We start from the raw sequence: 57,671 nt of genomic DNA on the forward strand, positions 1-57,671 counted from the left end.
AAGCTATAAGCGGTAGTGGGCTTGCTGGTGTCCACTGTCAAGCTGGGAGCGGTTATAGAGCCTGTTAATATCGCACTTTCTTGGGTGTCGGTCACGCCAACAGTTTTCAACAGGTCAGCTAGAGATACGTCCCCTGTATAAGTGACTTTTAAAGCTTGACCCTTTTGATAATCAAATGTTACGGTTTTGCCGCTGATTGCTCCAGAGAAGCTATAAGCGGTAGTGGGCTTGCTGGTGTCCACTGTCAAGCTGGGAGCGGTTATAGAGCCTGTTAATATCGCACTCCCTTGGGTGTCGGTCACTCCAACAGTTTTCAGCAGGTCAGCTAAAGAAATATCACCCGTATATTTAGCTGTTACCTTGTCTTTAGTTACGCCAAATTCTACTTGTTTTTCACTGACGGTTCCAGTAAATTTATAAGTTGGCTGGTCGGTGTTTAAAGCGCCTATGATTAAGCTGGGATTGTTGATTGACCCGGTTAATATCGGACTTGCTGTAGTGGTAGGAACTCCCACAGATTTCAATATATCTGCTAGAGAGCCAGCACCGTTATAAGTGGCTGTAATTGAATCCGCTCGAATCTCAAAAGTTAATGGCTTTAAAGTAGCGAGGATATCTTGTAAGGCTTTTTTGGCAACTTCAGATATGCTGATGTTTTGTGCTTTTAGGGCGGTGTCTAGTTCGTCCCAAGTCGCATAGGTTAATAATACAGCCGGATATGCTGCCATTATTTCTGAATTAAACGCAGAGGCAAACTTACCTTCTCCTAGAGCTACTTCTAACTCCCAGTTTCCTCCCAATGCAGCATTACCCGTTAAGTTAGCTGAGGCCGCAATATTTGCGCCAATCAAAGTCCGTAATTTGGCTAGAAATTCTGTACCAGCATCTCCTGCGGCGACTTGACAGCCATAAAGAAACAAGCTCGATGGTGCACTTTCACGGGCTACAAACCACTGTTTCAGTTGTTGGGCATACTTGCTCAGAGTATCTAGGCTGAGTTGGGCATTTCCCAAATACACGCAACCGGGCGCACCGTGGGAAACAATATGCACTCCCGTAATATCGCGACGATTAGCAAGTTCTTCAGTAATGTGGCTAATGCCATCTTTTGTAGCGTCAAGAATAATTACTTCTGTTCCTGCTTCTACTCCTGCTGCCAATGTTTGATAATCGGCAATTTTAGCATCGATGAAAAGAATCGCCTTTTGGATGTTGGAATTAATCATGTTAATTAGGAACCCGTGTTTTTTCGGGTGATTTGTAAATTGAGAAAAATCAAACTTGCACTCTGTTCTAATTTTTTTTATTAGAAATAATTAAGTTGTTCCGTCACAACTAACCTGAACCGTTCCAACAACTTCTGCCCCAAATCTCCTAACTGCTGGGTCTACGGCTCGATTTTCAGCATCGCCCGCGAGGAAGGCGTGGCCAGTCCGTTCTCCCAATTGTTCAGGTTAGAGAACACCACACCGAGACGTGCGGGAAACTGCTATTGAGTCAGTCCTGTTTGTTGTCTCACGTCGCGCATAAAATCTGCCGATAGAAAGTTGCTTTTTTAGGAAAAATCGTGTATTAACGACACAAAATCTACTCTATCATAGTTAAGACCGTAGTAGTAGGGTGATCGTAATCACTCTGATCTGTGATAGCGATCGCCCGCGTCGCATTTCCCCCCGATCGCCCCTCACCCCGCCCGGAATTGCCTTTAATCAGTTAAAGTAAGAAAAATAAGCGCAAGTACCGTCACTTTTGAGCGACAATGGCATCCTCTTCCTCTGTAGCAGTTCGCGAACTCCCCTTATTTCCGTTGCCGGAAGTGGTTCTATTTCCAGGTAGACCACTCCCACTGCAAATCTTCGAGTTTCGCTATCGAATCATGATGAATACGATTCTGGAAGGCGATCGGCGTTTCGGTGTACTAATGTGGGATCCCAACCAAAACAAAGTCTCTGCCGTTGGCTGTTGCGCCGAAGTGATTCACTGCCAACGCCTGCCGGACGATCGCATGAAAATTATGACTCTCGGCCAGCAGCGGTTCCGAGTGCTCGACGCCGTTCGCGAAAAACCCTATTTAGTCGGTCTAGTAGAATGGATCGAAGACGCACCGCCGCAACAAGACCTCAGACCTTTGGGAAAAGATGTCGAACAACTGCTGAGAGATGTAGTTCGCCTCTCCAGTAAATTGATGGATCAGCCGATCGACCTGCCGGAAGACATTCCCAGTTTGCCCACAGAATTGTCCTATTGGGTAGCCAGCTACCTTTACGGCGCAGCGACAGAACAGCAAACTCTTTTAGAATTGCAAGATACTGCTGCGAGATTGGAACGCGAAACCGAAATTTTGACTTCTACTCGCAATCACTTGGCAGCGAGGACTGTACTTAAAGATACCCTCAAGTAGCCAATTTGCATAGGAAAAAGCACGATCGGTTTGACCTGCATTGAAGAAAGAATTACACACAAATCATTCGATTTTCGATTTTTTATTTTTGATTTTCGATTGGGAATGAGTTATTGAACTAAGGGTTTGGAGATGGCCTACAGTTCCATTCTTTTTTGGAACAGGTATCTGTTTAATTCTTAACTTCAAACAGGTTCGGATAGGTTCCTTATAGCAGTAAATGCTTGTGTTAGACAATCACGACCAACCGAAACCATACGATGCAGTTAGAGGCGGTCAACTGCCACCTCCTGTGGGCGGTGTAGTGCTCGGCGGACTAGCAGGAGTTAAACATCGGCTGTCTAGTTCTGTCAATGAACATCGAATCGCCGCCCTGAGAGAGACCTTGAATTACGGCGATGCTGGCTTAAAAATAGTCATCAAGATTTGTCAAAGCGAAACAGGGACTGTGCAGCGGGCGGCCTGCGATTTGCTTCGACAAAGGCTGAATTCGATCGCCCGCGAAAAATTACAGGCCTTTGTAGCTTCAAGTTCAGATGCAGAAGCTGAGTTAGACAGCACTGAAAAAATATTAAAGCACTCATCCGGTGCAGTCTCCGAAAAAAATTACGATCGGCAAATGTCCGAAGCACAGTTAATATTTGAGACAATTACGCAGCAAATGCAACCAAATTTGTTGTTATTAGAAGCACTGGTAGCCTCTGTAGAACGCGAAGAATTTACCAGCGAACTGATGAATCTTTGGGAACTATTAATCTTAGAAATTCAGGAACCTCTCAAAGAACTGCGTCAGGCTGTGGGCATTGCGATTTCCGCCCAACTGCGGATTCAGTGGCTGTACAATCAAGCTGAATCTCAAGCCAACCAGTGGCAGCAGCGAGCTTTGCTAGCTCTTCAGACACAGGATGAAAATTCCGCCCGCCTCGCCGTGGTTCGCCAGCAGGTTCAATTCGATCAGGCTGCAGAACTAAAAATTGACTTAGACTACCAAACTGTGCGAGTAGAAAATCTCAACCGCAACTTGCTGGCTTTGGAAAGTAAGATTGCTCAAGCTAATTCCAAGAAAGAGATCCTCAAGATGCAGCTTCATTTTGCTAAGGTACAGCAGCAAATAGACTTCACTTTCAGCCAAGTCAATAGTATATTTTTTAGTCCTTAGTTGTCGGGTTCTCCGGTTATATATTGCGTGAGTTCAAACTTGTCTGACGCAAAAATGTATAGCCCCACTTAAAATTGCCTCATCTAGCTTAGCTCCCTCCAGATTAGCACCGCACAAAAATGCCCCGCTCAAATTAGCACCCCTCAAATCAGCTTCTCTCAAATCGGCGCCCTCAAGGTTACTTTCACACAAAAAAGCGTTTCTCAAGTTGGCTTTTATCAGACTCGAACCCCGCAGTTTAGCCTCGCTTAGATTGGCTTCTTCGAGGTTTGTATTGTCCAAGCAAGCATCTAGGAGGTTCGCTTCCATCAAGTTGGCGTTTTGCAAGTTTGCTCCGCTCAAATTAACACCTATCATTTTGGTGTCGCTCAAGTTGGCGTTTTCCAAGTTTGCTTCAATCAGGTCAGCTCCTGTTAATCTTGCGAAAGTTAGATCGACTCCGCTCAGGTTAGCTCCATTTAGGTTGGTCATCACCAGACAGGCATTCTTGAGCTTGGCACCTATTAAGTTTGCCCCCCTTAAGTTGGCCAGGGCAAAATTTATTTCCTTGAGATTCGCACAGGCTAGATTAATATGAATTAGGAAAGCTTCTCGCAAAGAAGCCTCTTTCAAGTTTGTTTCATGAAAATTTCTTTCTCCGGCTGCGTATCGCTTGAGAAGTTCATCAGCATTCATCTCACCCGCCTCCTAAGCTTGACTGAAAAAGTATACTACATAAAAGAAAATTATACTACTGACAGTACATTGTAGCAACCAAAGATTTTTAAAGTTTCTGTGTGATTTTTTAATTCTTCGAGTGCCGATAGAACAAATGCTTGGCAGGCGTTAGCTTCAACGTCCATAAAGAAAATATATTCTCCAAGCGATCTTTTAGTCGGTCTAGATTCAATCCGACTTAAATTAATACCGCGACTGGCAAATACTTGCAAAGGTTTTACCAGTGCTCCCGGCATATTGGCAGGTACGCTAAAAGCTAGTGAGGTATGGGTGCAATTAGACGGTGAAGCATCGAGGATCAACTCAGGAGCAGATTGTGTAATGGATTTAATGGATGAGCGAGCCCCTGATTCAACGTTTCCGATTTCTCCGCCACTCCTGCTGAGTACCCAAAAGCGAGTGTAATTATCGGGATAATCATTAATGGGGTGAGCTAACACTGGCAAATTGTAAAGTTCAGCCGCTCTTGGCGAAGATATCGCTGCTACATTTGTATCTTCCAGATATTGCAATGCTTCCGTGGTTGAGTTGGCGGGAATTAATTGAGCTGAGGGAATAAACTGCCCCAACCATACCTGACACTGAGCTAGCGCTTGCGGATGAGAGTAAACTTTTTGAATCTCGTTAAAATTTTTGGCATTAGACACTAGGGCGTGGGAAATTGGCAAAACTAAGGCGTGTTGAATGCGGAGTTGATCGAGTCGCCACAGTGTATCTAAGGTGACAGTCACGCTGCCTTCGATCGAATTTTCGACGGGCACCACTGAATAGTCAACCTGCCCTACGGCAGATGCCTCTAGCGCTTGAGAAATGGTGGAATAAGGACACAGGGTGCATTCCAAGTTAGTATTCAGGCTCAACCAATTGACATAAGCTAGAGCCGCTGTTTCTGCATTTGTACCCACAGGGCCGAGATGTGCGATCCTCTTCGAGGGCTTCGCTAACGAAATTTTCATTTAGAGGCAATTTTAGGTTACAAATGTTTGCTTGACTCTCATCAGCTAGGAAGTATGATGAAAAATTAGCGATGTCCCGAAAGCTTTTATCAGTGATTTCTCGGATGACATTGCTGGGTACACGACTTAGGGGGCAACTTATGTCACCTTAAAAAAGGTGATAGTTTATTAAGATATGCTTAGGAATCCTATATTTTGATATTTTCTCATGTATACCCGCTTTAATTCTTCCCAATCCGTTGAGATCGCCGTACCAGAGGAACGGGTTCCCATTCAACATTATCTGCGCCAGCCGAGGCGACTGGTGAACGCCCTTGTCGATCAAAGTCGCACAGAACAGCTAAGCGATGACTGTTTCCGCCTAAAAATGCGACCGTTACAATTTATGATGCTGAGCATTCAACCCACAGTAGACATGAGGGTGTGGGCGCAGTCGGACGGCACAATCAATTTGGAGTCCGTAGCCTGCGAGATTCGGGGCGTGGGTTATATAAACGATCGCTTTGCTCTCAATCTCAAAGGAAAGCTTTGTGTACACCAAAGCAGCGGGGTAGCATACTTGAAGGGAAAAGCGGATTTGGAAGTGCAAGTAGAATTACCGCCGCCGTTTTGGCTGACGCCCAAACCCATTTTAGAAGCAACGGGGAATGCTTTGCTCAAGAGCGTACTGCTGAGCGTCAAACAGCGGTTAATGCACCAGTTGCTCTCGGATTACCGTCGATGGGCAAGCAGCGAACCTGAGATAATATCGAGCGATATCCCCCAAATCTTATCTCTAGAAGGGTAATCTCGTAGTCTAAGAAGCTGTTAATTAATTTATAGGCATATTTGGGCAAAAATCAGCGGAATTGTCGAGATATGAGTTAGCTACTCAAATGGCGCACCCTGAGCTTTGTGTGAGTTCGCTTGCAGGCATAGACAGCGGCAGGTTAGTCAAGATCGATTTGAGTGATCCCTCCAAGTTCATCGTCTTCGATTATTCCCACGCCCCCAGGCCAAGCTGTTGACTTGTCTTTTGAAACTTCGTCCTTTTGGCGGAGTTCGCGCTGCGGTGGCTTGATTATTTTGCCCGGTTGATTCGTTGCGCCCACCCGAATCCTGATTTTTGGCCCGGAATTGCCCAAGCGAATTGTCATCCCGTCCACAACTGACACCTGAGCGATCGGTCTATCATCTACATAAGTGCCGTTAGCACCAAAATTAATAATTTCCCAGCCATTAGCGTGATTCCACAGCTCTACGTGGTGGCGCGAAACTACAGCGCTGTAAATAATTACATCATTGTCGTTCGATCGACCGATCCGAACCACGGGTTCTGATTCAAAACACCAACTTTGAACTGGGACAGACTGGATAGGATGTAACAGAGTTAAGGTAATCACTGATGTTTTGACACTCCACCGCCAGACAGAAACGGGGATACTTCTAGAGAGATTTTTTGGGAGAAAACTGCAAAAAATTTGATTTTTAAAGCCGTCATCAGTGGGCCACTATTCCCTCTATCTGCCCTAAAAGTCGAACTTTTGGCTGCTTGAGGTATTTGAAGCAACTTTTGAGGGTTAGCTTTTGGCGCAGGGGCAAATTTTTGCGGTACTCGGTAACAACCAAACACGATGTGATAAATCGGGTGAACTTCCCAGTGATGGACGGCGGTTAAAACCGCTTGATTAATTTGGTCTGTGAGGGAGCGATTCTGCCGATGGGTGAGTCGCTCCATTCGATCGGCTAAATAATCCTTTTCCCGCTGATGAACCAGAGAATTTAACTCATACCCGCGATGGTTGCACCGCTGATTCGAGTTCTCGGTCGGGCCACAGTCACTGCTCAACGGCTTGCTGTTTATAAAGAAAGAAGTTAACCAATTATTAATCCTGGGGTCTCTAGATAAAATACTTGTTGATTGTATCTGAGATGTTGCACCATTCTCAATTACTTGTTTAGGAACAGGCAAGATGCCTGTTCTACAAGAAAATTCACTCTTTGTGGAACAGGCATCTTGCCTGTTCTGGAGAATGGTGCAAGATGTGAGTTGTATCAAACAGCATAGGTCATTTTGAGTTGCTAACATTTTCCTTATTGATGCGATACCTTTAAAATACAATGCTTTGAGCAGCACTGGAATTTTGAGCGACAACACATCAATCTCTGATAGCGAAAATACCGATCGACCTTCCTCGCGCGCGCCGCCCGAAAATGCGATCGGCAATTAGTCCCCCGGCGAGCGGGAAGGCCAAACTTCAGCTCAAATCTGACTCAGGCGGCTCCGGCTTCGGCTCTGGCGGGACAGATTCTTGCCTTTGCCGCTTCAACTCTGCAACTTTTTCTTGAGCTACATCCCTGACTTCTAGAGCTTTATCTTGGAATTTTTCCGCCAGACTTTGAGCGCCCCGCTTCACGCCGGCCACATTTTTGAGAGTTCTGTCGAAATCTTCATGTAAAAACTCTGCTACCAGACCGACTTTTTTGTGCAGTCCCTCCGCGTACTGCACTGGCTCCGATACAGCCGCTTCAGAGACGATCGCCCGCTTGCTACCGATGGTCGAAATAGCTGCCACAGGTAACAAGTAAATGTCGTCTAAAACACCGCGCCAGCCGCTCGATTTAAATAGGTAGTGGGTGACTGAACCAGTGCGGACATCAAATAGGTAGTCAACCACTGCACCTGCCTTATTCCCAGCGTCCGTGAGTACCTCAAGCCCGATCGGACAAACAGCTTGTTCCGGCTGATGAAGTTCCGGCAGTTCCGGGTTAATAGTGACAAAAACATTTTCCCCCACCGTATCTACTTGCGCCCAAGCGAACCAAGTTTTTTTGCTGCCCAAAAGTCCCGACTTGCAAGTAAAGCCGATCGCCCGTTGGGAGTGAGCATCGAGCCAAACCCGATCTACCCTGCCGACCTCTTCCGCCGTTCTGCGGTCGATGGTGCGGCGGCCCTGCAGTTCACTGCGCCTAACAATCTGTGGTGATGTACTCATAAATAAACTCCTGAGTGCCGCCTTTGAAAAATGTCGATCGTCCAAAGAAGCCGATTTAATATTCTTCTTCCGAATAATGGCGATTATTATCTGCCTGGGTTAACTCGTCCTCTTCCCTGGAAGTGCCAACTTCTTTGTGGTCGGGAACAGGAATCGTGCTCATGTGCACGCCGGCCGAGGGAGCGTGAATTTCCTTAGCCTCCCTGGGCTTGACGCTAAGAAGTCCTAACTGGACGGAGGACTGATTCGGGCCTACATTGATTTGAATTTTCGGCCCAGAGCGAGCCAAGTGAACGATCAGACCGTCCACAATGGGAACCTTAGCGATCGGCTTACCATCGAGGTAAGTCCCGTTGGTACCTAAATTGATCAGTTCCCAAGTTATGCCGCTGCGCCGCAATTCGATGTGGCGACGAGAAACCACAGCGCTAAAAAGAACGACGTGGTTTTCGGTCGAGCGCCCGATCCGGACGACCTGCTCGTCTTCAAAGATCCAACTGCGGACGGGTATAGACTGGAGTGGATGTAGCAAGGTCAGCTTAATCACATTGGCAGCATTGAGTTTTGGTAGAGCGCCTCAAGATGCGATTTTAGATTTTAGACTTTCGATCGCCCAATCCAAACTCGCTCTAAGAGATTTGAAATAAAAACGTAACCAGGTCTCCTTTGCCCAGAGAGATGCGGTCTCCCGGTCGCAACCGGTGGCGGTTTCCCTTGGGTAGCGGAGTATTGTTGACGTAAGTGCCGTTGGAACTGCCTACATCTTCTAGGTAGCAAGCATCTCCCTCCACCCGGAGATTTGCGTGTACCCGAGAAACTATCTCAGAATTAGCAAATCCCGAAACATCAATATCCGGCGGCACTAAGTCATTTGGCTTGCCTATGTGAACCACAGCCAGACTGTGAGGCAATTCCATCGGCGTATTTGTCTGAACGTGTAGCAGGCGCGCCGACTGCTGTTGCAGTTGAGTTTTAGCTACACCTGCGGGCTGTGGGCCCGGAACCGGAGGAGAGATATTTACTGGTATTGCCACCGATTCAGTTGTAACAGGAACCGAGGGCGAAGGGGGGGGATCGGGAATCGCTGGAATGCTGGCGGGAGTTTTTTCCAAGTTGAGCCCCTTATTCAGGGTAACTAGAGGTTCCATGACCATCAGGGGTTCGGGTGGCACTAAATCCGGCGCCGGTGACGATACCACTGTGGGGCCTACAGGCGAGGGGGACGGTACTGTCACCTCAACTTCTGGAACTATGGAACCCGGACGCAAGTTAAAGCCACACTGACCGCAAAATGCTGCATCTGTCTGAACTGCTGCACCGCAGTTCGAGCAACTTGCGGTAACAGGTAAAGGCGTGTAGCAAGCCTCACACTGGCTGGCCCCGTCGGGGTTCTGGTGATTGCAATTGGGACAGACAATCATCGATTTCTCCTTGCTATCGGCCAGATTTTTAAATCAGCCTCATCAAAAGTCGTTGGGTCTGAAACCCCGTCCTTACAGGACGGCTTGACATTGAATTGAATCCCCTTGCGGGGTAGGGGGGTATGGTTGCCCCCCCGTGAGGATATGGTTGTCCTCAATCTCCCATTTCTGGGGTAAAGTTAGCTTCGCCAATGTTTAAGGAGCTTGTTAGGCTAGCAGCACTGTTCCAGTGACCTTAGAACTGTTTAACCACTAGCGACAGAGCAAGGGACTAGCTTCGTATCCCAGGGTGTCGTGACTCACAAAACGTAGTCAGTTAAGACGCTTGGCCCGTCAGAATGGCTTGTTAGATTTCTCTTTCAAGCCTCATGCCTTTAGGCTGAGGTTCCTGACAAAAATACTCGTGTATATGGTCAAATTTTAACTTTAACCGCCACAATTCTTATATTGCTTCTAATACTAGCAACTGAGCTGACGCCGTGACGTTAGCTGTGATGGGCAAGATTGAGTTAGTGATAATGCTGACTGTGTTGGGACGCTTGCGGCTCTGTCGGCTATTTTACGGAGGAGCCAGCAGCCGCATCGAGGAGCCACCAAAGCTCGCCTTCTGGTTGAACGAGTCTGGCTGGATAGGTCATTTCGTCGGCTGCGGGGGCAAAAATTTGAGCTAGGGCGGGTTGTTTGCTGGCTCCTGCGACCATGAAGATGACGCACCGGGCCCGGTTGATTAAGGGGACTGTAAAGGTAATGCGGGGTTGACCGTCTTTGTTGCCGACAGTTACTAGGGCGTCGCGGACTTGCAAGGCTGCTGTGCCGGGAAATAGAGAGGCTGTGTGGGCGTCGTCTCCTATGCCCAATAAAATGATGTCGAAGGCAGGAAACTCGCCGTCGGATACTTTGAAGAACTGCTGTAATTCGGTTTGGTGCGCCTCCGCGTCGGCTGCGGGGTCGCCGGCGGCTGTGGGCATGGGGTGGATGTTGCTGGCGGGGATATTCACTCGATCGAGCCACGCGAGGCGCGCCATTTTTTGATTGCTGTCTGGGTGTTCTGGGGGAACGTAGCGTTCGTCGCCCCAGAACACGTGAATTTTGTCCCAAGGCAGGTCTTGGCCCGAGAGCGCTCTGTAGAGCGGTTCTGGTGTGCTTCCGCCCGCTGCGGCGATCGTACAAAGTCCGCGTTCTGCTATGGCTGCTGAGATTTTCGACAGCACAATCACCAGCGATCGATCTATTAATTGTTCCCGATTTGCTAATACTTCAACTACTTTTTTCATTAATTTCCTCTCAACTTTCCTATTCGTGTTGTTCTCAGCAATTGCCAATTTTACCTTGACATTTTGGTTTGAGGTCGATCTGCTGACAGACCCCGCAGGCTGGGCACGGCATCCCATAATATTTTATCATCTTATGCCCCTTGATTTGAGGAAAGCCAGACATATTTTTACCAATGCTTTATCGATTTTTACCTGTGACATTGCTCTTTGGCAACTTTGAATCAGAAGTCTGATCGCACATTCACAGTAAAAGCAAAATAGACAGGCTCCCGATCGCACTTACCCCGGGATAGCAAAAATAATCAAGATCGATGTGGTAGACTAGGAAAAATAGTTTTAAATCCGCACGCTCGGATGGAAGCAAAACTATGTCAATTTTCAAGCGATTTCCTACATCTGTCCGCTATCTGATAGCGCGGTTGCGCCACTGGACCCAACCGGCGGTTTGGGCTCCCCTAGCCGTGCTCTGTGCAGGGGGGTTATTTATCTGGGAGGTCTCTGTCAACCCAGAAAGGTTGAGCATAGATGGCGAAGAAGAAGTAGCCACAAACAATCCAGCTTCGCTATCGGGGCTATCTGCTGAAGATACCGCCATTGCGGCTGAAATAGACAGCTTACCAGTGCTAGTCAATCAGTTTAATGGCTCTACTGCTTCTGAACTGAACTTGTTAAATTCATCAGTAGTAAAAAGCAAAGGTTTATTCGAAGAACTTCGAGATCGGGACTTAGAAACTCCTCAGCAATCTTCAGCCCCCAAGCGGGTAGGAAGCAGCGGATTTTTGCCCTTGCCAAATTTAGCAAATCCTGCCGCCCTGGCCGGAAACAATAACCCCCAAAATTCCAGCTTGCCAAGTTCAAACGCCACATCAGCGTTGAGTTTATCTGGCAGTGGGAGACTGACTTCCGGGATAAAAACGATCGAGCCTGAGTCTGGGGGTACAGCGAAAGCAACTTTATCGCCGGCGTCGAGTGATGCTAATTCAGATAAACAAAACGAAAATTCTCTGCCTTTGAGTCCGCTGCAAGCAGCTATGAAAAAATACGTCGTTGCTAACACTTCGGCAACGGCGGCTTCGGCTGAGAAAACAGCAGACTCGGCTAAATTGCTCGATCGACCCGCTTCCGATCCGGCGGCAGGAAATGCGACAAATTTGCTCCCAACGACCGCTACAGCTCAAGGTGGAGCAAATCCTGTGAATGTTCCCACAGCACTTCCCCCACTTGTGGCTCCGACAAATACTGTAAGCAAGGAATCTCAAGAATTATTAAAACCGACAGCTACAGTCCCTGAATCATTGGCGGGGTTAAATTCCCGAGTACCGAGCCTCCCCGAAATAAATGCAGGGGCTCCAACGGTGGCTTTGCCGAAAAATCCCTACCAAACTAATTTATCTGGTTCCGGCTCCGCACCTGAAGTTCAACCGGCTGCACTTCCAGTAGCCACACCTTCACCAACACCTCTACTTCCAAATGTCGGTCAATCTCCCTTTGCGAGTGGGATTGGGGGAAGCAAGATAATTAGCCCTCAATTCTCTCCCAATTCAGCGAATTCTCAATTTCAAACACCTCCACCGAGTCAGCTTAATTTGCCGGAGCAGCATAACTTTGGAGTTGTTCCCCAAAATACAAATCAGGGCGTGCAGCCCATTCAACCTCAAACTTTTGCTACACCCCGATCCCTGGCTCCGGGACGCTACATTGGTGGTGGCGAAATCAATACTTTTTCTAATCCTTAAATGAAGGAAGTTCGGCCACGAAAACGATATTATCAATTCCCAATACTTAGGCTACGCTGTTCCTGCCCTTCGACTTCGGTTTTCCTCAGCGTAGTCGAAGGGAAGGGAGCCGAAGGCAGTGGAAAGGTAGTACAAGTTCCGAATTAGCCATTCCCAATGTTAGTGGTAAAACTTACCTAGCGGCAGCCCGCGCCAACAACAATCCTCCGATTCCCAAACCAAACACGATCGGCAGCCAAGCCGAAAGAATCGGAGTCAAAACAGCTTTCACGCCCATAGAACTGGTGATGAAAGAAAATACATAGTAAGTAAAAATCACAACTACGCTAATACCAAAACTCGTTCCTCTACCGGAGCGACGCGGTTGAGTTCCCAAAGCGGCTCCCACTAAACCAAATACCATGCACACGAAAGGAAAAGCATATTTTTCTTGAATTCGCACCTTTAATTTGCGAATTTGCGGTTCGTCGCCGCTGTTTTTAAGGATATCCAAACGCTCTAAAGCTTGGGCAATGTTCATTTCCTTAAAATCCCGCGCTCTAGCAGCTAAATCTAAGGGCGTGCGGGGGAGTTGCAATTGCTGGTGTTGAAACCTAACTATATTCCGGTAAGAGCCATCAGGAGCTACTATATAAGCGGTTCCGTTGAAAAAATCCCAGGTATTTTCTGAGGGATTCCAAGTAGCGGATTCTGAAGAAACGATTTGATTGAGGCCTGGGGTGGAGCGATCGATAATTGTTAAACCTTTCATTTGCTGGCCGTCAAATTGTTCTGCATAAAAAAAGCGGGCTAGGATTTCGTCGCCGCCTTTTTCGGGTTTGCGAAATTCTGTGTAGATAATATTTCTATCTTGAAATGTCGGTTTTTCTCGCTTCATGGCTCTGTCTAGAGTCACAGTAGCTCTGTAGCTGGCGGCGGGTACAACTAACTCTTGCAAAGCAAAGGTGAAGCCTGCAACAATTAAACTCATTATCACAGCAGGCAGTATTAATCGGTAAACGCTAACTCCGCAACTGCGGAGGGCGATGAGTTCGCTGTCGCTGGACATTCGGCTGTAGGCCATTAAGGTTGCTAGCAGCATTGACATGGGGAAAGCCAATACTACGAAGTAGGGAATTTGCAGGAGAAAAATTTCTATGGCTGCGCTGTAGGGGAGGCCGGATTCTGCTACTCTGCGGACTAATTCAAATAAAGCTCCAACTGTGACGGCGACGGATGTAAAGAGTCCGACGCCAAAGAGAAATGGGCCGATTAGTTCTTTGGTAATGTACCAGTCCATTACGGAAATTCTCGGCAGCCAGTTGATGGGATTCAAAGAATTGGATATTGCTATTTTCATAGTTTGGCGATGAATGCAGTTGGCTCCTCAATCTAAAATTGAAATTTCTGTATTGTGTTTTTATAGGGGGGGAGGGCGGGTTTATAGATATCTGGGCTGGGATATTTATATTTAGGCGAACCCGCCCCTACGGAATCTATCCGACGCCCCCTTGGCAGTTGCTATAAAAGACTATCGCACGAAGTTGTCACCTAAGTAATATTGTCGTACTAAAGGATTGCTGTAGAGTTCTTCTTCAGCCCCGGAGGCTAAAATTTGGCCGTCTCGCATGATGTAGGCTCGATCGGTAATTTCGAGGGTTTCTCGGACGTTGTGATCGGTGATGAGGATGCCTATTTTACGATCGCGCAATTTAGCAATAATGGTTTGAATTTCGTCTACGGCGATCGGATCGACGCCTGCAAACGGTTCGTCTAAAAATAGGAACATCGGGCCGTCTCGCCCTGCAGCTAATGCTCTGGCTAGTTCAGTCCGCCGTCTTTCTCCCCCTGATATTTGAATTCCCAAACTGGATGCTATTTTTTCTAAGCGAAATTCTTGCAATAGGAAATCGACTCGCTCGCGCCATTCCCAGCGTGGCACTTGAGTTTGTTCTAAAACTAACAAAATGTTGTCGCGCACGCTCATGTTTCGGAAAATGCTTGCTTCTTGAGCGAGATAGCCAATTCCCAAATGCGCTCGCTGGTGCATCGCCAATTTAGTGATGTCTAAATCGTTTAGCCAAACGGTGCCTTGATTGGGTTTTTCTAATCCGGTTGCTATGTAAAATGTTGTGGTTTTGCCGGCACCGTTGGGGCCGAGTAATCCTACGATTTCTCCTTGGGCTACCGACAGGTTGACGCGACTAACTACATTGCGTTTTCCGTAGGATTTGTGAATATTTTCGAGTACAATTTTCATTTTCGCTCCCGGCAAGCTCTACAAGCTAATTTCAGACTGCGGCTTTGTGCGATCGACTCTCTAATTTAAAGTTTACCTTTCCAAGTTTGTGAGTTTTATAAAGACGAAATTTCGCATCTATCCCAAGTAGTATGTTTTGGCTGAGGCGAAATTTCGCTGCTGCGAGCCACTGTTACCGGGGGGCTGTAGTTGGACGTGGGGAGCCCACTGCATTTTGGGCTGCCGCATCTTGTTCCGGGGCAACCAGATAAACAGATTCTACCTGTCCTGGGTTGTCTGGCAGGGCAATAAACCGCCCTTCGTCGATGAGGTATGTTATGGTTTCGCCGCGCAGGCTGTTGCCCTGCTGCAATACGTAAACATCTCCGCTGAGAATGATCCGGCGCTCGCGGCTGAAGTATTGAGCTTGAGCGGCAGTTGCTTGTATTTGGCGGGCTGGATAGTTGATTTGGACGTTGCCGCGGGCTGTCACGATGCCGGTTTTGGAGTCGGCTTCTTGAATGTCCGATCGCACGCTGAGAGTGCGGGGTAGCCCGGCTTGCGGGTAGGTGGGAGAGGCGATCGCGCCTGCCAGAGTCAGGGGCAACAGCAGCGATAATCCTTTGAATATTCGCGAATTAAGTAGTTTAGCGGAGGGCATCATAGCTTACAAGCCTCAAAATTTGTGAAATTGCTGAAGGGCATTATCTCCAGTTAGGTATTTTATCTTAACGGCCAGAAAGATTCCCGTGAGGTCGATCGATTGACCCGACAGTCTCAACCAATTATCCTAGCAAGACAACAGCGAATTTAATTGGCTATTTTGCTGAGTGGCTGCAACTGTCTTAACCGGGAACGGGCAAGATCCTCGTTCCACAGCAAATAAATCTGCTTGTGCAGCGGACAAGAAAGCCAGCCCTCCTCTGTGTAGAGGCAACGTCTACTGCACACCCTAATACAAACATTTATTTAACTTTTATTTAACTTTTCGGTACTTTGATAATTCGTGGCAATTGCAAGCCTGCAACTTCTGCACCTGTTAATAAAGGTAAAAAATCAGCAACTTTTTCCGGCCCAGCTTGTTGCAAAGCGCTCAAAAGTTTAGCACTTTGTCTGAGCAAGTCTTCAACGGCAATTCCGGCATAACTCGGCTGATAATAACTGAGCCGATTTATTCCTTCTCCCAGCAAGATTACTGCACCGCGCCAGTTTTGATTTCCTAAGTGATAAAGCGCGACCGCAATTTGCAATATTCCCTGATAGAACCTTTTTTCCGGCTCGCCGGCTTCCATCCACAAAGCCTCTAAAGTATCGTGACAAGCGTAAAAGTCTTGACTGTTAAACTGTTCGATACCTTGCCAAAAGTCGATCGGCATTTCCTCTGTCATTCGATTGGAGATTGGGGATTTTAGATGGCGGATGTGTGTTTGAGTAGGCGGCGATCGATTTTTGTTAAATAGCTAAGTCTTAAAAATAGGAAAAATAACGACCTGTTTTCAAAACTACTGCCATTTCACGACCGCCTACTTAACCGATTACATAGTGTCTCTGACAGCTTGAATCTGATCCATTCCTATTTCCTGATTAGTTCCAGCGAAATCGTTATCTGGCGTCAGAAATAACATACAGTGACACTCTTTGCGCTCGCGCATGGGAATGCAGGGACAGTTCCAGTAGGCGGCTTTTACTTCGGCTTCTTTATCTTCGTAATGGCGACAAGGGCATAAGGGAGCGCCTAGTTCATCCTTGTGTTTTGCTAGTCCTTCTATCACGACAGCAGTGACGGAAGGTTCAGAACAAAAGAAAGTTCCGGTGCGCTTGGCGTAGGTTTCGGAGAAATTCTTCATCGCCTCCAAAGTTTTTTCGTTGGAGAGTTTAGATTTTTCTGTTGTGTTCATAGTTTAGGATCGAAGTTGAGGATGCTACGAGCTTTTGACAATTGTAGCGCAGAATGTGATTTTAAACACTTGTATATTTCTGTTTACTTACAAGGAGGAAAACCTTGACAAAGATTGAGTTTTAGGTTGTTGGTTTTTTAGTGGTTTTTGTCTATCCCGGAGGGTGCGGGAAACTTGCAGCAGGGCGGGTTTTCGGAGCTGCCAAAAGATTTGGGCGATCGATCGCCCTCAACAATCATCCCCCAAAGGGGATAAAAATCGGATAAGATAGCACAGCCCTGTCCCTGTTAGTGGCATCTGATGGCAACTTCCCCGAACCCCACCCACAGCAAAAAATCTCCTCCTTCTGGGCTGATTTGGCCGGCTGACACCGAGTTAGTCGGATTAGTGTTTGAATTGACTCCCGGCGCTGCTAGCTATCTGTACGCGCAGTATGCTATAGGTTTGCACGCTTGGTTTTTAGGTCAAGTACACCAAACTGACCCGGATTTATCGAAACTTTTGCACGATGAACAGTCAATCGATTTTAGATTTTAGATTTTAGATTTTAGATTTTAGATTTTAAAGGCGACCCCACGGATAAATGCGGGGGCAATAAGTGATTTTCGATTTTCGATTTGGGATTGATTCCACGGATAAATCACGTGGCGGGTACCACCTTTGAAATTCGCTTGTCAGAAAAAGCCTTTACTATTTCGGGATTGGAAGGTGATTTGCTCGCCGGTGGCAAAGAATTTCAGCTTTTGGGCGATCGCATTTATCGCTGGTACGTAACAGGACTTTCCAAGCCAGTAGTGCAGTGGCTGAGTCAGTGGCTGCAAAATTTGCCCGAAGAGATAGATTTGCGAAATGCTCCGCTGCTAATTCGCTCTTGGGATATTGCTTTTGAACCCACAACTTACCAGCAATTATTAACAGCAGAACTCCCATTTTCGCCAACCATCAAACTTAGTTTTGTGACTCCTACAAGCTTTCGTAGCAAAGGCCATCACTTCCCTTTGCCAGTTCCCGAAAATGTTTTTCACAGCTATTTGCGTCGCTGGAATAACTTTTCGGGGGTAAATTTTGACCAAGCAGAATTTTTGAATTGGATTGATGAAAATGCGATTATTAGTCGCCAAAAATTGGAGTCGCAAAAGGTAGCGGCGGGCAAAAAAGGCATGGTAACGGGATTCACTGGGGGTGCATTGGTGACAACTTAAGACTTAATTGCATTTGTCAATCAGTAATATTACTTAAAAAAACTGCTTTTTTAGGAGTGGAAAATTCACGATTTGAGAGAGAGTAAGTATAAATATCACCCTCGGCATGATTCCTTGATCGCCCAAATCTCAGTTTGATGCCCAAAATCCGAGTAAAAGTTGAGCATAATTGCTGATTGACAAATGCTTTCTTAGCTTAACTTGTTACCAATGCTGGGGGTGTGGAATTTGGGCTAGGGCGATCGGCTCACAATCGTCCTGATTTTGTACAATTATTTTATGCTTTGGGGCGGTTAGCGCCTTACTGTGGCACGGGCCACAAAACAACTTTTGGATTGGGACAAACGCGAGCCCAATGGTTGACAGAAGCGCTACCTGAAGTATCGATACAAAGCGTATTGGCGGCGCGAATAGATGAATTGACACAGAAGTTTATGGCGCACAGAAAGCGTAAAGGTGGAAGTCGCGCTGCTGAGATTGCGGAAACTTGGGCGACGATTTTGGCGCGCCGGGAATTGGGGGAATCTTTGTTTGATATTGCTGCTGATTTGGAAATGCCTTATGAAACTGTGAAAACTTACGTGAAGTTGGCAAGAAGGGCTGTGAAAGTGGAGGATTAGCGCGAATTTGTTGACTGTTGACTGTTGACTGTTGACTGTTGACTGCTGACTGTTGACTGCTGACTAATGACTTTTAGTGAATAGATATATGTCGTCTCGCTGATATTTTAGTTGAAATTGAGGGGTGTTTTTTAGTTTAGTTACTAAGTTATTAACAAAATCTCGATCGCTCATCCAGCCAGGATAGCGCAAATTCAGCAATACATAATCAAATTCTGCGAGATTTGCAGGCGGCGCGTTAGCCTGAGTAAATCTTACTACAGGGCGGTGCGCTAAGTGCGGAGCAATTTGAGCAGTTGTTAAAACACTGCCTTTGGTTTCAACAAGAGAAATTGCCTCTTTGGTAGCGGGCCAGGTGTCGAGCCCATTTAAATAAATAGTCCAAAAATAGCCGTATTTCGCTAAAGCTAAGAAAGCAATCAACGACCAAATTACAATGACTCTAGGCAATGGATAATTAGGAAGTGGCAATCTATCAAATATTGTCTTTCCCTTTTGCTGATTGCTAGCTGCTAAACTGGAAATTACGGCAACCAACAAAAACGGCAATATCGGCACAGAATATTGATGAACTAAATCCCGCTGAGCGGGCCTATCGGAAAGAATATTCATCGCCAACATCGGCACAGCACTAATTAAAGATGACAGATGACGCGGGGACAGCCACCAAATTACTGGTAATAGCAATAAGGCTAAATATTCAAAAGTCTCTAGAGAAAACAAACGCTCTAAAACTAGATGTGGTTTTAGTATTAAATTAATAGCAATTTCAAAAACCGAGTTTCCCAAATATTGATACCGCGCGATTCCCGCGTGTTCTCTTCCCTGATTAAAATACGGTATAACTGCCTGAGTAGCTACCAGGAACCAACCCGCGCCTAGAAATAGAGCTATGAGTCCACAATTGCGTTTTTTGTCAAAACACAACAGCCACAAACCCATCGCAGCCACAGTTAAAGATAGCACGGCTTTGCAGCTCAAAACTAATGCAATAGCAGCACAAAACCACCAGATTTTATTCAGCCTCGCGGCTAAGATTGCTGCTAGCAGTGCTGGTAAAGCAATTACTTCTGGGTGGAAGTCGAAGAGATTGACATTAAATACTAATGGATACAGGAGGTAAATACAGGCGATCGCCCAAGATATGCTATTATTTAATCCGGCTTGACGTGCCAAACTCCAACTCGGCCAAGCACCTAAAGCTAGGGAAAAAGCTTGCACTAAAAAAAGCCAGTGAACATCTGGATATATTTTGTAAAGTAAAGCTAGTGGATAGAAAATAAAAGAGGCGTGATCGCCCCAAATATTTATTGCCATTAAAGAGGAAAATGGCGTTTTATTTTGGGAGATTAAATAAATTGCTTGGTCAAAAATTGCTAAGTCGAATACAGTTGACTGAAACAAAGCGTGCCGCGCGCTGCTGGCGGCAAATAAGACTATCGTTGTCACGACAATCATTAAAAATACTGGATGAGATTTTAGGGATTTGAAAGTTAGCATTTTATTGGTTTAATCAACCCTTCGTTTAAATAGCAGGACTTCGTTTTTTTGATAAGTTAATTGAAAATCGGGAGAAGTTTTAAGTTTATTTGCTAAGGTATCACCAAGTTTTTCAGTATCAGGCCAGGGATGGCGCAGGTTTAATAATATGTATTGAAATTCAGCTAAATTTGTTTGGGGCGAAATTTGTGAAAGCAATTTTACTATTGGGCGGTGGGCAAAGTGAGGGGCAAGTCTATTATCTGTTAAAATACTGCTTTGCGGTTGAACTTGTGCGACTGCTTCGCGTGTAGCTTGCCAGGTATCCAGTCTATTTATGTACCGATAAAAATCTTTGTATTCGCCCACACACAGGAAAATTAGTAATGACCAAATTATCATGATTCTCGGCAATTGAATTCCCTGCCAAAGTTGAGAAAATCGGAATTTTTTAAATTGTGGCCGATTGACCCATGTTAAAAACTGTTGCTTATTTGCTTTATCCTCTTCCTGGTTGCCTTTTATTTCTTCCCTGTTCCTTGTTTCTTCCTTCGCGATTACTGCTAAAAATAAAAATGGAATTACAGGCAATGAATACTGATAGGCTAAGCTGCGTTGAAATGACAAGTCAGAGAGGATATTAATGAGTAGGGTAGGGATGGCAGGAATTAGCGCTGTTAGATATTGTATCCGTAGTTTGCCCGAAAATGGCAATAGCAGCCAAATCACAGGTAAGGTGAGGAGAAATAAATATTTGAATGTATCGAATGCAAGGAGTTTTCCTAATACTAACTGTGGTTTTAATATGAGATTGATGATGATTTCTAGTACGGATTTGCCTAAATAGCTGTAGCGCCAGACTCCAGCGACCTCGCTGCCGCTAAAGAAGGGGATGATTTTCTGGGAAGCTATCAAAAACCAAGCAGCACCTAGCAAAAGTGCGATCGCCCCGTACCGTTGGTTTTTTTCGCAAAAAAACAGCCAGAAGCCCATAGCAACAACGGTTAGGGACAAAACCGCCTTGCAACTGAGAACTAAAACAATAGCGGTACAAAACCACACAATTTTATTTAAACGCGCCGCCAAAATTGCTGCCAAAAGTGCGGGTAAAGCGATTACTTCCGGGTGAAAATCAAATAAATTGATGTTAAATACCACCGGATAGAGCAAATAAATCAATGCGATCGCACGGGATTGTTCTTGATTCAAACCTGCCAAACGCGCTAAACTCCAGGTAGGCCAAGCCCCCAGGGATAAAGCAACTGCTTGTACCAACAGCAGCCAATGCACATCCGGGTAAATTTTGTACAGCCAAGCTAGCGGATAATAGATTACCGCTGCGCGATCGCCCAAAATATGCCTCCCCATTAAAGAAGAAAAAGGCGTTTGGTTTTGGCTGATCAAGTAAATTGCTTGGTCAAAAATTCCCAAATCGAAAGCAGTTGATTGGAATAAAGCGTGCCGTAAACTGCTACACAAAAAGAAAATTGCTGCAGCAGTAGCGATCACCCCAACCAAACTCGACGGTAGCTGCGATCGACCTTCCTCTATATTTTCGGCGATCGAGACACTGATGTCCTCACGGTCATCAGCAAAATTTTCCCTATTCTGCATGAAATCTGGCACTAGGTGGTCAATCGATTTTAGATTTTAGATTTTAGATTTTAGATTGACCCCACGGATAAATTCGGGGGCTTGTGTATCGGATACAGGTTTTTTATTTCTGGACGGATGAATCACGTGGCGGGTATCCTGGATGCTTTCGGTCACTCAAAATATGATTCCATCGAATGTGCTTTCCACGCAATAGTTAACCACTAATTTTTATCCCCGCAATCGTAATATTAGAATAATCCACAAAACATTAAAAAATTGTGAAAGCAATAACTCTTCTCGGCTCCACAGGCTCCATCGGCACTCAGACTCTGGATATTGTAGCTCAATACCCCGATCAATTTCGGATTGTCGGGTTAACCGCCGGACGAAATGTAACCTTGCTGGCCCAGCAAATTCGCCAGTTTAGACCGGAAATTGTCGCGGTTTGCGACGAAGATAAATTACAGGAATTGAAGGATGTGATCGCAGACATCGACCCTCAACCTATTTTACTTGCTGGCGAGTCAGGCGTTGTCGAAGTTGCCCAATACGGTGACGCTCAAGCCGTCGTCACGGGCATAGTTGGCTGTGCCGGTTTGCTGCCAACTATTGCGGCTATCAAAGCAGGCAAAGATATTGCCTTAGCCAATAAAGAAACATTAATCGCAGGGGGCCCCGTTGTCAACCCCTTAATCGAAAAATACGGCGTTAAAATATTACCGGCTGACTCGGAACATTCGGCAATTTTTCAGTGCCTCCAAGGTGTTATGGTTGGCGGATTACGGCGAATTATTCTCACTGCTTCGGGGGGCTCTTTTCGAGATTTGCCGATCGACAAATTAGCAGGAGTAACAGTAGCCGATGCTTTGAAACATCCAAATTGGTCGATGGGGCAGAAAATTACGATCGATTCTGCTACTTTGATGAATAAAGGATTAGAAGTCATCGAGGCTCATTACTTATTCGGAATGGATTATGACGACATTGATATTGTCATCCATCCTCAGAGCATAATTCACTCGTTAATTGAGCTGCAAGATACCTCGGTTTTGGCGCAATTGGGCTGGCCGGATATGCGTTTGCCGCTGCTTTACGCTTTGTCTTGGCCCGAGCGAATTCATACCGATTGGGAACGGCTGGATTTGGTAAAAGCTGGGGATTTGACTTTCCGAGAACCCGACCACGAAAAGTATCCTTGTATGCAGTTGGCTTATGCGGCGGGACGTGCGGGCGGTTCGATGCCTGCGGTGCTGAATGCGGCTAACGAACAGGCAGTAGCGCTATTTTTGCAGGAGAAGATTCAGTTTTTGGATATTCCGAAGCTGATTGATAAGGCGTGCGACAAACATCAAGCCGATAACTGTGAAAGTCCTGGTTTAGACGATATTTTGGCGGCGGATAGGTGGGCGCGGCAGGAAGTTTTGGCAGATAGTATGGAATTGGGCGATCGTATTCTTTCGGTTCGCTAATTCTATCAGCAGACTTGCACTTACTCACAAGCCCGCCGGGGAATTAATTCCCCCTCTCATAGAAGACAGTCGGTTGAAATTGAGATATTGCACCATTTTCAATAAGGCTTTTATGGGCAGGCAGGATGCCCACCCCACAAGAAATTAATTCTTTGTGGAACAGACATCTTGCCTGTTCTTGAGAATGGTGCAAGATGTAAGTTGAAATTGAGATATTGCACCATTTTCAATAAGGCTTTTATGGGCGGGCAGGATGCCCACCCCACAAGAAATTAATTCTTTGTGGAACAGGCATCTTGCCTGTTCTTGAGAATGGTGCAAGATGTAAGTTGAAATTGAGATATTGCACCATTTTCAATAAGGCTTTTATGAACGGGCTCTCCGGCCCGTTCCACAAAGAATGAATTTCTTGTGGAACAGGCATCTTGCCTGTTGCTGACAATGCTACAACATCTCAGTTGAAACCGACTGCCAAACCTTAATAAATATCCAGTCCTCTTTCAGAGGACTTTAGCTATGAGACAGGGGTTTTTAACCCCGGACGGACTATGGCAAAAAGTGCAAAATATCGGCAAAACCCTATTAAAGTTTTGGGCGATCGATTCTTCAATCCCTTGATAAAATAGAGTTATGAGTCCCATCCCTACAAGCAACCGATGAAAACTGAAACCAAATCAACATTATTTGAACTGAATCAACTAATTGTCCCCCCCGGCAATAAAATAAAGTTACAAAACGTTAGCTGGGAAATGTACGAAGCTATCCTAGACGAGTTAGGGGAAGGTTACGCACTGCGAGTTACTTATTACAAAGAAACACTGGAAATTAGGATGCCACTACCCAAACATGAAAAAGCTAAATCATTGATTGGATACTTTGTCAACGTGCTGCTGGAAGAACTTAATATTGATTGTGAAGTTTTAGGTTCCACTACCTTCAAAAGCAAAGATATGCAGAGCGGCGTAGAACCTGATGATTGTTTCTATATTCAGAACCAAGCTGCTGTCAGAGGCAAGGATCGAATAGATTTAACAGTAGATCCGCCTCCCGATTTAGCGATCGAGATTGACAACTCCTCACAAACCGCTTTAAATAGCTATCAAGCTTTGAAAGTGCCGGAACTTTGGAGATATGATGGGCGAACCCTGAAAATTTATCTGCTTCAAGAGGGCAAATATACTGAGTCGGATACTAGCCAAAATTTCCCTGACTTTCCCATTATTGATGTAATTCCCAAATATGTCGATCGCGCCAACACCCAAGGCAGAAGCCCGACAATGAGAGCATTTCGAGCTTGGGCAAAAGAACAACTACAAATCAAAGACTCCGTTGAGAGCGGGTTTTACTAACTCCCAACTTTCGCCGCCAAATCAGCCGCACTCATCTTTTCGTACATTTCAAAAGGTTGGTGAATCCAAGGATTGTCAGCCAAATAATCTACATAATAATCCGGCTTTGCAACAGAACAAGCCTTGTACCAGAGTACAGCAGTCCGAATTTCCTGAATATCCTCGCCGTAGCGACTCTTCAGCCAAGCGATACCTTGCTCTAAACTAATTCCCGAATCCACCAAATCGTCAATCAGGAGAATGCGGCTGCCCAAATTATCGCCCACCATTGTCAAATCGCGGGCAAACTCGATCGCACCCCGGACATTTCCCTCGGCCCCACTGTATGACGAGGCCGCTAAAATCGCCAATGGCTTGTCGAAAATCCGCGACAGAGTATCTCCAACCCGCAGCCCTCCCCTCGCCAGACAGACAATGCGATCGAATTTCCACTGAGATTCCTCAATTTTTACAGCCAAATCCTCAATTTTTCGATGGTATTCAGACCAAGAAACGTAAAGGTCGCTCATGCCTAATATTATTGAAATATCAAAGGTATTATTAAATATTTTGGGGAAAATGACATGGATGCAGAGGAACTTCTCAGACGGTATGCAGCCGGAGAACGGGTTTTTCACAAAGTAGACCTGAGCGGTGCCAATATGTCAAGGACAAATTTGCGCGATATTGACCTGAGTCACGCTAATTTAAAAGGTGCAAATTCGATCGGTCTCACCCTGTACAGAGCTAATCTGTATCAAGCAGATATCAGTCAAGCCAACCTCTCCCAAGCCAACCTCATGTCCGCTAATTTTGGCGAATGCGAGGCGGTGGGAGCGAACTTGAGCGGAGCCATCTTGCGGAGTGTCGTCTTCAGCGGGGCCGATTTAACGGGGGCGAGTCTCAGGGGTGCAGACATGAGAGATGCAAACCTTCAGGGGGCAATTTTGATTCAAGTTTATGCAGTTAACGCTAACTTGCAAGGTGCAAACTTGACAGAAGTAAAGCTTTGCGGAATCAACCTCAGCAAAGCAAATTTAACCGATGCGAACTTAACACAAGCTGACCTCAGCCGTGCTAACCTAACTCAAGCAAATCTGAGTTGGGCAAATTTGACGGAAGCAAATCTGGAAAAAGCTGATTTGAAGGGAGCCGATTTGAGCGGAGCTAACTTGAGCTGTGCAAATCTCCATCAAGCAGATTTGAGCGGAGTTTCCCTTAAGGGAGCAAATCTCCGGGGAGCAAACTTGCATCAAGCTTCTTTGCGCGGGACAAATTTGAATGAAGCGAATCTGAGAGAGGCCATGATGCCTGACGGCACAATCTGTGACTAAATAAGCTGAGAAAATAGAAGTTAAAACCGCAGGGTGCCTGTGGCGCACCCTACATTTAGGCTAATGCCTGATTTTTTTAAGGGGATTTAATTCTGCCTTCAAGTGACAGTGCATTTAAAGAGTAGTGGCAAAAAATTTAGAACCGAGTTTAATCTACAACTTTCAGCCAGCCCCGGCGAACGGCGTGGAGCAAGCGGTTGATGGCTGTTTGATCTTCTTCGGTAAGACTGTCATTTAACAGGGCTGCCTTGAGCTGTTGTCGGTGAGTGGGAGTCAGCAGACCGGAGTGATATACCTGAAAGACTAGCTCTGCAATAGTAAATTGAGGTAACAGCGTTTGGCTTGTCATCATGTGTTTTTTTTTGAACTCACTTTTGACAGTATTAACTAATTTTTCCAAAATTTATGTGATTCAACTACGGGAGTAAATGTGATCAATTGGCTCTTGATGAGTGATTTGTGTCAGCCGGACTTGGGGATCGGATATTTCCTCGATAGCCCCGCAACTTGAAACACCAACCCCGTCCCGATTTCTCGCTTTTGGCAACTGCGAAATCTCTACTTTTGGTTAAGAAACGGTAACAAATAAATTAAGATTTATCTATTAATACATTACTACTGATTGCTAGCTAAATCGCTTGGCTTAATTCTACGTAAAACTTTTACAGTCTTTATAAACCCGCTTTTACCTACATTTACCTAGTTTCTTGGTGTGGTCTTTGTTCCGTGGATATACTTAATAACCCGCCCAAAGACAGATACAAGTTTCCGACAGGAGTGGCCATCGATCCAAAGTTTTAAGCTCTAGTTCATGCTCCCACATTCATCTGTGAAGTCAATCTAAAATCTAAAATCTAAAATCTAAAATCTAAAATCGACTGGCTGCTTCAAATCAAAAATCCCGGCTTCTTCAAGAAACCGGGTCGAGCTTTTCGATCGCAGTACAATTTTTTTTGGAGAGGGTTAATAGAGCGACCTACTCACTTCAATCTTATTGTTGGCAAAGCTTGACAGGAGAGAAAGTAGAAATACTCATCTCAACTTCTGGTGTGAGGAGACTAATCGGAAATCCTGACCCATCCGCGGCGGATGGCGTGCAGCAGGCGGTTGACTGCATCTCTGGCGTCTTCGCTGAGAGCGCTTTGGCAGAGTTCGCGCAATCCGTGGCTTTGAGTGCGAGTCAGATTGCCTGAATGAGTGACTTGATAGAACAGTTCAGCGATCGCCCGATCGGATTTTAAAGTCAGAGCTTGCATGAAATCTCGTTGAACTCGACTATTATAATATCGATCATTTGACAAAAGAGTAGGGTGATTGCAGTCGGGTAAGCTGTGTGATCGTTCTTGGCTCCGTTTGTGACCTAAGTCTGCCAGTATACGTGATTTCAATCACATAAAACCCAAGACCTCGATCGCATAAGCTATAATTGGGGTGGTAGCCTCAAGGTTTAAAAAAACCTCGAAAAGCCCTGAACGCAAGGCTTTGAGTTCCCAAGACCGCCTCGCAGCGGGAGTACGTCTGCTCAACATCGCAGGCTATGGACTTGGATAGCTGTGAAACTTTGGGTTTTAGACACTTGCAGCTTGCAGATCAGGGGATCAAAGTTGCGATCGGCGAACCACGCCCTGAGATACAATATTTATAAATACTTCTATCCCATCTATAGATAGGCAGGTAAAAAAATGATAATGATTAGCTACTTTTCGATTTCCTTAATCGTTTTTCTTGTTTGGTTCAAAAGTTTTTTGAATGATACTGCGACATCTAAAAAAGACGTGATATCTTGGATAGCCTTAATCATCGGCCCTCTCGTTTGGCCTGTTGTTCTGCCCCTATCCCTTGTGCAAATTACCAGCAAAAATTCTGTTGTAAAAACAGCTCAATGCGAGCAAGAATTCTAATAAATTGTGGAAGTAACTGGCTGCAACACAGTCGCTGATCTCGTCCTAAATTATTCGGCGTGCATCGCTCCTGGCAGCGAGTAAATGAGCTTGTTTCATTGTAAAAAAAATGCAGCTAGAAGGTAGAACCCTATAAAAATTCTGAATCCTAAAACAGTATTTTTTTACCGCTATCCAATTCTGCCTTCTGCTTTGTGACCGAAAGCATCCAGGATACCCGCCACGTGATTCATTCCGAAAGCAGACTCAGGACCGGTGAAATAAAAAACCTGTATCCGATGAAACTTGCCGAACGTATTTATCTCGCGCAAGTCAATGCTTCAATTCTTTAATCTAAAATCTCAAATCTAAAATCGATTGACCCAGCCCAAAAACGGATACAAGTTTCCGACAGAAGTCGGCAGTAGCGCAAAATTTTAGGGTCTTGTTCAAGCTCTCAGATTCATCTGTGGAATAAATCTCAAATCTCCAATCGTTCAACTAAGCGAGATTGACTCAGCCCTCGCCAACGTCTCACGCCGAAGTCTCCAATCGACTGATGCCTAATTTTCTTCTGTCACACCGTGATTTAAGGGTGTGGCTCTGTTAAAATTGTTCAGTCAAAATTATCAGACTCACATTGGCCGACAGCGACAGCAACATTTTTTTACTCAAAAATTATCTGCCATCTCAACCAAGCTCAAAATTAATATGTAATGTAACATGGCCTGTTGCTTGCAAAAATATAACTTCAGACATATTTTTGCCTGCCGCTGACCAACTTAAGAATTTTTATTACTTCCGGCCACGGCGTACCATTAATCGAAGGTGGGAAAATCCTGCCACGGCGTGGAAAAAAAGCTAGGTTCTTTGCCCTTTAACCTTTTCCAGATCCCTTTCTTCCAATCGTAGCAGCTCTAAACAGGAAATTGTAGAGTTCGTATTCGCCCAAAATGCTTAACTCTTACCGCAGTTAGATAGACAATTAAAGGCAGAGACTGCAATATGAAATAGGCAACAAAAACTGTTTCAAATCTCAAGTACGACTTATTTTGGGCGATCGGGCATCAGGAGTGTATAACGCGAGCCAGGGAAATTTTTAGAGGTGCGAGATGTTTGGGAACTTCTAAAAAAAAGTGCCGTCACTGTATCCAACTTCGTTATTTGCATAAAAAGTAGGAGTCACAATGAACCAAGTATCTGAGAAACCAATTTATAGAGTTCTTAATCTATTGTCGCTGCTAGCGCTGACATACTATGCAGCTACTTCCATCAATTATATTTTCGAGAGTGACTCTCACATCTACAGGTACGACAGCCAGAGCAATTCCAACGCCTCACCAGCGCAACTAGAAGCACACCGCTCGGAATAAATAGTAGAGATTTTCTGTGAATGAATGCCGAACCAAATTTCGGGGAATTTGCTGATCGTTAATGCTCGGCTAATGATCGGCTAGAAGTTAACAACAATTAGTAAAAAAAACTTTGCTAAAAACTTAATATTTTCACTCACAGGTATTAGCGATCGAATGGGGAGCATCTTAACTTTTGCAGCCCAGCTAGAAATTGGAGTTGGGAGGCAGGAGGCAGGAGACAGGAGGCAGGAGGCAGGAGGAAATAGGAAGAAAGAAGGAGCCAGAAGAAGTGTTTTTACAAAGATGAGATGCTCCCCATCGAATGTACCACAGAAATTAACTGTTTAATGGGTTCTCAAAAGAGACCAGAGTGATGAAAGGATGGCCAAGCATTTTCATCAGTAAAAGCATTAATAGCTTTAGTAATCGCTTCATCAAGAACATTTGAAGGTGGATCTCCTTCAGAAAGGAAAATCGCTGGGATTTTTGCCCACTACAACTCGATGGGAGATAAATCCGGCGAGTATGGAGGTAAGAATTTTACCTTGGCTCCGATAGATACCATCAAAAAATTGACGGCTTCAGCATTATAAACAGATAAATTATTCATAACTACAATTGCGCCAACCCATAACTGGGGCAGGATTCGCCAGCAGCCCAAAATTTTATATCCTAGTTCCAGTTCCCAGATTCATCTCTGGACTCAATCTAAAATCTAAAATCTAAAATCTAGTGACAGTACCGTCACAAATCTATCGGCCCACCGTTCATCCCAACTTCACAAAACAAGCGCTGCATTGTCTGATTGTGCGGATGGATGCGGCTCATGGTTGAAATGACGGATAGGGGTTGAAAAACTGGGTTTTTAGCCAAAATCCTACATTGAGCGTGAGGGATTTGGCGGGAAACATCAAGGTGATGAGGCTCAAAAGTCCGTCAGGGACTGTGTTGGGAAGCACTTTTGATTAAATACGGCCTCCAGCGTGCGCGGGCTTGCTTTAAAAGCCAGCTAAAAAATTTTGATTTCTGGGGAACTATTGGGGAAAATCAAAAGTCAGGTCAACAACAGTGTACTTAAAAGAAATCGCAGCTCAGTTCCAGCCCCATTGCGGGCGATCGAACTCTCCGGCGATGACAGTGCCCGCGGGCCCGGTGCAAGTTCTCAATCTTGAGAGCATACTCCCATTAAAAATGGTCTCTGTGTATGTTCCGGCTATTGTTTTAATAATGACTAGCCACACCGACGGTCATTATGGTAAACTCGCAAACGTTTAAGTGGAATATTTTCGTGTTAGAGGAGGCAGTGGTGGAGTCGAGAGTCAAAAGCAGGAAACAACCGAGATTTGCTGCTCAACGAATACAGGATTCAACTCGCGCTCCGAGGCTCGCTGCTGACAATTTAAATTACATGACAGCTTATAGCAGCCGGGTCAATTAGGGTCTCAACCGATGTCCGGTTTCATTTATTGAATCCCTTTGGAGGGAAAAGTGTATTGTAGAAAAATGATTCATCTTTTAGGAGGAGTGTAAATGACACAGGTAACTAATCCAACAACACCAGCAAGTTCACTATCTGGAGGTGTCGGTGGCGGTGGCTTTACCGTTATCGGCACCGTAGGCGACAACAGGTTGAACAATGGCCTCGCCGGCAACGATATCATCCAGACTTTTGCGGGCGCTGATGTCATCGCTGCTAGCACTGGCAACGACCTGGTTATTTCCGGTGGCGGGAATGACAGTATCGGCGGCGGCGACGGCAACGATACCATCCTTTCAGGCAGCGGCAGCGATGTGGTCGCTGGCGGCACGGGCGATGACTTCATCTTTGGCGGTAAAGGGGATGACCTCGTAGACGGCGGCGATGGCAATGACTTGATTTCTGGCGACAGAGGCAACGACACCGTACTCGGTGGAGGTGGCAGCGATACAGTCTTTGGCGGCCAAGGCAGGGATGTTGTCGGCGGCGGCGACGGCAACGACAGCCTGTTCGGCGGTAAAGAAAACGATACTGTCAATGGTGGCGGTGGCAATGACTTTATCTCTGGCGACAGAGGAGATGATGTCCTGACCGGCGGTGCTGGCAGCGATACGTTCTACTTCGCGAGTGCTGGTGGTGCCGATTTCGGCGTAGACACGATCACTGACTTTACGCCAGGCGAAGATAAGATCCGCTTGAAGACGACCGGCGGCGGTGTGTTCTCTGCTTTGGGCAGCACGTTCGAGGCAAGCGAGTTTGTCGTCGTTTCTGGTTTCGACAGAAACACCCCAGGAGCAACCACGACGAACAAGTTGGTCTACGACCCATCAAACGGTGCGTTGTACTTCAACGGCAGCAACGGAGTGCTAACTATTGCTCAGTTGCAGCCTGGCCTGACGATTACCTCGAACAACTTCGAGGTGTTCTAAAACAACTGGCAGTTGTGGGACGGCACCGGATAAGATTCGGGGCTGTTCTCACAAAGCCGATAGTTTTAAAGGATTTCAACCTCACTCTGCCACAAGCGGGGTGAGGTTGAAATATTCAAGGCAGGAACTACAGCAATCCTAAATGACTCGTAAAATTTTTACCCCACCCCAACCCTCCCCTTATCAAGGGGAGGGAGTAAGAAATTCACAAATGATTTAGGATTGCTATACAGCAGGGGCAGTAAAAAAAATCGATCGACAGTTATTGATAAAATTAATCGATCGCCCGATCGGGCAAAATATAAATACAAAGTTTTTAAATTAGAATTTCTAGGTTTTACTGAAGCGGTAAAGAAACCGCAACTGCACCGCGAGCAATGAACACTCAAGAATATATCAGGCAAGCCCAAGTTTATTTGAACAGGGGTAAGTTAACTGAGGCGATCGAGTTTTGCTTCATGGCGATCGAACTTCAACCGTTTTCGCCCACGGCTTACACGACTTTAGGCGAAATTCTCGACGCTCAAGGCGATCCGACGGCGGCAAGAGACGCTTTTGTGCAAGCTTTGGAGATTTCGCCCCAGTTTTTTCTGGCTCATGCTTATTTGGGTCAACTTTACAGCGACTATGCGTGGCTGGATGAGGCGGTTTTTCACTACCGACAAGCTCTGGATTTGAAACCAGATTGGGCAGAAGTTCATTATAACTTGGGAAATATTTTTCACAAGCAGGGTAATTTGTTGGGGGCGATCGACTGTTACCGAAATGCGATCGCCCAAAAACCGGATTATCTCGATGCTTTATACAATCTGGCTGTGGTTTTAGATGAAAATAGTCAGCTCGAAGCGGCAATGGATACCTACCGACAGGTGATTGCCGTGGCGCCGGATTACGTGGAAGCTTACAGCAATCTGGGTGTGATTTTGCTCAAGGACGATCGGGCTGCTGAGGCGATCGAGCTTTACGAGCGGGCGATGGAGATTAAGCCGGATTGGGCTACGCTGCACAATAATTTGGGTCAAGCCTTGCTGGACAAAAGTCCCGATCGGGCGATCGCATCTTACCTCACAGCTATTGAGTTGGATCCGGACATGGTTTTGGCTCACTACAATCTGGGGAAAGCGTGGCAATTACAGGGGGAACATTCGGCGGCGGTTGCTTGTTTCGATCGCGCGATCGAGATTAATTCCGACTATATTTCGGGCTATACAGACGCCGGGTTTTCTTTGATGGTTTTGGGCAAAATTGCTGAAGCCATGCCTTATTTTGAGCGGGCAATAGCTCTGAAGCCTGATTTTGTTGAGGCTTACTGCCGCTTAGGAGACAGGCGCAGAGCTGCGGCGGTAGAAGATGATGAATTGTCAAGGGCGATCGCTGCGTGCGATCGATTTCTCACAGCATTGATGGGAAGTTCGGCAACGGATTTTGTAGCGGATGTAACGGATGTCACGGATGTCACGGATGTCACGGATTTAACAGATTTAAAAGTAAATAAAAAAGATGGTGTGGCTAGATATTTGTCAAGTGCAGTTTGCGAATTACCTGTTGCTGAAATTTGCGATTATTTAGCAGAAATATACCTGCATTTGGGAAATGCTTTAACAGAGTACGGCGGACACGAATCTGCCGCGGCTTATTATCAAAAAGCTTTGCAAATTCAGCCACAAAATGCAGAGATTTACTGGCGGGTGGGAAATTCCTTAGCCCAGCAAAAGCGGTTCAGTGCAGCAATTGCAGTTTACCGCATGGCTTTGACGATTCAACCTGCTTTACCGCAGGTTTATTTTGAGTTGGCAAAACTGCTGGAAAAACAGGGGCGCTGGGAACGGGCGATCGATTATTATCAAAAAGTTTTAGAGTTGCAATTGCACGGGTATGGGGAGCAGAAAAAGTGGAAAAAACAGAGCTTTATCTGGCCTGATAGCACTTCTATAAAACCTCCTCACGCTATTTATTTATCGAGCTGGGATTGGCTGGTTAATGCTAAGTTGGAGGCTGACAATTATGTGGAAATATTTTGGAAACCTGCACCAGAAGCAAGTGCAGAAAATATTCCGAATTCCCAATTTGCGAGATCCAATTCCAAATTGGCAAATTCCGATTGTGCCGGGTTAACTTGCGGGCTGTGTTTGCAGCGACTTTCTAAGTGGTTCGATCCGGTGCATTTGGGTTGGGGAGTTTGCCGTTTGTCCAACTCGCAACCGCTACCTGTGGAGTCGCCCAAGACTTTTGTGGCTGCAATTCCCAACGGGCGAGTTTGGATTGTGCCGCAGGAAAATTATTGGCTGATTTGCAAGGCGATCGCTGTAATTACTCCTGACAATTATTTATTGGCTGATGTGTCGAGAGATTATCCGGGGTTTTTACCTGGATGCGAAAAGCATGATGTGAGGAAACACAGCGTTTTTCAGTTAGAATCCTTTCCAGCTTTAAAGCAAATTGACGGCAGCGTGGCGGTACTTTCTGGTTTGTCGGGAAATGTCTATTTTCACTGGATGGTTGATGTTTTGCCACGGATAGAATTGCTGCGGCTCAGCGGTAGGGATTTGGCGGAAATTGATTGGTTTTTAGTGAATAGTTGTCAGCACCAATTTCAGCGGGAAAGTCTGAGAATTTTGGGCATTCCTGAAGAAAAAGTCTTGGAGAGCGATCGCGTGCCTCACATTCAAGCAACAGAGTTAATTGTGCCGTCTTTTGCGGGATATTTGGGCTGGCCTTCTGGGTGGGCGATGGATTTTTTGAGGCGGGAGTTTCTCAAGGGAATTATACCTAGTTCGATCTATCCCAAACGCATTTATATCAGCCGCAGCAAAGCAAGATATCGACGAGTTTTGAACGAGGAAGATGTGGTTGAGGTGTTGGAGAAATTTGGCTTTGTTTCTATTTTACCTGAGTCCTTGTCTTTGGCAGAGCAAATTGCTCATTTTTACCACGCTGAGGTAATAGTTGCAGCCCACGGCAGCGGCTTGACAAATACGATTTTTTGTAGCCAGGGAACTAAAGTGATTGAGTTGGTGTCGCCTCACTATATCAGCCATTATTACTGGGGAATTAGTCAATATTTGCACTTGGAACATTACTTTTTAGCGGGCGAGGCTTTTGAATGCTATCCTATTAGACAGTTGATGTATCAGAATTCCCTGACTGAGGATATTTTAGTGAACTTGAGTTCGCTGAAAAGGATGGTTGAGGTGGTGGGTTTGAGTTAGTTGGTGTCTGGAGCAAGTTTAATTATGCCCTCGATTGAGAAGATGGAAAAGGCAGCGGTTGATTTGAGTCGGCAAGCAGAAGTTTATTTAGCCGAAGGAAAGTTGAATGAGGCAGTTGCTGCTTGCGAGTCAGCGTTGAAAATTGAACCGAATTTGGCGACAGCTTGCCAGACGCTGGGAAAGGTGATGCAGGTTCGAGGTGAAATCGAGCAAGCTAAGCATTGGTATGAAAGGGCGATCGATCGCAATCCTAATTTGCCGGAAGTGTATGCTAATCTCGGCATTTTGTATTCTCAAGAAAAACAGTGGGAAAGGGCGATAGCCAATTGTGAAAAAGCGATTTCGCTAGCGCCGAATTTTGCTGCTGCTTATCGGCAGTTGGCGAGAATTTGGACGCAGTTGGAGAAGCGAGAAGAGGCGGCAGACTGTTGGTATCAAGCTTTTAATATCGAGCCGAATTGGGCAACGGCTGAGGAGCACGTCACTCTGGGAAATAGTTTGGTTGAATTGGGAAAGTTCGATCGCGCTATGGAGTGTTATTTGCGGGCAATTAAGTTAAACCCGCAACTGGCAACAGCTTATCACAATTTGGGGGAAATGCTGGTTGGCCAGAAGCGGTGGGATGAGGCGATCGCCAATTATCGACAAGCCATTGCCATCAATCCAATTTCGTTTGAATCTTACCACAGTTTGGGGAAAACTTGGGCGGAGCGAGGAGAATTAGATCGGGCGATCGCCTGTTACAACAAAAGCCTCGAGCTCAATCCAAATTATGCTCGTGCTTACGTGGGTTTAGGTAATGTTTTGGTGCAGAAGCGCGAGTTGGATGAAGCTATTAAATGTTACCGTCAGGCTCTTGAAATTAATGATAATTCCTACTGGACATACAATTGTTTAGGGGAAGCTTTGGCTCAAAAACAACTGTGGCCCGAAGCTATTAGTTGCTACCGCAAAGCTATTGCAATAAATCCCACTATTCCTTGGTTTTATGTCAATTTGGGAATTGCCTGCACCTGCGAAAAATTCTGGGATGAAGCTGTTAGCGCTTACCTGCACGCGGTTCATATCGAGCAGAATTTGGCGGGAATCAATCAGAAGTTGGGATATGTTTTGCGGAAGCGCAGCGCATCGGGTTTAGACAACACAATTGAAACTTATTGTCAAGGTATCGAGGTACTTGCAAGCGGGAAAATTTACCACAGCTTGCTGGGAATTGAGTTAGATGGAGCAGAGTTTTATATAAATTTAGGCAATATTTTAGCGAAACAAAAGCTGTTGGAAGGTGCGATCGTATTTTATAGCATGGCACTGAAAATTGAACCCAATGCTGCGGAAGTTGTTGCAAAACTCCAGGAGGTTCGGGCGAAACAACAGGAGTTGTACGCACAAATTGCCACTTACCGTCGCCAAATAGAAATCGCTCCGAGCAATTCTCAGTCTTACAATGATTTAGGAAATATTTTACCCCAATTAGGGGAATTGGAAGAAGCAATCATTTGCCACCAAAAAGCGGCAGAATTGAGGGGTTGGCCTGAGTGTGCGGCGAAAGATTATCAATTTACCCAAGATTGGTTTACTCACAATATTCCTATTTGGCAACGGCATTTGCAGGAATTTACCGGAAGTGCGGATTTTCAAGTTGTGGAAATCGGCAGTTTTCAGGGAATGTCGGCTTGCTGGCTGCTGGATAATATTTTAACTCATCCGACGGCAAAGATTACTTGTATTGATTTGTATTTCCAACAACATTTTAAAGGCAATATTGTTAAAACGGGAGCAGCCGATCGGGTAATTGAATTAGAAGGTTACTCTCAAGATTTGTTAGTGAATTTGACTTCGGAATATTACGACGTTGCTTACATTGACGGCTGCCACAAACCCACCAGTGCTTTGCAAGATGCGATTTTATCTTGGAGGTTGGTGAAAGTTGGGGGATTGATGATTTTTGACGATTACGAGTTTACGTTTCCCGACAGCCCGGAGCAAGATACTAAAATTGGGATAGATGTTTTTTTGGAGATGTTTGGAAGTCAGTTAGAAGTTGTACACAAAGGTTATCAACTGATTGTTAAAAAAATCGGCAATCAAAGTTTGGGCGAGGAGCAAACTCTGTTGTCTCTGGGTTGGGAAAAGTTGGGGGATATTGCTGCGAATTCCGGTTATTTGGATGAGGCGATCGCCCGCTATCAAACAGCTATTAAAGTTAAGTCTGGCAACTACTTAACTTACCACAAGTTGGGTAAAGCTCTGCAAAAAAAAGAACTATTTGACGAAGCTGGGGCAGCTTACCAACGGGCGATCGCACTAAACCCTAATTTTAGTTGGGCTTACCACTTTTTGGGGGAAACCTTACAGGCGATTGAGCAACACGACGAAGCCGCTGCTGCTTACCGCAAAGCTATTGAGTTAAATCCCGATTTTTGTTGGACTTACAACAATTTAGGCGATGTGCTGATGGAGCTTTCTGAGTGGGAGGAAGCTGCTGTTGCTTACCGCAAGCTAGTTGAACTCAATCCCGATTTCTGTTGGTCTTACGAGAGATTAGGTAGGGCTTTGGTTGCACTGGAAAATTGGGAAGAAGCGGCCGCGGCTTACCGCAAAGCTATTGAATTAAATTCCGATGATTGTTGGCTGTACAATGCTTTGGGAGAAGTTCTGGAATCACAAGAAAATTGGCCAGAGGCAGCAGCGGCTTTTGGTCGTGCTATTGAGCTAGAATCCGATCATAGTTGGCTGTACAAAAAGTTGGGCGATGCACTGCGGAATCAAGGGGAATTGGAAAGGGCGATCGCAATTTACGAAAAAGGTATTAATCTCGATCCAAAATCCTGCTGGTGTTACGAAGGATTGGGTTTGAGTTTAATTGCAAAACAGCAGTGGGAACCTGCAATCACTAATTTAGTTCAAGCTCTGCAAATTAAACCGGATTTGTTTGAAGTTTACGATAACATAGGTTATGCTCTGGAACAACAAGGAGAAGCCGATGAGAGCGATCGGGCAAAATGCAGCAATCAAATCTTACCCTTAAGTATTCTCAAAAAATACTGTGGGTTTACAGAAGATTTGACCGTTGCAGCAGAATCCAATCCGCACCTCACCTGCATTGACATCCATCCTGCGAGTCAAATCAATTTATCTGATTCCAAAACAATCGACAGCAGCCGCAGATTTTGGGAACATCAAAGTCATTCCAGAAAAGCTTTTGTTGCCGTATTGCCAAACGGACGAGCTTGGGCAGATGTTGTGACTACCGCCGTCATTACTTCAGACAATAAACTTGTTACTGATATTTCAATGGGTTGTGCTGAATTGGTAATCACTTCCGACAAATTGCCTCCCGCTGAACACGTCGATGGAAATGTGGCTTTTTTATCTGCTCGCTGGGGTGGAGCCGCTTATTTTCATTGGATGTTTGATGTGATGACGCGATTTGACCTTTTGCAGCGGAGCGGATTGATAGAAACTATAGATAAGTTTGTTGTCAATGCTTCTGATTCCCCCTATCAAGCCGAAACTTTAGAGACTTTAGGAATTCCTCAAGATAAACTTTTAGAAAGTCGCTGCAATTTACACATTACAGCCGATAAATTAATAGTTCCGTCAATATTTTATGACGGAGCGGGAGCGGTTTCTAAATGGAAGTGTGAATATCTTAAACAGAGATTTTTAAATGAAAAACAGCCACTAAACACAGACTATTCAGAGCGAATTTATATCACCCGCCAACAAGCATCCTATCGGCGAATCGTCAATGATGAAGAGGTAATTAAATACTTAGAAAAATTTGGGTTTCGCAGTGTTAAGTTGGAAACGATGTCGGTAGCAGAACAAGCATCGTGTTTGGCTGCTGCTAAAGTAGTTGTCGCACCCCACGGAGGGGGGTTGACAAATCTAGTTTTTTGCAGTCCGGGAACTAAGGTAATTGAAATTTTTTCTCCTCTTTACGTGCCGCATTGTTATTGGATGATTAGCAATTTGTGCGGTTTGGAACATTACTATTTACTTTGCGATTTGGTAGATGACCAAACTCAGAAATATCCGGGACATAAAGATATACGGGTGGATTTGAACTCGCTGGAGAAGTTAATAAATCTTGCAGGAGTTTTTCATGGATAATGAGTTCCACAATTTGGGGAGTTCCCTGCAAGAAAGCGGTAGGTTTGATGAGGCTGTTGCTGCGTATAAAAAAGCTATTGAATTAAATCCTAATTTTTCTTGGTCTTATCACAGTTTGGGCGATGTTTTGCTGAAACTTGAAAAATGGGAGGAAGCTGTCGCTGCTTACAAAAAAGCTGTTGAGTTAAATCCAGATTTTTCCTGGTCTTATCACAATTTGGGCGATGCTTTGCTGAAAATTCGGCGATGGGAAGAAGCTGCTGCTGCTTACCGCTGCGAGATTGCACTCAACTCGGATTTTGCTTGGTCTTTTTGCAATTTAGGCGACGCTTTAACTAAACTAAAACAGTGGGATGAAGCTATCGTCGCGTATTTAAAAGCTGTTGAAATTGACGGAGATTTACCTGGGATTTACGAGAAGTTGGGATATGCTCTCGGACAAACTGAGTCGGATTTAAAGTTGGTTTTAGAACAATATCAATTGCAAATTCCACCGGAAAATTGGGAGTTTTATTTGCAGTTAGGAGAGAATTTAGCCAAGTACGATCGCCCAAAAAGCGCAATTATTATTTACCAAGCTCTCTTGACATCAATGCCGACTTGTGGTAATGTATCAGCGAAATTAGAGGAGTTGTTGCAGCAGCAAGAAAAGTGCAATAGCGCATTAGCCTCATCTCGCGGAACTGTCGCCCAAAAACCAGATGATTGCTGGTCTTATTACAATTTAGGTGCTGTTCTGAGCCAGCAAAAATATTGGGAGGAAGCTGCGGTGGCATTTTTCCAAGCAATAGAAATAAATCCCGATATTCCTTGGTGGTTTTATTACAATTTGTGGGAAGTTTTTGTTAGGCAAAACAAGCTGGATGAAGTTGAGAAATTGTGTCGCGAAGTTGTTGCAGCTAAACCGGAGGCTTTTTGGCCTTATCTGAATTTGGGGGAAGTTTTGACGAGGCAAGGTAAAATTGCCGAGGCGATTGATTTTTATCGAACTGTCAGTTTTAAACAAAGTTTGGCATCTCTTATCAGTAAGAGAACAGGCAAGATGCCTGTTCCACAAGCAGATACAGGCAAGATGCCTGTTCCACAAGCAGATACAGGCAAGATGCCTGTTCCACAATCAGATACAGGCATCTTGCCTGTTCCACAAGCAGATACAGGCAAGATGCCTGTTCCACAATCAGATACAGGCAAGATGCCTGTCCCACAATCAGATACAGGCAAGATGCCTGTTCCACAATCAGATACAGGCAAGATGCCTGTTCCACAAAATTGGAACTTAAAACCAGTCCAAGTTCCTAACTTTATAATTATTGGTTCTCAGCGGTGCGGCACGACTTCTCTGTATACTTATTTAGCTCAACACCCGCAAATTTTGACTCCGATTAAAAAGGAGATGGATTTTTTTTCGTGGCACTTTGACAGAGGGATTGATTGGTATTTGGCTCATTTTCCGCCAATGCCTTCGGGAGAGGAATTTGTAACTGGCGAAGCAAGTCCAAGCTATTTTGACTATCGGGAAGCACCGGAACGTCTCTACACCGCGTTTCCAGAGGCTAAACTGATTGTACTTTTGCGAAATCCGGTCGATCGGGCGATTTCTCAATTCTACCGCTTGACTGACTTAAATTGGGAAGCGCGATCGCTCGATCGAGTAATTAGCGATGAAATTGAACGGTTGAGTCAAAATCCAGAATACATCATCGGCGAGGAACCGGGGAATTATTTAGCTCGCGGTAGGTACATAGAATTTATTAAAAACTGGCGGACTTTCTTTCCCCAAGAACAGTTGTTAATTTTGAAAAGCGAAGATTTTTATGCAGGTGCGGCGGCTATAGTCCAGCAGGTTTTAGAATTTTTAGATTTGCCGGAATATCAATTGTCTGAGTACCAAAATGCTAATCCTGGTTCTTATCAGAGGGTAAATGAATCGGTTCGCGACAGATTGAGCGATTATTTCCGACCTTACAATCAGGAATTAGAGGAATATTTGGGGAGGCAGTTTGATTGGGAATAAAGTTGAGCTAAGATTAGAACAACTTGTAAGGAGGTAATACCGATGCTGACGATCGAGCTAGATACATTACTTAAAGAACAAGCACTCCAACGCCAAGATCCTGAAGATCGCTACCTTACCGATAGCGCCAACTGGGAACAATACGAGACACTGCTGAATCGGATTGGCGATGCGGCAGGATATCGAGTTACTTATTTAGATGGAGTTTTGGAAATTATGTCGCCTTCTCGCCGCCATGAAAGTAGAAAAACTCGCATTGGAGATCTGCTGCTTATTTATTTTGTAGAAGCTGACATCGAATATTTCCCTTTTGGGTCTACAACTCTGCGACAAGAGGAAAAACGTGGCGGTACGGAACCGGATGAAGCTTACTGTATTGGCACAGATAAAGAATTTCCCGATTTGGTAATTGAAGTGATTGTTACCAGTGGCAGCATCAATAAACTAGAACTGTATAGAAGGTTGAATGTGCGAGAGGTTTGGTTCTGGCGAAATGACCGATTTTCTATCTACCATTTGCGAGAAGAAATTCCGGTTGAATTCGTGTCCAACTGCGGTTATGAATTAATCACACAAAGCGAATTGCTGCCAGGAATTGATATCGATATGTTGACAGAATGTGTAAAAAATCCTCACCCGTTAGCAGCAGCAAAGGAATGGAGACAGAATTGCCGACCTACTTAACCCTCTTTTGTCAGTTTCGGCAGAAAATAATCTGGGATGGTTATATCATAAGGCTTTTACCAAAAACCTTGATTTGGGCCATTCTGTTAGAAAATAAATGCTCAAATCCTTGATCTATCTACAGTTGAAAATTTGGTTCTCATTTTTAATTTTCCAGAGTGACAAAAGAGGGTTAAACAGCAAGTTTTAAATCTGCTATCTGTCGCAAAGACAATGAACTGAGCTCGCGCGCGCGCCCAAGTCCGAGAAAAAAACTCGCCTCCCCTTGACAACTCATACTCGTTATGAGTACGCTAAAGTAAGCAAAGGAATTGAACCCAAGTACCCAAAAATTTAAAATCATGCTGACGAACCAAGAAGGTCAAAGAGTACCCAAAGTCACCTTTCGCACTCGCAAAGACAACGAGTGGGTGGATGTCACCACCGATGATATATTTGCAGGTAAAACCGTAGTAGTGTTCTCGCTGCCAGGAGCTTTTACGCCCACTTGTTCGTCAACGCACCTCCCCGGTTACAACGAATTGGCGAAAGTTTTCAAAGAAAATGGCGTAGATGAAATCGTTTGCATTTCCGTCAATGACACCTTTGTGATGAACGAGTGGGCAAAAGACCAAGAATCAGACAATGTGACATTAATTCCCGACGGTAACGGCGAGTTTACTCAAGGCATGGGAATGCTGGTAGACAAAACAGATTTAGGCTTTGGGAAGCGGTCTTGGCGTTATTCGATGCTGGTAAAAGATGGCGTGGTTGAAAAAATGTTTATTGAGCCAGAGGAACCGGGCGACCCTTTCAAAGTGTCCGATGCCGAGACGATGCTCAACTACATCAACTCCGCAGCAACCAAGCCGAAGCTAGTTTCGCTGTTTACAAAAATGGGCTGTCCCTTCTGCGCTAAGGCTAAGGGAATGCTGAGTCAAAAGGGCTTGGATTATGAAGAAATTGTCTTGGGCCGGGAGATCACAACCAAATCGCTCCGGGCTATGACTGGGGCTACAACTGTGCCGCAAGTATTTATCGACGGCAAGTTGATCGGTGGTTCCGAAGCCCTAGAGTCTTATTTGGCAGTTGCTTAGTTAAACAACAATAACTTAGCCTGCGGGTGCATAGTGCACACCTTCGTTGTAAGGTGCGTACTGTGCGCCTTTGCCGTATTTGGGGGTATTTAACCAGATCGAGCTTCTGAGTCAAAAGTTCGATCGGTCTATTTATCCATTCTCGTGCCACAATTACTGGGGAAGTAATATTAAAAACGCAAGAAATGGGAGTGAACGATCGTGGATTTGAGTTTAGTAGCGTCAAATATCTTAAATCCACCCATATTAGCTTTTTTCATGGGAATGCTGGCAATTTTTCTTAAATCTGATTTAGAAATTCCAGCGCCCATCCCCAAACTGTTTTCGCTGTACCTGCTGTTTGCGATCGGATTTAAAGGCGGCGTCGAACTGTCCAAAAGCGGAATTGACCAGCAAGTCGCCCTGACAATTTTAGCAGCGATGCTGATGTCAATGCTAGTACCCGTTTATACTTTTTTCATACTGAGGATCAAACTCGACTCTTACAATGCCGCGGCGATCGCAGCCACCTACGGTTCCATCAGCGCCGTCACATTTATCACCGCAACATCCTTCCTCACAGCACAGGGGATCGACTTTGACGGTTACATGGTAGCTGCGCTAGCATTAATGGAATCCCCAGCCATTATAGTCGGTCTGATTCTAGTCAGTGTATTTGGTGGGGAAGAAGGAAAACGCGAAATAGTTTGGCCAGAAGTGTTGCAAGAAGCATTCCTAAACAGTTCAGTTTTTCTGCTGATTGGCAGCCTAATTATGGGGGTACTGACAGGAGAACATGGTTGGGAAGTTATGAGTCCGTTTACTCAAGACTTGTTTTACGGAGTTCTGACTTTTTTCTTGCTAGACATGGGGCTGGTTGCTGCTAGCAGAATTAAAGATTTGCAAGAAGCAGGAATTTTTCTGATCGGCTTTGCAATCCTAATTCCCATAGTCAACGCAGTAATTGCTTTGGTAATAGCCAAATTAATCGGAATGCCGCAGGGAGACACTTTGCTGTTTGCCGTATTGTGCGCGAGTGCTTCTTATATAGCAGTACCAGCAGCCATGCGCCTAACTGTTCCCGAAGCGAATCCAAGTCTTTACATTTCAACTGCCTTAGCAGTGACATTTCCATTTAATATCATTGTAGGCATTCCCCTGTATCTATACGGAATCAATATGTTTTGGAGGTGAGATAATGGAGTCAGTCAAAAGAGTAGAAATCATAGCCCACTCAGTAGAACTCGGCAAGATTTTAGATGGTTTAGACAAAGCTGGTGTACCCGGTTATTCGGTGATTCGTGATGTCGCTGGAAAAAGCACTAGGGATCACGTTTCCCGTGATTCATCAATGACGGCACTGGATAACATTTATGTGCTTGCTTTTTGTTCACCAGCTCAAGTTTCAGCAGTTGCAGAAAACATTAGACCCGTGCTCAATAAATTTGGTGGGTCGTGTTTTATTTCAGATGCGGTGGAATTGCTAATTACTAGGTGCGTCGGGTAGTCATTAGTCATTAGTCATTAGTCATTAGTGATTGGTGATTATACCAATTCGGAAAATTTGAGCTACACATATAGCAATCCTAAATCATTTGTGAATTTCTTACTCCCTCCCCGCGAGTTCGGGGAGGGTTGGGGTGGGGTAAAAAATTTACGACTCCTGCAAGGATTGCTATAGATTGTACGCCATATGTGTATGGACACGGCAGTGCTGTGTCCTTGCGCGTATCTGCGACTTTCATCCTAGGCTTTGGTTCCCACAATCGCCATTGGTGAGAATGCCAATCCGTTTCGGCTTTGGGATAAGTTTTTTATTATTACTTTAGCCTGATTTTAAAAAGGCAATTTTGAAAAAAATTTCTGTCTATTATAGCACTTCTACAAGTTGACAAAAATCAGCCATTAGCCATTAGTCAGCGGTCTTTTCAGGATTAATTGCCCTTCCCAGCCGGGGCAGAATTCAGAATTCTTAAGAGATAGAAAAGAATCAGTTGCAAAAATCCGTTAGCGTGGTAAATTCTAAGCCACAACAGGCGATCCTCTTCGTTGGCGTAGCCCCCGTAGGGGCGGGCTTCGCTAACGCCCGATCGATTAACGATATTTTCAATAGGAGTTTAAACATGGCTGCATTAAAAGTTGGCATCAACGGATTTGGTCGCATCGGACGGCTAGTCATGCGTGCCGGCATCAAAAACCCCAACATCGAATTTGTCGGCATTAACGACTTAGTTTCGCCAGACAACCTGGCTTATCTTTTCAAATACGACTCCACCCACGGCATTTACGACGGCGAAGTTGAAAGCAAACCAGACGGGATTGTCGTTGACGGACTATTTATCCCCTGTACAGCGATTAGAAATCCTGCCGAATTGCCCTGGGGTAAATCCGGCGCAGATTATGTTGTAGAATCTACCGGATTGTTTACAGATTTTGAAGGGGCCTCAAAACACTTGACGGCAGGAGCCAAACGAGTAATACTTTCAGCACCGACAAAAGACCCGGAAAAAGTTCCAACTTTTCTAGTAGGCGTCAATCACCACAAATTTGACCCGGCAAAAGATACGGTTGTTTCTAATGCTAGCTGTACGACAAATTGTTTAGCACCAATTGCCAAAGTTATTAACGATAACTTCGGATTGGAAGAAGGTTTAATGACGACAGTTCACGCAATGACAGCTACTCAACCAACTGTAGACGGCCCCAGCCAAAAAGATTGGCGGGGAGGACGCGGTGCGGCTCAAAATATTATTCCATCTTCGACCGGTGCAGCGAAAGCTGTTACTTTGGTGTTGCCAGAATTGAAAGGAAAATTGACGGGAATGGCTTTGCGCGTGCCAACTCCCGACGTGTCTGTAGTTGACCTTACTTTCAAAACGGCGAAGGAAACTAGCTATAAAGAAATTTGCGAGGCAATGAAAAAAGCTTCGGAGGGCGAACTCAAAGGCATTCTTGGATATACTGAGGATGCAGTGGTTTCGACAGATTTTCAGGGCGACGCGCGATCGAGCATTTTCGATGCAGGTGCGGGAATTGAACTGAATTCTAAGTTTTTCAAAGTTGTTTCCTGGTATGACAACGAGTGGGGTTATTCTAGTCGCGTGATAGACTTAATGCTGTCTATGGCCGAGAAAGACGGAATTTTGAATAATTAATTTTTTGGGGGTGGCATTTTGGGCGGGGTTCGCGTGCCCAACCCCTACTCCCCACAAACAAATTCCTAGGATTTTTTGTGGAACGGGCCGGAGAGCCCGTTCCTGATAATGTTATCTAATGTGAGTTAAACTTTTTTTATTTCCGATTCGATCGCGCTCATGTCTGAATTACCACCGCTGAATAACGAAACTATTTGGGCTATTCTCAACGAAGAAATCGACGATGCTGCTGTCAACCGATTAGTTTGGCAGTATCTGGGCTACCGCTGGGATGCCGAGACTGGCAAGTGGAACAGTGCAGGTGTTGCAGCCGAGTGGCGGCAAGAGTACCCGGAACCGCCCGATTTTATCGATTCTAGGCCGGCGACGGTGAAATTGACTCGATCGACCCCTCCAGAAAACAAGCAGTTGCTGAAGGAAAAATTGGGCTTTAAAGGCTATAAAATTGGGGAATTCGGGCCCAGACAGACTCGCAGGGCGACGATGGCTAATTGGTTGATGGGTTTTATGGAATCTGGGGCGTAAGAGGTATTGGGGATTGCTGTGCGGTTCTTGCCACCTTTAGTCTGTGTCCTCTGCGTCCTCTGCGGTTCATTAACAAAAATTAAGCCTGTTGAAAGTCAAAAAACACTAAAACCCGCCAATTCCAACCTCCTCACCCCCCAACCCTGACCGAAAATTTGGGTGCTGTGCCCAGTCCTTTTAGGACGGCTTTAATTAGACTTCTTGAAAAAGCGTTCCTACGTTCGCTCATGGTTGTGATATAATCAGGTAGGAGGATAGAGCAAATGTTTCATTTAGTCTACGAATTCAAACTCAAACCAACGGCAGGACAAATAGCAATCTTTGAAGATTGGCTAGAACAATGCCGTCGCGTATACAACTACGCATTGGCAGAGCGTAAACATTGGTTTGAGTCTCGTAGTTGTCGAATTAACGCTTGCTCTATCCGATCTGAGTTCATCATTCGGGCCGAAACAAAACGACCAACTTATGCAAGCCAGTGCAAAAGTTTAACTACGGCTAGGGCAAACATACCCACTTTGGCAGCCGTCCAAGTACACGTCCTACAGCAAACACTCAAAAGGCTTGAAAAAGCGTTTGTGAGTATGTGGGAACAAAAACACGGTTTCCCCCGCTTTAAGAAAGCAGGAACAATGCGATCGTTTGTATTCCCGCAATTGGGGGTTAACCCTGTCCAAAATCAAGCGGTGAAGCTCCCTAAAATTGGTTTGGTTAAGTTTCATCAATCACGTCCTATCCCTGATGGTGCAACGATTAAGCAAGCAAGGATAGTCCGTAGGGTTAGCGGTTGGTACGTGATGTTAGCCCTACAATGGGACGTTTCAGTACCCACTCTAATGCCCCACGGTGAAGGTATCGGAATTGATGTGGGACTAACTAATTTTCTAGCAACTTCTAACGGTCTTTTAGTCAAGCGCCAAAGATTTTTTAAAGACGCAGAACGCAAGCTTAAATTGCTGCAACAACGTGTCTGTCGTAAAAAACTAGGTTCTAACAATTGGCGTAAAGCTCAAAAGAAAGTCGCCAAACTGCATGAATACGTTGCTAACAGTCGGAAAGATTGGCATCGTAAATTATCTCATCAAATCTGCCAAAACGTGGGAATGATTTTCGTTGAGGATCTGAATCTGATTGGGCTGTCTAGGGCGATGCTAGGGAAACACTGCTTAGACGCAAGCTGGGGTCAATTCTTCACAATCCTAGAGCAAACTTGTTTGAAATATGGCGTGTACTTTCAGAAGGTAAGTGCTCATAAAACGAGTCAAATTTGCCCCAATTGTCTAGCAGAAACAGGAAAAAAACAGCTTGATGAGCGTACTCATTCATGCTCGAACTGTGGCTATACAACGGACAGAGATGTTGCAGCCGCTCAAGTAGTTCTAATTAGAGGACTTGCAGCCGTAGGGCATACGGTCAAGATGCTTGCCGAGGGTAAATTCATTGGAATCCCTGCGAATCAAGAATCCCCTCGCCTTTAGGCAGGGGTATGTCAAATCGGGCTGTTCCGTAAAGTATTCTAGAGTCGGCACAAAACAACTGTGAGGTAAGCTTTATGAAAAGAACCACCATATCTCGCTTAACCAGCATTTCCCTCGCTACTCTAATGCTAGCAGGCGTTTCATTAAGTGCGATCGCCACACCAGCCAGCACCCAACCAGCAACCCAACTCGCCCAAGCAACTGCCAAAAAGCGCCTCGTCGTCATGGACTTCGACTACGGCCCCACCAACAGCTATTACACTTCCTACAGGGGAGTCGGCGCCGCCAAAGGCATCAGCGAACTGCTAATCAACGAACTCGTCAACAACGGCACTTATACAGTAGTCGATCGCAGCAAACTCGAACAAGTGCTCAAACAGCAAAATCGCAGCGGCGCGATGGATGCCGGGACAGCAGCCGAAATTGGCAAACAATTAGGAGTTGACGCCGTGCTCATCGGCACCATTACCAAGTTTAATATCGACAAACAATCCGGCGGCGGCAGTTTCATGGGAATCGGCGCGGGTTCACAAAAAACCAAAGCTACCGTTCAAATAGATGTGCGGTTAATCGGTACAGCTTCAGGAGATATTCTTGCCACCGCCAAAGCAGTAGGAGAGGCTGATCAAAGCGATTCTAATATTTCTGTCAGAGGTATCAGCAGCAATTCTGGCAGCAGCAATGAAGACTCACTTTTGAGCGCGGCAGTTGACAAAGCCGTCTCCCAAATGGTGACTAAACTGGCAGAAGTATCTAACAAATTAGGTTAGCAATTTTGAAACCTTGTTAGATTTGAGATGGGAAATTATTAAATTTCCCATCTCAAATCTCAAATTATGTCAGCTACTTGACCAGCGATGGTATCAGTTAATCTTAGTTTTGTTTAGAAATTTGCATTTTTCTTTCTACTAAATTTAAGCAAAGTTGCTCAATATACTCAAGCATTAACAGTTTAATTAGCATTGGGATTTGAGTCAGAAGCAACGCATTTCCCCTGTTGAGTTGGGTTTAAGGCTAGGTTAGACACTACTTTAGAAACAGCAGCTTGTTCTTGAATCCATCCGATTTCCCCCGGTTGCAGCTTGGCGCTTTCTACTTCAACTGTTGGCTTAACTACCGGGGAAGGGGAGGGAGTGGGAGTTGCCACAGCGGGAGATGGATTCAGTGTCGGTTTTGAAACAGTAGAAAAATCTTTATTTGACTCGGGTTTGGGAGAGTTCGATCGCACTATTTCAGGAATCGAACAAACTTTCAATTCCAGCCAATTGCCTTGAGGCGTAAGCTGTTTGTTTGTCACCTGCAAAACGCTGCCGGCTGGGACTGTTCCTTTGACAGTCAACTCACCGATTGCGCCTCGCAAATCCAAGCGATCGCCCTCTTTTCCTAATTCCCCAGCCGCAGAAGTTTTAATCTCTATAAACGAGCCTGTTTCTAAAGATTGCACCGGAGAAGCTACAGATTCAACTGTTTTCTCCGGCGTGCTTCCAGCATTAATTAAACCGCGTTTCCCGAAAATCGACTCCCCGGCAGTATCGATCGCGCGACCCACCGGAGGGATGAAAAAATAAGCAAATACACCCCCCAAGCCTAATAAAAATAAAATTTTCAGCAGCAGCGAAAATAAACTTTTGCTTTTTTCCGGCGGTAACAACAGCGTTTTTCCTTGAGAATTCCCCTCGCCAAGGCTTGTGCTTTCGGTCAAATCCGTTGGCAGATCCTCGCTATCGGAAATTAGTTCGATCGGCGTATCTAAAGGTGCGACAGACAGTTCTGTAAAAGTATTGCCGTCTTCCCTCAAATGCGCTTGACAGTGAATTAAAGCAACAGTGACGTTATCGTGACCGTTTCTAGTATTAGCAATCTCAATCAGTCGATCGCGCGCCTTAGCCAAACTAATGCTACCGTCGAGAATTGGCAAAATCTCCGCTTCCCAACATTCCTCAACCCGGTCTTTATCACTCAAACCGTCGGAACACAGCAGCAAAACGCAGTCTTCATCCACTGGAAAACGCTGCACAGTCGGGTGCAAAGTGTTGGACGAAGTAATCCCCAAAGCTTGAATCAGAGCTCCGGCGGCGACTTGTTCCAAAGCATCCCGGTAGAGAGAGTAGCCCAAACGCACCTCGCGGCAAGCCACATTATCATCGAGAGTAAGTTGATAGCAGCCAGTGCGGGTAATCCAGTAAGCCCGACTGTCTCCGACGTGGGCGACGTAAAGCTCGTGAATGTGGGCTAAACCCATAACTAGCGTAGTTCCCATCCGCTGGCGGCCTTGGCGGTGTTCGCTGTCGTTGCGACTGGCTATCTTGTCGTTAGCAGCACAAGCTGCCCGTTCCAGCTTGGAAGTCAGGCTCAACGGGTCCCAATTAGCTTGATGTAGGGGCATTTGCTGCAACTTGTCGCGCAGCACACCAATTGCTTCTTCGGAAGCTACTTCGCCCCCGTCTTGTCCACCGATACCGTCGCAGACGATCGCGCAAGCTTCCGCACCCGGGCTTCCTGCCAACAGCGTACCGCTGGGCGGATAGCAAGCATCTTCGTTGTGAGCGCGGGATCTGCCTACATCCGTGCCCGTGGCAATTTCAACGTGACGATCGTAAAATCGGCCGCACTTTGCCAAAGCTTTATCCAACTGGCTCATCAGTTGTTCGCCGTGGCGCACTTGACCGGCAACCATTTGCTGGCAAAGTTGCCTCAAAAAATTGGCAATAGTTGGGTGAGCATCTTCGAGCCACTGCTGCCACAATTTGCCCAACTGGGACAAATGAGGCTGTTTGCGATCGGGCTGCAATTCCAGAAACCGCACCAATTGCCCTTCTACCCGTAGCAGTTCGGGAGTCAGCAGCGTCGAAGCCACGCCCTGAGCGATACAAGGCTGCCACAACTTGGCCATTTGCCACAGCCAATTGAGCTGGCGCATCGCTGCAGCTCCTTTCCAGGAGTCCGCCAATTCCGGCATTAAAGATTCCGTCACCTTCAAAATAGGCACGTTTTCCAGTAGCCAGATATCTCCCGATAGCTTGCTCATCTTGGACGATACCAGGCCGTATACTTGAGGTACGTGCAACTGATAGGCAAACAGTCTCAGATAAGGAGTGACAACACTCGGAATCTCATCGGGCAGTTCCGGCAAGTGTTCGGGTTGAGTATCGACAAGAAGTCGATCGCGCTTGACCAAGTAGCGACCAGCGATCAGATCGCCTGGCTTACACCCTTTGATCCCTTCACCTAAAGCCCATAAGTAGTGTTTTGCCACAGAGTTTTGCATAAGGGTTCCTGACGCCTTTGGGCAAGCGTGCTGATCTGAACTATTTTAGCGATTGAACCTCGACGGGTTGATACGTGGCGATTATTTGACACCCCCGCTTTCTCAACAGACGGAGATTCTTAAGACTTCGCAGTCCTAATATCCTGATTTTTCAGGTTCCCTGGCTCACCACGTTTGCACTGTTGTGTGCGTAGCGATATCTCCTTACAATGTTTTAGGCGTGACTTTCCCCCAGTCCAGGGGTAGGTTTTAATGTCTTGTACTGACACGAACAGTTTACCATTTTGTTGACTGCCGGATGAATCTTACTATGAGCTTTCAGGGTTAGACGATCGCGCGACACCCCAGTCATCGGCTGGAAATCACGCTGTTTTCAGCATATTCATGATAGCGGCAATTTCCGAAGAAATCGCAGCACTCAAGGGAATTGAGATTTTAGACTAACTCTAATGGTATGATGCAGCTAGGTAGAAATCACCTGAGCCGACAGATATAAATAAATATCAATTGTCGGTTTTCTCGCGAAGGGTCATCTGTGCCTCGCACCCTAGTTTCGCAACAGAAGTTAAATTTAACCCTACCCAAAGACGGATACAAGCCCGCAGATTCATCTGTCGAGTCAATCTCAAATCTAAAATCTAAAATCGACTGACGGATGCCAGCCCCCGACAGGAATCGGGGACAGCAAAAAAATTAGATATTAGTTCCAGCCCCCAGATTCATCTGTGGAGTCAATCTAAAATCTCAAATCTCAAATCTCAAATCGACTGATGGACGCAAGCCCCCGACAGGAGTCGGGGAAAGCCAAAAAAATTAGATATTAGTTCCAGCCCCCAGATTCATCTGTGGAATCAATCTAAAATCTAAAATCTAAAATCTAAAATCGACTGATGGACGCAAGCCCCCGACAGGAGTCGTGGAAAGCCAAAAAAATTAGATATTTAGTTCAAGCCCCCAGATTCATCTGTGGAATCAATCTAAAATCTAAAATCTAAAATCTCAAATCGACTGACCGGCCTCTGCAAGCTGTTGAGTATTTAACCATGGCCCCACATGAACCCAGCGCCTTTTCCAAGAATTTGCCCGATCCGAAGCGGCTGCCTGCTGTTGAAATAGACGAAATACTCACTAGCATTCAACATTCTCACAGTTTCTATTACAAAGTGATGAATCTTGAGGTTTGGGCGCTGGTGGAAACCTTGGATGGGATGTTTCCCGGCGCTTGGGGTCAGTTTATGAGCAACCGCCAACTTGCAGTTAAACAGTTTTTGGAACGCGATCGCGTTCCCAATTCTCCGGTTGATGCTGGGGAGGCGGGGGAGAAGTCCGATCGAAGTCAGAAGAAGGAAGAAGCCGGGAGTCAGGAGTCAGGAGTCAGAAACAAGCAGGAAGAAGAATAAAAGCAGATTTTCAGCTTTAAACCCCCCGTACTCCCAGGGCGGTTTCATTCTCACCAAAAACATGAATTTTGTAGGGGTAGTGCTACCCCTACAAGAAAATGAAACCGCCCTGCGGTACTCCCGTGATTAAGAGGAGTAGGGGGGATCGAAACTCAGCTACAAGCGACATTTATTATGGGTTTCAATCTTAAGTTGACATAAATGCCGATCGCCCGTTAGCGAAGCCCTCGAAGAGGATCGCCCTTACAGGTGAACTTTGGCATCAACTTGAGGCAATCCCATGCTGTAGTTAACAGCGCGGCTGTTGAGGTTATAGCTGATTTGGCCTTTTTGTAAGAACGATCGTACCAAGTGCTCCAACTCCGAACCGATACGGCGGAGGTTGTACTCGGTCAAGTCTTCGCCCTCGTATGCGTCTACGAGTTGGTCGAATTTGGCATATACCTGTTTGATTGACTCGTCATTCCAGTTAAGTTCGTTATCTGGGTCAATGTCGAGGGTCAAAAGGTCATTGCTGGGGACGAGTTCGTTGTCTTCGAGGATGGCGGTGTATATGCGAATATGGCGGGTTGTTGACTTGAGCTGCATGAGTTCTTATGTGTAAAGATTTTTTGCTGAATTAATTGTAATGGGTCACAGACCTTTGCAGGAGAGTAGGTCGCCTGTTGTGCGATGCGATCGATCGGGATATCTCACTCCCCTTCCGACTTCAAGGCAAAGACTGGGAATCGGTAGTTTTGAGACCTACTTAATTCAAGACTAAAAACGAAGGCTTTCACAAGGTATAATAATGCAGAATTGGCATAGGAGGACAAGGTGGAAGGCAAAAGATTTATTCACTCCCTGCAACTGCAAAACTTCCTTTCCTATGGAAGTGAGGGGGAAAAAATTGAACTGCAACCCCTGAATGTATTGATCGGTACTAACGCATCCGGCAAATCTAACTTCATTGAAGCGATGGGAGTGTTGAAGGCAACACCTACCGACTTACCTGCTCCGATTCGTCAAGGAGGTGGTATCAGCGATTTTCTGTGGAAAGGTGAAAAAGGTACTGCCACAGCAAAAATAGAGGCTATTTTAGATTACCCAGAACGAACGATGCCACTGCGCTATCAGATTAGTTTTACCGCAGTCGGTCAGAGACTTGAAGTAGTGGACGAAGCTATAGAAGATATGGAAACCCGCCATAGTTTTGAAAGCCAGCCATTTTTCTATTACCGTTATAACGATCGGGCTCGCCCTGTTATCAATGTTATAGAGGACAACGAGCAGCAAACAAGAAAGCTGCGGAATCTGCGGCGAGAAGATATCATTCCCGATCAATCTATCTTATCTCAAAGAAAAGATCCAGAACTCTATCCCGAACTATCATATCTGGGAAATAAATTGGCCGACATTGGTTTATATCGTAACTGGCAGACAGGGAGAGATTCAGTATCTAGAAAGGCTCAGCAAACTGACTTGCCAGAACATCCCCTCCTAGAAGATGGTGGCAACTTAGGACTGGTTTTAAATAACTTACAGTATCAATTAGGAAGTAGGCTGATTATTGAAAAATTACAACTGTTCTACGATGCAGCCGAAGAACTGAGTATCAAGATTTATGGCGGTACTGTCCAGATATTCATCCGCGAAACAGGATTAACTCAGCCAATACCCGCAACTCGTTTATCAGACGGTACGCTGCGTTATTTATTCTTAATAGCTTTACTTCTAGATCCAACTCCCCCGCCACTTATTTGTATTGAAGAACCGGAGATTGGCTTGCATCCCGACATTCTGCCTGCAGTTGCTGAAATGTTGATCGAAGCCTCACAGCGCACACAATTGATTGTGACAACCCATTCCGATGCTTTAGTGTCGGCTCTGAGTCCTGAGTCAGTGTTAATATGCGATCGGGATGATAGAGGAAGTCACCTGAACCGTCTCGATCCCGAACGACTGAAAAAATGGCTTGAGAATTACAGTTTGGGAGACCTTTGGCGGATGGGAGAAATCGGGGGCAACCGATGGTAAAGGAGATTCGCATTTACATCGAAGGTGGTGGCGATGGCAAGAATACAAAGCAATTGCTCCGACAAGGATTTAGCAGTTTTTTCAAAGAACTTGTGCAGGTTGCCCAAAGCAAGAAAATCAAGTGGCAGATCATTCTCTGCGGTTCCCGGAATAATGCTTTCAGGGATTTCAAGAATGCTTTGGCAGATCACCCAAATGCTTTTATCATCCTTTTAGTTGACTCAGAAGCCCCTGTAAAGCAGCCGCCTTGGGAGCATTTGAAGTGGAGGGATAATTGGGATTCGCCTGGGGTTGATGACACTCATTGCTATCTCATGGTTCAAGCGATGGAAGCTTGGTTGATTGCTGATATTGATACTTTAAAAAGATTTTACGGGCAGGGATTTAAAGAAAATGCGATTCCTAAAAAGATCAATGTAGAGACGATTGAAAAGAATTTGTTAGAACCAAGCCTGAAAGCAGCTAGCCGCGACACAAAATCGAAAGGCGAATATCAAAAGATACAGCACGCTTCCAAGCTGTTAGAAATGTTGGATGTTGACAAGGTTCGCAAGGCTTCTTCAGAGTGCGATCGTATTTTTACCACTCTCACCAAACTCATGGAGGATTGAAGCGATGAAAGTAGCCAAGGGCGCGAAGCAAGACAGGGAGAAAGGGGGGAAGGGCGATCGTCAATTTCTCGGAATCCCGAAATTTTTTAGTTGTTCGGCAGTCCAATTTTTGTAATATTCAGTTTTCTCTAAAGCATCGGAAGCTGGCTTCAGCTTAGAATTTACTTGAACAGTGAAGCCCGGATAGGGCATCCTCCGAGTATGAAGCCCGTCAATATTAAAATCTTCTTCGGGATGGATGTGAAAAGCCAGCAAGCCCAACTCTGAAATCTGATTATTCAATTTGTCTATCAATTCTTTAGTTTCGGGCGCAGTAATTGCTGTTTTTTCGGGATTAATTACTACCATTATTTCAAATTCCGAATTGTAAAATTCATAAATTGATTTCATGATGGCAGAATCGCGATCGAACTCAGTCATGGCTGAAAACCGCTCTATTTTGAAGAAAATTTGATTAGCCAAGCGTGCCTTTTTAGCGAAGGGACAAATCGGTAAATCGCTGAAAACTGGATGCGGTAACTCGACAAACTCGGTCATCCATCTGAGGGTAGATTCTATAATTTCCGTGTCAGATTCATTCATCGACAATCTATGTATTTGATCTTTAATACTAATCATAATCTATTTCTAGGGCGATGCACACCATTGGTGTCAATTTAACGCTATTTGCCTCAGTCCGGCAGGGGTTTAAACCCCTGCCTCATAGCAAAAGTCCTCTGAAGAGGACTGAAGAACTCATTAGTCCTCTTCAGAGGACTAGCCAGGAAATTCATTCCCTGGCGGACTTTCGGTTAAATTCACACCAATAAATTCCCACCTTGCTGTTTAATATTTGCGATCGAATTTATTCGTGAATTGTGCCATCTGGCATAATTGCACCTGCGAGTTTTGCCGTTTCCAGACCTGCCACGCCACTTAGGTTCGCCCCCTTTAGGTTGGCTTTTTCTAGGTTTGTCCAACTCAAATTTGCCCCGCGCAAATCCGCTGAGCTAAGTGTTGCCCCACTCAAAATTGCAGACACTAAACTTGACCCGCAGAGATTAGCCTCCGCCAAGTTAGCCCGACTTAAATTTATTGAATCAAGCACTACTCCCACCAGATTTACGCCAGTTAGATTAGCTTCGCTGAAGTTAGCACGGCCTACTCTTGTATCTTTTAAATTAGCGTTGCTCATGTCGGCTGCAACTAGGTTAGCGTACTCTAAATTTGCCTGTTTTAAGTTGGCTCCACTCAAGTTTGCCACAGCTAGTTTCGCACCTCGAAGATTTGCTTTACTCAAGTTAGCTTCACTTAGGTTTGCTGTAGTTAGGTCAGCATTATTCAGATTGGCTTCACTCAAATTAGCTGCACTCAAATTCGCCTGAAGCAGTTTTGCACCCTCCAACTTTGCCTTGGTTAAGTTTGCACCACTCAAATTAGCTTCACTCAGGTTGAAACCACTCAAGTCAACACCAGCTAGGTTTACGTTGGAAAGTGAAGCATCAGCAACAATTAAGTAAGCACCTGCTTTAACAGGATCAAATTCTTTGGGGAAGATAGTCTGTGCGTTGCACAGCGCTTGTTCAAGTTTTGTTCCTTCAAGGTTTGCCCCTTCAAGATTTACCTCAAATAGATTAGTATTACTAAGGTTCGCATTACTCAAATCAGCATTCGTCAAGTGTGATTTTCTCAAATTTAACCCCATTAAGTTTGCTTTACTGAGGTTAGCCCTGTTGAAGCTAATACCCAATAACAAATGAGCAATACTGAGATTTACCCCACTCAAGTTAGCTTCACTTAGGTTTACAGAATGCAGAGTTGCTTCACTTAAATTTGCATTGAGCAATTGTGCTTTTTCTAAGTTTGCTGAGCTAATATGAGCTTTGTGAAAGTTGGCATGACATAAATTTGCTTCACTCAAGTTAATGATTGATAACTTTGTTTCAGAGAGTTCTGCACCCCTAAAATTAGCGCTATTTAAGTTAACCTCACTCAGAGATTGTCTGCTCAGATTTACTCCGGCTAGATTAACTCCAACAAAATCTCGTTCTCCCTGATTATACCGTTGTAAAAATTCCTCAGCACTAATAGCTGGTTCCAGATTTTCTAGTGCAGAATCATCTATTTTTGCCTCTTCCTCAGATTCCACAGTATCCGCATTTACAGGAGTAGCAGCCGGCTGTTCTACCGCTTCGCTAGATGCTGGAATCGGTGTCTCCCCGATCGCCTCTTCGCGCAATAACCGATCCACCCGATCGCTAAACCGCCTCACAACCTCAGCATCATCAAGCTTCTCAGCAGCATTCGAGCTTTTATCAACCGCATTCTCAACATAATACTTGTCTACAAAACTTTGCAACCCAGCATTATATCCCTGTCCTAGCGCCTGAAATCTCCATTCGCCATTCTTCTTATACAAACGTCCAAATTCTAAAGCCGTTTCTTGGGAAAAAATCTGATTTAAATTGTACCGAACCAATTCGCTAAGAGTTTCTCGGTTGTAAAGCCGGATAAAAGCATTTGTAACTTGACTAAAACTTTGATTCTTTTCCTGTCCCTCGTGAAGAGTCACAACAAACACAATTTCCTGAATCGCCGAATTGATTTTACTCAAATCCACATAAACCGTCTCATCATCTCCGTCTATTTGCCCATTCTTGCTGTCTCCCGAATGTCGCACCGCACCGTCCGGCGATGTCAGATTGTTGTAAAATACAAAATACTTTTCATCAGGAAT

Annotated in this window: 50 protein-coding genes (1 of these 50 running past the window's edge); 26 read left to right on the top strand and 24 right to left on the bottom strand. The window is 45.3% G+C overall.

Annotated elements, in window-relative coordinates; genetic code table 11:
- The coding region (locus tag QUB11_RS13940) for a DUF4347 domain-containing protein (protein WP_333390889.1) at positions 1 to 1,226 on the bottom strand (1,226 nt) is incomplete at its 3' end.
- 533 nt (positions 1,227 to 1,759) lie between these two features.
- On the opposite strand from QUB11_RS13940, the gene QUB11_RS13945 reads away from it, so the two are divergent.
- Together QUB11_RS13945 and QUB11_RS13950 are read left to right on the top strand one after the other, a co-directional pair.
- Positions 1,760 to 2,401: an LON peptidase substrate-binding domain-containing protein gene (locus QUB11_RS13945; RefSeq protein ID WP_015174045.1), complete on the top strand. Its 642-nt coding sequence runs from the start codon at positions 1,760 to 1,762 to the stop codon at positions 2,399 to 2,401.
- A gap of 220 nt (positions 2,402 to 2,621) precedes the next feature.
- On the top strand, positions 2,622 to 3,560 hold the full coding sequence (locus tag QUB11_RS13950) for a PspA/IM30 family protein (RefSeq protein WP_333390892.1): 939 nt from the start codon (positions 2,622 to 2,624) through the stop codon (positions 3,558 to 3,560).
- A 33-nt stretch (positions 3,561 to 3,593) separates the two neighbouring features.
- Here QUB11_RS13950 and QUB11_RS13955 read toward each other — a convergent pair whose 3' ends face one another.
- Both QUB11_RS13955 and pheA read right to left on the bottom strand, forming a co-directional pair.
- Positions 3,594 to 4,235 (bottom strand): pentapeptide repeat-containing protein, encoded by a 642-nt coding sequence (locus tag QUB11_RS13955; RefSeq protein ID WP_333390895.1) that lies wholly within the window; start codon positions 4,233 to 4,235, stop codon positions 3,594 to 3,596.
- Positions 4,236 to 4,285: 50 nt separating this feature from the next.
- Complete coding sequence (gene pheA / locus QUB11_RS13960; RefSeq protein ID WP_333199981.1) at positions 4,286 to 5,233, bottom strand: prephenate dehydratase; 948 nt, start codon at positions 5,231 to 5,233, stop codon at positions 4,286 to 4,288.
- Between the two features lie 208 nt (positions 5,234 to 5,441).
- Between pheA and QUB11_RS13965 the strand changes: the two genes are divergently transcribed.
- Positions 5,442 to 6,020, top strand: a complete 579-nt coding sequence (locus tag QUB11_RS13965) for a DUF1997 domain-containing protein (protein WP_333199979.1) — start codon at positions 5,442 to 5,444, stop codon at positions 6,018 to 6,020.
- A gap of 142 nt (positions 6,021 to 6,162) precedes the next feature.
- Here QUB11_RS13965 and QUB11_RS13970 read toward each other — a convergent pair whose 3' ends face one another.
- From QUB11_RS13970 to pgl, 6 genes are all read right to left on the bottom strand, one after another.
- The gene (locus tag QUB11_RS13970; RefSeq protein WP_333199977.1) at positions 6,163 to 6,615 is read right to left on the bottom strand and encodes an FHA domain-containing protein; all 453 of its coding nucleotides are present in this window, start codon (positions 6,613 to 6,615) and stop codon (positions 6,163 to 6,165) included.
- Positions 6,612 to 7,439: a hypothetical protein gene (locus QUB11_RS13975; protein ID WP_333256365.1), complete on the bottom strand. Its 828-nt coding sequence runs from the start codon at positions 7,437 to 7,439 to the stop codon at positions 6,612 to 6,614. The genes QUB11_RS13970 and QUB11_RS13975 overlap by 4 nt, the downstream gene beginning before the upstream one ends.
- A 31-nt stretch (positions 7,440 to 7,470) precedes the next feature.
- Entirely contained in the window at positions 7,471 to 8,208 is a 738-nt protein-coding gene (locus tag QUB11_RS13980) for a PRC-barrel domain-containing protein (RefSeq protein WP_333199973.1), read from the bottom strand.
- Between the two features lie 55 nt (positions 8,209 to 8,263).
- Positions 8,264 to 8,755, bottom strand: a complete 492-nt coding sequence (locus QUB11_RS13985) for an FHA domain-containing protein (protein WP_333153305.1) — start codon at positions 8,753 to 8,755, stop codon at positions 8,264 to 8,266.
- An 82-nt stretch (positions 8,756 to 8,837) separates the two neighbouring features.
- Positions 8,838 to 9,629: an FHA domain-containing protein gene (locus QUB11_RS13990; protein WP_333153306.1), complete on the bottom strand. Its 792-nt coding sequence runs from the start codon at positions 9,627 to 9,629 to the stop codon at positions 8,838 to 8,840.
- A 554-nt stretch (positions 9,630 to 10,183) separates the two neighbouring features.
- Complete coding sequence (gene pgl, locus QUB11_RS13995; protein WP_333199971.1) at positions 10,184 to 10,903, bottom strand: 6-phosphogluconolactonase; 720 nt, start codon at positions 10,901 to 10,903, stop codon at positions 10,184 to 10,186.
- Positions 10,904 to 11,271: 368 nt separating this feature from the next.
- On the opposite strand from pgl, the gene QUB11_RS14000 reads away from it, so the two are divergent.
- Positions 11,272 to 12,639, top strand: a complete 1,368-nt coding sequence (locus QUB11_RS14000; protein ID WP_333199969.1) for a hypothetical protein — start codon at positions 11,272 to 11,274, stop codon at positions 12,637 to 12,639.
- Positions 12,640 to 12,811: 172 nt separating this feature from the next.
- On the opposite strand, the gene QUB11_RS14005 is transcribed toward QUB11_RS14000, so the two are convergent.
- From QUB11_RS14005 to QUB11_RS14025, 5 genes are all read right to left on the bottom strand, one after another.
- Entirely contained in the window at positions 12,812 to 13,978 is a 1,167-nt protein-coding gene (locus QUB11_RS14005) for an LptF/LptG family permease (protein ID WP_333199967.1), read from the bottom strand.
- 171 nt (positions 13,979 to 14,149) lie between these two features.
- Positions 14,150 to 14,878: an LPS export ABC transporter ATP-binding protein gene (gene lptB, locus QUB11_RS14010; RefSeq protein ID WP_333034782.1), complete on the bottom strand. Its 729-nt coding sequence runs from the start codon at positions 14,876 to 14,878 to the stop codon at positions 14,150 to 14,152.
- 172 nt (positions 14,879 to 15,050) lie between these two features.
- Positions 15,051 to 15,521, bottom strand: coding sequence for an LptA/OstA family protein (locus QUB11_RS14015; protein ID WP_333390897.1), 471 nt, complete (start codon positions 15,519 to 15,521; stop codon positions 15,051 to 15,053).
- 316 nt (positions 15,522 to 15,837) lie between these two features.
- Positions 15,838 to 16,245, bottom strand: a complete 408-nt coding sequence (locus QUB11_RS14020; RefSeq protein WP_333199965.1) for a DUF309 domain-containing protein — start codon at positions 16,243 to 16,245, stop codon at positions 15,838 to 15,840.
- A 147-nt stretch (positions 16,246 to 16,392) separates the two neighbouring features.
- A complete protein-coding gene (locus QUB11_RS14025; protein ID WP_333104114.1) occupies positions 16,393 to 16,755 on the bottom strand; it encodes a ferredoxin thioredoxin reductase catalytic beta subunit in 363 nt (120 codons plus the stop codon).
- Positions 16,756 to 17,055: 300 nt separating this feature from the next.
- On the opposite strand from QUB11_RS14025, the gene QUB11_RS14030 reads away from it, so the two are divergent.
- The 3 genes from QUB11_RS14030 to QUB11_RS14040 all read left to right on the top strand — a co-directional run bounded on the left by QUB11_RS14030 (position 17,056) and on the right by QUB11_RS14040 (position 18,577).
- The gene (locus tag QUB11_RS14030; RefSeq protein WP_333199963.1) at positions 17,056 to 17,292 is read left to right on the top strand and encodes a hypothetical protein; all 237 of its coding nucleotides are present in this window, start codon (positions 17,056 to 17,058) and stop codon (positions 17,290 to 17,292) included.
- Between the two features lie 107 nt (positions 17,293 to 17,399).
- Complete coding sequence (cas6, locus tag QUB11_RS14035; RefSeq protein WP_333199961.1) at positions 17,400 to 17,957, top strand: CRISPR system precrRNA processing endoribonuclease RAMP protein Cas6; 558 nt, start codon at positions 17,400 to 17,402, stop codon at positions 17,955 to 17,957.
- Between the two features lie 221 nt (positions 17,958 to 18,178).
- A complete protein-coding gene (locus QUB11_RS14040; RefSeq protein WP_333199959.1) occupies positions 18,179 to 18,577 on the top strand; it encodes a hypothetical protein in 399 nt (132 codons plus the stop codon).
- A gap of 63 nt (positions 18,578 to 18,640) precedes the next feature.
- Here the strand turns inward: QUB11_RS14040 and QUB11_RS14045 are convergent, their stop codons facing one another.
- Positions 18,641 to 20,077 (bottom strand): DUF2079 domain-containing protein, encoded by a 1,437-nt coding sequence (locus tag QUB11_RS14045; RefSeq protein WP_333199957.1) that lies wholly within the window; start codon positions 20,075 to 20,077, stop codon positions 18,641 to 18,643.
- Between the two features lie 9 nt (positions 20,078 to 20,086).
- Positions 20,087 to 21,670: a DUF2079 domain-containing protein gene (locus QUB11_RS14050; RefSeq protein ID WP_333199955.1), complete on the bottom strand. Its 1,584-nt coding sequence runs from the start codon at positions 21,668 to 21,670 to the stop codon at positions 20,087 to 20,089.
- Positions 21,671 to 21,930: 260 nt separating this feature from the next.
- Between QUB11_RS14050 and dxr the strand changes: the two genes are divergently transcribed.
- Together dxr and QUB11_RS14060 are read left to right on the top strand one after the other, a co-directional pair.
- Positions 21,931 to 23,121: a 1-deoxy-D-xylulose-5-phosphate reductoisomerase gene (gene dxr / locus QUB11_RS14055; RefSeq protein ID WP_333199953.1), complete on the top strand. Its 1,191-nt coding sequence runs from the start codon at positions 21,931 to 21,933 to the stop codon at positions 23,119 to 23,121.
- Positions 23,122 to 23,777: 656 nt separating this feature from the next.
- On the top strand, positions 23,778 to 24,470 hold the full coding sequence (locus tag QUB11_RS14060) for a Uma2 family endonuclease (RefSeq protein WP_333199949.1): 693 nt from the start codon (positions 23,778 to 23,780) through the stop codon (positions 24,468 to 24,470).
- Here QUB11_RS14060 and QUB11_RS14065 read toward each other — a convergent pair.
- Entirely contained in the window at positions 24,467 to 24,979 is a 513-nt protein-coding gene (locus QUB11_RS14065) for a phosphoribosyltransferase family protein (protein ID WP_333199947.1), read from the bottom strand. The genes QUB11_RS14060 and QUB11_RS14065 overlap by 4 nt on opposite strands.
- 54 nt (positions 24,980 to 25,033) lie before the next feature.
- On the opposite strand from QUB11_RS14065, the gene QUB11_RS14070 reads away from it, so the two are divergent.
- Positions 25,034 to 25,783: a pentapeptide repeat-containing protein gene (locus tag QUB11_RS14070; RefSeq protein ID WP_333199945.1), complete on the top strand. Its 750-nt coding sequence runs from the start codon at positions 25,034 to 25,036 to the stop codon at positions 25,781 to 25,783.
- A gap of 148 nt (positions 25,784 to 25,931) precedes the next feature.
- Here the strand turns inward: QUB11_RS14070 and QUB11_RS14075 are convergent, their stop codons facing one another.
- Together QUB11_RS14075 and QUB11_RS14080 are read right to left on the bottom strand one after the other, a co-directional pair.
- Positions 25,932 to 26,132: a hypothetical protein gene (locus tag QUB11_RS14075; protein ID WP_333200110.1), complete on the bottom strand. Its 201-nt coding sequence runs from the start codon at positions 26,130 to 26,132 to the stop codon at positions 25,932 to 25,934.
- A gap of 709 nt (positions 26,133 to 26,841) precedes the next feature.
- The gene (locus QUB11_RS14080) at positions 26,842 to 27,039 is read right to left on the bottom strand and encodes a hypothetical protein (RefSeq protein WP_242724634.1); all 198 of its coding nucleotides are present in this window, start codon (positions 27,037 to 27,039) and stop codon (positions 26,842 to 26,844) included.
- A gap of 1,811 nt (positions 27,040 to 28,850) precedes the next feature.
- On the opposite strand from QUB11_RS14080, the gene QUB11_RS14085 reads away from it, so the two are divergent.
- On the top strand, positions 28,851 to 29,036 hold the full coding sequence (locus QUB11_RS14085) for a hypothetical protein (RefSeq protein ID WP_333199943.1): 186 nt from the start codon (positions 28,851 to 28,853) through the stop codon (positions 29,034 to 29,036).
- Positions 29,037 to 29,511: 475 nt separating this feature from the next.
- Here QUB11_RS14085 and QUB11_RS14090 read toward each other — a convergent pair whose 3' ends face one another.
- Positions 29,512 to 29,679, bottom strand: coding sequence for a transposase (locus tag QUB11_RS14090; protein WP_333199941.1), 168 nt, complete (start codon positions 29,677 to 29,679; stop codon positions 29,512 to 29,514).
- An 869-nt stretch (positions 29,680 to 30,548) separates the two neighbouring features.
- On the opposite strand from QUB11_RS14090, the gene QUB11_RS14095 reads away from it, so the two are divergent.
- The 12 genes from QUB11_RS14095 (at position 30,549) to QUB11_RS14150 (ending at position 48,430) form a co-directional block, all read left to right on the top strand.
- A complete protein-coding gene (locus tag QUB11_RS14095) occupies positions 30,549 to 31,424 on the top strand; it encodes a calcium-binding protein (RefSeq protein ID WP_333390901.1) in 876 nt (291 codons plus the stop codon).
- A gap of 377 nt (positions 31,425 to 31,801) precedes the next feature.
- A complete protein-coding gene (locus QUB11_RS14100) occupies positions 31,802 to 34,633 on the top strand; it encodes a tetratricopeptide repeat protein (protein ID WP_333390904.1) in 2,832 nt (943 codons plus the stop codon).
- A gap of 24 nt (positions 34,634 to 34,657) precedes the next feature.
- A complete protein-coding gene (locus QUB11_RS14105; protein WP_333390907.1) occupies positions 34,658 to 38,749 on the top strand; it encodes a tetratricopeptide repeat protein in 4,092 nt (1,363 codons plus the stop codon).
- The gene (locus QUB11_RS14110) at positions 38,742 to 40,763 is read left to right on the top strand and encodes a tetratricopeptide repeat protein (RefSeq protein WP_333199930.1); all 2,022 of its coding nucleotides are present in this window, start codon (positions 38,742 to 38,744) and stop codon (positions 40,761 to 40,763) included. The genes QUB11_RS14105 and QUB11_RS14110 overlap by 8 nt, the downstream gene beginning before the upstream one ends.
- Before the next feature lie 42 nt (positions 40,764 to 40,805).
- Positions 40,806 to 41,447 carry a Uma2 family endonuclease gene (locus QUB11_RS14115; protein WP_333199928.1) on the top strand — a complete coding sequence of 214 codons (642 nt, stop codon included), beginning with the start codon at positions 40,806 to 40,808 and terminating at the stop codon, positions 41,445 to 41,447.
- A gap of 341 nt (positions 41,448 to 41,788) precedes the next feature.
- A complete protein-coding gene (locus QUB11_RS14120; protein WP_333199926.1) occupies positions 41,789 to 42,523 on the top strand; it encodes a glutathione peroxidase in 735 nt (244 codons plus the stop codon).
- 201 nt (positions 42,524 to 42,724) lie between these two features.
- On the top strand, positions 42,725 to 43,696 hold the full coding sequence (locus QUB11_RS14125) for a sodium-dependent bicarbonate transport family permease (protein ID WP_333199924.1): 972 nt from the start codon (positions 42,725 to 42,727) through the stop codon (positions 43,694 to 43,696).
- A gap of 4 nt (positions 43,697 to 43,700) precedes the next feature.
- Positions 43,701 to 44,009 carry a P-II family nitrogen regulator gene (locus QUB11_RS14130; RefSeq protein ID WP_015174010.1) on the top strand — a complete coding sequence of 103 codons (309 nt, stop codon included), beginning with the start codon at positions 43,701 to 43,703 and terminating at the stop codon, positions 44,007 to 44,009.
- Positions 44,010 to 44,625: 616 nt separating this feature from the next.
- Positions 44,626 to 45,657: a type I glyceraldehyde-3-phosphate dehydrogenase gene (gene gap, locus QUB11_RS14135; protein ID WP_333199922.1), complete on the top strand. Its 1,032-nt coding sequence runs from the start codon at positions 44,626 to 44,628 to the stop codon at positions 45,655 to 45,657.
- Positions 45,658 to 45,816: 159 nt separating this feature from the next.
- Positions 45,817 to 46,182, top strand: a complete 366-nt coding sequence (locus QUB11_RS14140; RefSeq protein WP_333034746.1) for a DUF1823 family protein — start codon at positions 45,817 to 45,819, stop codon at positions 46,180 to 46,182.
- A 263-nt stretch (positions 46,183 to 46,445) separates the two neighbouring features.
- On the top strand, positions 46,446 to 47,660 hold the full coding sequence (locus tag QUB11_RS14145) for a transposase (RefSeq protein ID WP_333199921.1): 1,215 nt from the start codon (positions 46,446 to 46,448) through the stop codon (positions 47,658 to 47,660).
- A 74-nt stretch (positions 47,661 to 47,734) separates the two neighbouring features.
- On the top strand, positions 47,735 to 48,430 hold the full coding sequence (locus tag QUB11_RS14150) for an LPS assembly lipoprotein LptE (protein WP_333199919.1): 696 nt from the start codon (positions 47,735 to 47,737) through the stop codon (positions 48,428 to 48,430).
- 182 nt (positions 48,431 to 48,612) lie between these two features.
- Here QUB11_RS14150 and QUB11_RS14155 read toward each other — a convergent pair whose 3' ends face one another.
- The gene (locus tag QUB11_RS14155; protein WP_333199917.1) at positions 48,613 to 50,928 is read right to left on the bottom strand and encodes a protein phosphatase 2C domain-containing protein; all 2,316 of its coding nucleotides are present in this window, start codon (positions 50,926 to 50,928) and stop codon (positions 48,613 to 48,615) included.
- Between the two features lie 1,043 nt (positions 50,929 to 51,971).
- Between QUB11_RS14155 and QUB11_RS14160 the strand changes: the two genes are divergently transcribed.
- On the top strand, positions 51,972 to 52,328 hold the full coding sequence (locus tag QUB11_RS14160; protein WP_333199915.1) for a hypothetical protein: 357 nt from the start codon (positions 51,972 to 51,974) through the stop codon (positions 52,326 to 52,328).
- Between the two features lie 243 nt (positions 52,329 to 52,571).
- On the opposite strand, the gene QUB11_RS14165 is transcribed toward QUB11_RS14160, so the two are convergent.
- Positions 52,572 to 52,916: an NAD(P)H-quinone oxidoreductase subunit M gene (locus QUB11_RS14165; RefSeq protein WP_333103676.1), complete on the bottom strand. Its 345-nt coding sequence runs from the start codon at positions 52,914 to 52,916 to the stop codon at positions 52,572 to 52,574.
- A gap of 228 nt (positions 52,917 to 53,144) precedes the next feature.
- Here QUB11_RS14165 and QUB11_RS14170 point away from each other — a divergent pair, with 228 nt between their 5' ends.
- Both QUB11_RS14170 and QUB11_RS14175 read left to right on the top strand, forming a co-directional pair.
- Positions 53,145 to 54,344, top strand: coding sequence for an AAA family ATPase (locus tag QUB11_RS14170; RefSeq protein WP_333199913.1), 1,200 nt, complete (start codon positions 53,145 to 53,147; stop codon positions 54,342 to 54,344).
- On the top strand, positions 54,338 to 54,955 hold the full coding sequence (locus QUB11_RS14175) for a DUF4276 family protein (RefSeq protein ID WP_333199911.1): 618 nt from the start codon (positions 54,338 to 54,340) through the stop codon (positions 54,953 to 54,955). Before QUB11_RS14170 ends, QUB11_RS14175 begins: the two co-directional genes overlap by 7 nt.
- 60 nt (positions 54,956 to 55,015) lie before the next feature.
- Here the strand turns inward: QUB11_RS14175 and QUB11_RS14180 are convergent, their stop codons facing one another.
- The gene (locus QUB11_RS14180; protein WP_333256370.1) at positions 55,016 to 55,537 is read right to left on the bottom strand and encodes a hypothetical protein; all 522 of its coding nucleotides are present in this window, start codon (positions 55,535 to 55,537) and stop codon (positions 55,016 to 55,018) included.
- 262 nt (positions 55,538 to 55,799) lie between these two features.
- Positions 55,800 to 57,671, bottom strand: the 3' portion of a protein-coding gene (locus QUB11_RS14185; protein ID WP_333199907.1) for a pentapeptide repeat-containing protein. 156 nt of this gene lie beyond the right edge of the window; 1,872 of the gene's 2,028 nt are visible here — the last part of the coding sequence; the start codon falls outside the window, past its right edge; it ends in the stop codon at positions 55,800 to 55,802.

The sequence above is a fragment of the Microcoleus sp. B6-A1 genome, from assembly GCF_036705085.1.
In the GTDB taxonomy this organism is placed as follows: Bacteria; Cyanobacteriota; Cyanobacteriia; order Cyanobacteriales; family Microcoleaceae; genus Microcoleus.

What these genes read in the sequence shown, in the direction of transcription:
- QUB11_RS13945 (WP_015174045.1), top strand. Translation starts at nt 1,760, where the DNA reads ATGGCATCCTCTTCCTCTGTAGCAGTTCGCGAACTCCCCTTATTTCCG.
- QUB11_RS13950 (WP_333390892.1), top strand. Translation starts at nt 2,622, where the DNA reads ATGCTTGTGTTAGACAATCACGACCAACCGAAACCATACGATGCAGTT.
- QUB11_RS13955 (WP_333390895.1), bottom strand. Translation starts at nt 4,235, where the DNA reads ATGAATGCTGATGAACTTCTCAAGCGATACGCAGCCGGAGAAAGAAAT.
- pheA (WP_333199981.1), bottom strand. Translation starts at nt 5,233, where the DNA reads ATGAAAATTTCGTTAGCGAAGCCCTCGAAGAGGATCGCACATCTCGGC.
- QUB11_RS13965 (WP_333199979.1), top strand. Translation starts at nt 5,442, where the DNA reads ATGTATACCCGCTTTAATTCTTCCCAATCCGTTGAGATCGCCGTACCA.
- QUB11_RS13980 (WP_333199973.1), bottom strand. Translation starts at nt 8,208, where the DNA reads ATGAGTACATCACCACAGATTGTTAGGCGCAGTGAACTGCAGGGCCGC.
- QUB11_RS13990 (WP_333153306.1), bottom strand. Translation starts at nt 9,629, where the DNA reads ATGATTGTCTGTCCCAATTGCAATCACCAGAACCCCGACGGGGCCAGC.
- pgl (WP_333199971.1), bottom strand. Translation starts at nt 10,903, where the DNA reads ATGAAAAAAGTAGTTGAAGTATTAGCAAATCGGGAACAATTAATAGAT.
- QUB11_RS14000 (WP_333199969.1), top strand. Translation starts at nt 11,272, where the DNA reads ATGTCAATTTTCAAGCGATTTCCTACATCTGTCCGCTATCTGATAGCG.
- QUB11_RS14005 (WP_333199967.1), bottom strand. Translation starts at nt 13,978, where the DNA reads ATGAAAATAGCAATATCCAATTCTTTGAATCCCATCAACTGGCTGCCG.
- lptB (WP_333034782.1), bottom strand. Translation starts at nt 14,878, where the DNA reads ATGAAAATTGTACTCGAAAATATTCACAAATCCTACGGAAAACGCAAT.
- QUB11_RS14015 (WP_333390897.1), bottom strand. Translation starts at nt 15,521, where the DNA reads ATGATGCCCTCCGCTAAACTACTTAATTCGCGAATATTCAAAGGATTA.
- QUB11_RS14020 (WP_333199965.1), bottom strand. Translation starts at nt 16,245, where the DNA reads ATGACAGAGGAAATGCCGATCGACTTTTGGCAAGGTATCGAACAGTTT.
- QUB11_RS14025 (WP_333104114.1), bottom strand. Translation starts at nt 16,755, where the DNA reads ATGAACACAACAGAAAAATCTAAACTCTCCAACGAAAAAACTTTGGAG.
- QUB11_RS14030 (WP_333199963.1), top strand. Translation starts at nt 17,056, where the DNA reads ATGGCAACTTCCCCGAACCCCACCCACAGCAAAAAATCTCCTCCTTCT.
- QUB11_RS14045 (WP_333199957.1), bottom strand. Translation starts at nt 20,077, where the DNA reads ATGCTAACTTTCAAATCCCTAAAATCTCATCCAGTATTTTTAATGATT.
- QUB11_RS14050 (WP_333199955.1), bottom strand. Translation starts at nt 21,670, where the DNA reads ATGCAGAATAGGGAAAATTTTGCTGATGACCGTGAGGACATCAGTGTC.
- QUB11_RS14060 (WP_333199949.1), top strand. Translation starts at nt 23,778, where the DNA reads ATGAAAACTGAAACCAAATCAACATTATTTGAACTGAATCAACTAATT.
- QUB11_RS14065 (WP_333199947.1), bottom strand. Translation starts at nt 24,979, where the DNA reads ATGAGCGACCTTTACGTTTCTTGGTCTGAATACCATCGAAAAATTGAG.
- QUB11_RS14070 (WP_333199945.1), top strand. Translation starts at nt 25,034, where the DNA reads ATGGATGCAGAGGAACTTCTCAGACGGTATGCAGCCGGAGAACGGGTT.
- QUB11_RS14075 (WP_333200110.1), bottom strand. Translation starts at nt 26,132, where the DNA reads ATGACAAGCCAAACGCTGTTACCTCAATTTACTATTGCAGAGCTAGTC.
- QUB11_RS14080 (WP_242724634.1), bottom strand. Translation starts at nt 27,039, where the DNA reads ATGCAAGCTCTGACTTTAAAATCCGATCGGGCGATCGCTGAACTGTTC.
- QUB11_RS14085 (WP_333199943.1), top strand. Translation starts at nt 28,851, where the DNA reads ATGAACCAAGTATCTGAGAAACCAATTTATAGAGTTCTTAATCTATTG.
- QUB11_RS14095 (WP_333390901.1), top strand. Translation starts at nt 30,549, where the DNA reads ATGACACAGGTAACTAATCCAACAACACCAGCAAGTTCACTATCTGGA.
- QUB11_RS14100 (WP_333390904.1), top strand. Translation starts at nt 31,802, where the DNA reads ATGAACACTCAAGAATATATCAGGCAAGCCCAAGTTTATTTGAACAGG.
- QUB11_RS14105 (WP_333390907.1), top strand. Translation starts at nt 34,658, where the DNA reads ATGCCCTCGATTGAGAAGATGGAAAAGGCAGCGGTTGATTTGAGTCGG.
- QUB11_RS14110 (WP_333199930.1), top strand. Translation starts at nt 38,742, where the DNA reads ATGGATAATGAGTTCCACAATTTGGGGAGTTCCCTGCAAGAAAGCGGT.
- QUB11_RS14115 (WP_333199928.1), top strand. Translation starts at nt 40,806, where the DNA reads ATGCTGACGATCGAGCTAGATACATTACTTAAAGAACAAGCACTCCAA.
- QUB11_RS14120 (WP_333199926.1), top strand. Translation starts at nt 41,789, where the DNA reads ATGCTGACGAACCAAGAAGGTCAAAGAGTACCCAAAGTCACCTTTCGC.
- QUB11_RS14130 (WP_015174010.1), top strand. Translation starts at nt 43,701, where the DNA reads ATGGAGTCAGTCAAAAGAGTAGAAATCATAGCCCACTCAGTAGAACTC.
- gap (WP_333199922.1), top strand. Translation starts at nt 44,626, where the DNA reads ATGGCTGCATTAAAAGTTGGCATCAACGGATTTGGTCGCATCGGACGG.
- QUB11_RS14140 (WP_333034746.1), top strand. Translation starts at nt 45,817, where the DNA reads ATGTCTGAATTACCACCGCTGAATAACGAAACTATTTGGGCTATTCTC.
- QUB11_RS14145 (WP_333199921.1), top strand. Translation starts at nt 46,446, where the DNA reads ATGTTTCATTTAGTCTACGAATTCAAACTCAAACCAACGGCAGGACAA.
- QUB11_RS14150 (WP_333199919.1), top strand. Translation starts at nt 47,735, where the DNA reads ATGAAAAGAACCACCATATCTCGCTTAACCAGCATTTCCCTCGCTACT.
- QUB11_RS14155 (WP_333199917.1), bottom strand. Translation starts at nt 50,928, where the DNA reads ATGCAAAACTCTGTGGCAAAACACTACTTATGGGCTTTAGGTGAAGGG.
- QUB11_RS14160 (WP_333199915.1), top strand. Translation starts at nt 51,972, where the DNA reads ATGGCCCCACATGAACCCAGCGCCTTTTCCAAGAATTTGCCCGATCCG.
- QUB11_RS14165 (WP_333103676.1), bottom strand. Translation starts at nt 52,916, where the DNA reads ATGCAGCTCAAGTCAACAACCCGCCATATTCGCATATACACCGCCATC.
- QUB11_RS14175 (WP_333199911.1), top strand. Translation starts at nt 54,338, where the DNA reads ATGGTAAAGGAGATTCGCATTTACATCGAAGGTGGTGGCGATGGCAAG.
- QUB11_RS14180 (WP_333256370.1), bottom strand. Translation starts at nt 55,537, where the DNA reads ATGAATGAATCTGACACGGAAATTATAGAATCTACCCTCAGATGGATG.